Source organism: Comamonas sp. CMM02, from assembly GCF_014851485.1.
Taxonomy (GTDB): Bacteria; Pseudomonadota; Gammaproteobacteria; order Burkholderiales; family Burkholderiaceae_C; genus Comamonas; species Comamonas avium.
Genome location: NZ_JACUZW010000005.1, coordinates 57,672 through 114,205, shown reverse-complemented (window position 1 = coordinate 114,205; position 56,534 = coordinate 57,672). Strand labels below are relative to the sequence as shown.

Here is a 56,534-nt window from a genome sequence, read left to right as displayed (position 1 = left end):
TCCGATGATTGTGGGTGGTGCAATGATGTGGATATGGGCACAACGACGTTCAGCGGTGTAAAGGCGAGGTTCTGGTCAAAATAATAGAAAGAAAGTGAGCCCTGCGTGTTAGATCGGCGTGCTTATTTGCAATGCTTGGCCACACTGGCGGCCATGCCGCCCGTTTGGGCACAAAGCGTCAATGGCGCAAGGCCCTCCTTAAATGCATGGCCAAACAAACCAGTTAATTTGATTGTTCCTTTTCCTGCTGGCGGGCCCAGTGCTATTTTGGCAAAGCAGTTGGCGCAGTCATTTGAGCGCAAGACGCAGCAGCCGCTGCGTTTGATATATCAAAGTGGTGCTGGAGGGGTGCAAGGTGCAAACTTTGCGTCAAAAGCTGCGGCAAACGGACAAAATTTATTGCTTGGTGGCAGCTATTTGGCCGTGGCACGTGCACTGACCAGCAAAGATGAGTTTGATTTTATTGATGACTTGCGGCCACTGGCCATGGTGGCGGCCGTTCAGCAAGTAATTTTGGTTAATCCAGCACGCATGCGCTCGCGCACAGCCATGGAGCTGCTTTCAGATTTAAGTCGTAAGCCCGCACGCTATCGTATGGCGACTGCTGGCATTGGCTCGTCTAGCCATATTTCTTCCGAAATCTTGAAACATCAAGAATCCTTGCATTTTGAGTTCGTCCATTTCCGTGGGGCAGGCCCGGCCCTGCAGGATTTGCTTGTGGGCTCCGTGGATATGATGATTGATGGCCTCGTTTCCTGTTTGCCACATATTCGCAGCGGTCGCCTAAAACCACTGATGATCACGGGAACTCAGCGTGCCAATGTTTTGCCAGATGTGCCATGTGCGCAAGAGCTCGGTGTTCATTCCCTTGAGAGAGTGACATGGTATGGATTATTTGCACCGCAGCAATTATCTGATGCGCAAGCTGCCACTATGGTGGATGTTTTTGAGCGTATGGGCAGCGACGCGGTGATGTCTTCCAATTTCGAGGCGATGGGCATCCGGTGGGGGGGGGTGTATGGTGACGCTTTTACTGCGCTGGTAAAACAAGACACGATGCAATGGGCTCAGCGTCTGAAAAGTATGGGGCTGACGAATCTTTTTTATAAAAACTCTGAAGAGGCTGGCGCATGAGTGGAGAAATCACTATTGAGCCATGGTCACAGATTCAGGGTGAGGATGCGGGGATATTCAGTGTTGAAATAGTCAATCCTGAAAAATTAAATGCTATGACGCGCAAAATGTGGCGTCAATTGAAAGCTATATTCGAGGATATTCAGAAAAACCACATGGCACGCTGCATCGTCGTTCAAAGCCATGGAGGAAATTTTTGCGCGGGAGGTGATATTGCGGAATATCCCGCATTTCGATTTGACCCTGATAGTCTGGCTGCATTTCATGAAGAAGACGTATGGGGGGGCTTGAATGCCATGCTGTCCTGTGATGTGCCGATTGTGGCAAGCATTGCTGGGGTTTGTATGGGGGCAGGCGTTGAAATTGCCAGTTGCTGCGATGTGCGATGGGTTTCAGAAAATGCTAGCTTTGGTGCCCCGATTGCTAAGCTGGGTTTTCCTATGGCACCCAAAGAGCTGCATTTGGTCGCTTCTGCTGTGGGAGCGCATACTGCAAAACGCATGCTACTGGAGGCGGCAGTGTTCTCTGCCCAAGACATGGCCGCGACGGGATGGTGCGCACAGCCTTTACCGGCGCTTCGATTGCACGAACGGGTGGAAGGCGTGGCAAGGCGCATTGCAAGTTTGTCACCACAAGCGGCGCGTTTGAATAAACAGGCTATGCGAAGTCTGTCCCTTAATGAAGCTGTACCTGCTCCTTATGCTTACGCTGCGTCGGCAGAACACTGCGAAGGCGTGACGGCATTTATTCAAAAGCGCTCAGCGAATTTTTGAGCATCGGATGTATTTTTTTGCTTGTGTGAAAAATAAATGTCGTTGTGGTTGAATTTATTTTCACAAGAATGGTATTAATTTCGTGTAATTTTTGTAATAGAGATTCTGCGAATTATATTTTGAATTCTCTATTTTTATTGTTGATGCCCGTGATGGCGTTGCGATAGTTTTTTAACGTATCTTACTCACATATTCTTCAAAAATTTTGAAGCAGGGTTCGGCAGCAATGTGACTGAGTTTTTTTGATTTAGTGCTTGGGCTTTTAGCTTTTATAAATTTGCATGCGTAAATAAAAAAGGTCCAAAGGACCTTTTTGCAAATTGGCTTATTTAGCGTAAGACCAAGACGGGCACTTGAGAGTGTGTCAGTACGTGCTGTGTTTCGCTGCCTAGCAGCAGACGCTTGATGCCTTTGCGCCCATGTGATGCCATCACAATCAGGTCAACGTTTTGTTTATCAGCCGCGGCAATGATTGACTCTGCAATCAGATCAGATTTTGCAACGCTGGTCTTGACGGTAACACCCATTGCTTTTCCGTCCGCTTTGATCTTGTTCAGTACGGACTGTGCTTGGTCTGCCCATTGCGCTTCGATGCGCTTGATTTCTGACAAGTCAATCGTTGCACCGCCCTCCAAATAGCTGCGGGGATAGCGTGGTATGACCTTTAAGGCAACGACAGAGGCTCCGCTCAACTTTGCAAGCTCCATGGCATGGCTGACAGCCTTGTCGGACAGTGAGGAGCCATCGGTAGCAACCAGAATGCGTTCGTACATTTTTTATCTCCAAGTTTTCATTACTGACGTTTTAAAGCATAAATCGTGTGGCTTGGTCGGTCTTGATGTAAGTCAATGTCTCTAAGTGGTTTGTGGGTACCCTTGCGGGCATGCCCCAAGACCTTCCGCAGTCTCCTTTTGCTCAGGAGCAAACAGCATCTGATGCAGACGTTTCTTCAGCCAGCAGTGGCCTGCATCTGCTCGATGATCCTGCGGAGTGGGTGAGTTTCGGCAAGCCCTATGGACAGCAGAAAATCCAGGCGTTCAAGCCGCAAGACATCGAAGTGTGGGATTCACAGGTTGCCATAGAGGGCATGTATTGCGCAACTTGTGCTCTAGTGATTGAAGATGCGCTGCGTGCTGTTCCTGGGGTTGTACAGGTTGACGTAAGCGCAGCGGCCAAGCGCGCGCGCCTGGTATGGCGGCCCTCTCAAGTGCTTCCTTCGCAGTGGATGGCGGCAGTGCAAAAAGTTGGTTATCGGGCAGTACCGGCGCGAGATGCAGTGGCTCGTGAAATGCGGCAGGCACAGTATCGCAAAGCCTTATGGCGCTGGCTGCTGGCAACGTTTTGCATGATGCAGGTCATGATGTATGCGTGGCCGTCGTATAACGCGCAGCCGGGTGATTTGCTCATGGAGTTTGAGCGGCTTTTGCGATGGGCCTCATGGGTTATTTGTATACCCATGCTGATCTTTGCGTGCGGCCCATTTTTTAGTGGTGCATGGCGCGATTTAAGAAATCGTCGCGTGAGTATGGATATGCCTGTAGCTCTGGGCATGATCATCACATTTATTGTCAGCACGATTGGCACATTCTCCCCTGAAGGTATTTTTGGTGAAGAGGTTTTCTACGACTCTTTGACCATGTTTGTAGCTTTTTTGCTAGCAGGGCGTTGGTTGGAAATTCGATTGCGTGACCGTACTGCCGGTGCGCTGGATGCTGTGCTTAATCGGCTGCCGGACAGCATTGAAAAACAGGCTTGTGATGGTCAGTTTCACCGCGTTGCGCTGAGAAACATTGGGGTGGGTGATGTGCTGCGTATCCTGCCGGGAGAAGCATTTCCTGTAGATGGTGTCGTTATAAAAGGCCATACGCAGGCAGATGAGGCTTTGCTGACTGGAGAGTCACGCCCTGTGTCTCGCGCTGAAGGCGATCGGGTTATTGCAGGCAGCTTTAACCTGACAGCGGTTGTAGAAGTGCAGGTCGAGCGAATTGGGGGGCAGACCAAGTTCGCACAGATTGTTGATTTGATGGAAAGCGCGTCCACACAGAAACCGCGTTTGGCGCAACTGGCGGACAAGGTTGCGGGGCCTTTCTTGGTGGTGGTGCTTGTTTTGGCTATCGCATCTGCAGTGTATTGGTGGCCCGTAGACCCTGGGCGGGCTCTCATGATTGCGGCTGCAGTTTTGATCGTCACCTGCCCCTGCGCACTTTCTTTGGCAACACCTGTGGCCATGTTGACGGCTGCCGGAACTCTTGCTCGTCATGGCGTGTTGGTGCGCAATTTGCAGGGGCTGGAAGTATTGGCATCAATTGACACATTGGTCTTTGACAAGACTGGAACTTTGACACGCGATGGGATGCAGGTTTCCCGCATGTCAGTGCTGGATGAGTTAGATGCCTCCTTGTGGCAGGGCTTGGCTGCGGCTGTGGCGAAAAATTCAATGCATCCGGTGTCCAAGGCAGTCGCAGGCTTTGGAATGTCCTGCGTGTCCAAGTGGAAAGTTCTGTCGGTGCAGGAGCTCAGCGGGCATGGATTGAGGGCGCAGGTTCAGGCCGCGACAGGAGATGATGAAGCACCTATATGGGTGCGGTTGGGATCACGTTCCTTTGTCGCTGGAGCCAGTGCATGGCCAACCGGCGTACAAGCCGTGTATTTGGCATTGGAAGCATCGCCAACAAACATTCAAGTCCTTGCTTCTTTTGAATTGGACGAAGGTGTGAGAAGTGAGGCGATCCAGGTACTAGATGGGCTGCGACAGCTTGGCGTAGGTGTGCAACTGCTTTCTGGTGACGGGCCGCATGCCGTGTCGCGGGTAGCCGCAGAGCTGGGTATTGAGGACTACAAGTCAGAGTGCTCTCCGCAATCCAAGCTGGAGCGCATTCGTGCTGTCCAGGCAGCGGGGCAATGCGTTGGCATGGTTGGAGATGGCTTGAATGATGGCCCTGTTTTGGCTGGTGCTAACGTCTCATTCGCTTTTGGCCGATCTGTGCCGTTGGCTCGGGCGCAGTCAGATTTTGTGGTGCTGGGTGATAACTTGGAGCTGGTGCTGCAAACCGTTTTGCTGGCACGCAAGACGCTGCGTGTGGTGCGTCAAAATTTATTTTTCTCTGCGCTGTACAACGCAGTTTGCATCCCTTTAGCCATGGCGGGATTGATGCCTGCCTGGCTGGCAGGGCTTGGAATGGCTTTGAGCTCTGTACTGGTGGTGCTGAACGCAGCCCGGCTGGTGAAACCATTGCCGCTATCGGGTGCTGCGAATGCGGATGAGCAGCCCGTACAGGCGCTTGGTGTGAGCGCCGTGGCTGCCTGATTGAAAGTCCTGTCGTGGAAATTCTCTATCTCTTAATTCCGATGTCCGTGGTTCTTGTCCTGATCATCGCCGCAGGCTTGTGGTGGGCGATTTACCGCGGACAGTTTGAAAGCGTCGAGCAAGAGGCTGAACGCATTCTTCGAGACGATTGATGTTTGTCAACAACGTAAAAACCATAACAGTGAACACTTTCGACTGCATATTAAGAGGTGCCCGATGGATTCTCTAAAAACTAGTGCTGCACACTACAGTGATACCGTAGTTAGGCAGTTTTCTATCATGGCCGTGGTGTGGGGGGTCGTAGGCATGTTGGTCGGCGTTTTTATCGCTGCCCAATTGGCCTGGCCCGAACTCAACTTCGGTATTTCTTGGCTTAGCTTTGGACGCCTGCGTCCATTGCATACAAATGCGGTAATTTTTGCGTTCGGCGGATGCGCCTTGTTCGCAACAAGCTACTACGTGGTGCAGCGTACCTGCCAAACCACGTTGTTTCTGCCAAAGCTGGCTGCCTTCACCTTCTGGGGCTGGCAATTGGTGATCGTGGCTGCAGCAGTGTCTTTGCCTTTGGGCTTTACTTCTGGCAAGGAGTACGCTGAGCTGGAGTGGCCTATCGATATCTTGATCACCTTGGTGTGGGTGTCTTACGCCATCGTGTTCTTTGGAACGATTGGCACACGCAAGGTCAAGCACATTTACGTGGCCAACTGGTTCTTTGGTGCCTTCATCATCGCCGTAGCTTTGCTGCACGTTGTGAACAGTGCAGCCATTCCAGCAGGCTTCATGAAGAGCTACTCTGCCTATGCCGGCGTGCAAGACGCGATGGTGCAGTGGTGGTACGGACACAATGCGGTGGGCTTCTTCCTGACCGCAGGCTTCCTGGGCATGATGTACTACTTCGTACCCAAGCAAGCAGGTCGTCCTGTGTACTCGTATCGCCTGTCGATCGTGCACTTCTGGGCTTTGATCTTCACTTACATGTGGGCCGGTCCGCACCACTTGCACTACACCGCGTTGCCTGATTGGACGCAGTCCGTAGGCATGGTGTTCTCGCTGATTTTGCTGGCACCTTCCTGGGGCGGCATGATCAACGGGGTGATGACGTTGTCTGGCGCCTGGCACAAGCTGCGTGAAGATCCCATTTTGCGTTTCCTGATCGTGTCCCTGTCGTTCTATGGCATGTCCACGTTCGAAGGTCCCATGATGGCAATCAAGACTGTGAATGCGCTGTCGCACTACACAGACTGGACGATCGGCCACGTGCACTCTGGTGCTTTGGGCTGGGTTGGCCTGATCACCATGGGTTCGTTGTATTACCTGATTCCTCGCTTGTTCGGTAAGACCGAAATGCACTCCAAGTCGGCCATTGAGCTGCACTTCTGGATGGCAACCATCGGTATCGTGCTGTACATCGCTGCGATGTGGATCTCCGGTGTGATGCAAGGCCTGATGTGGCGTGCTGTGAATGCTGACGGTACTTTGACGTACACCTTTGTGGAAAGCGTGAAGGCTTCTTATCCCTTCTACGTAATTCGCATGATCGGTGGTCTGCTGTACTTGATCGGTATGCTGATCATGGCTTGGAACGTTATGAAGACAGTGGCTTCGGGTCGTTCTGTGAAGGTGGCAGTGCCTGCCGTTAACCCTGCTCACGCCTAAGTACGAGGAGCCAAAAATGTCTGTAAATAACGATAAGGCCTCCAAAGGTTTTACCCACGAAAAGGTAGAAACCAGCAACTTTTTGATGATCGTTCTGATCTTGCTGGTAGTTGCTGTGGGTGGCCTGGTGGAAATTGTGCCCCTGTTTTTCCAAAAATCGACCACAGAAGCTGTGCAAGGTGTTGAGCCTTACCAGCCACTGGAGTTGATGGGTCGTGATGTCTATATCCGCGAAGGTTGCTATAACTGCCACTCGCAGATGATTCGGCCCTTCCGTGCAGAAACCATGCGCTACGGCCACTACTCTGTTGCTGGTGAGTTCGTGTATGACCACCCCTTCCAGTGGGGCTCAAAGCGCACTGGTCCTGACCTGCACCGTGTGGGCGGCAAGTACAGCGATGAATGGCATCGTATTCACTTGAACAATCCTCGCGATGTGGTTCCAGAGTCGAACATGCCTGAGTACCCATGGCTGGAAAAAAATGCGGTGGATCACACTGTGGTTGCACAGCGCATGACAGCGTTGCGTACGGTTGGCGTGCCTTACACCGATGAGCAAATCGCCGGTGCTGCTGAGCAAGTCAAGGGCAAGACCGAGATGGAAGCAGTGATTGCTTACCTCCAAGGTCTGGGCACCGCGCTTAAGTAAAAAGGATCAGTCTATGGACATCACCACCATGCGCATTGTTGCAACGTTGGTTTCGATGGCGCTTTTCATCGGTATCTGGTGGTGGGCGTATGCCCGCCGCAATCAGGCACGTTTCGATGAAGCAGCGCAACTGCCGTTCCAACAAGACTGATTTCTCCACCAGAACGAGAACATCCCATGAGCGATTTCGTAAATAACTTCTGGTCGGTCTACGTCGCAGGCATCACCATTGTGGGCATCGTCGCCTGCTTGGTGCTGCTCATCATCACTGCCCGTAAAAAGGTGGTCTCTGATGGCGACAACACGACTGGCCACGTGTGGGACGAAGACCTGCGCGAACTGAACAATCCTATGCCACGCTGGTGGATCTGGATGTTTGTGATCACCATCGTGTTTAGCTTGCTGTACCTGCTGGCATACCCCGGTTTGGGTGCTTATGCTGGCAAGATGCAGTGGAGCCAAGTGGGTGCCTATGAAGCCGAGGTGGAGAAAGCCAAAGCTGAATTGGAGCCTATGTATGCACGTTTCACGGCCATGAGCACAGAAGATGTAGCCAAGGATGGCCAGGCCATGGCAATTGGTGAGCGCTTGTTCATGAACAACTGCGCTCAGTGCCATGGCTCTGACGCACGTGGCGGCAAGAGCTTTCCTAACTTGACTGATGCTGACTGGCTGCACGGTGGTGCACCAGAAAATATCAAGCAGACCATTACCCAAGGCCGTATGTCCATGATGCCGCCTCAGGCTGAAGTGGTTGGTACCGCCGAGGATGTGCGTAATTTGGCGCACTACGTCTTGAGCCTGTCTAACAGCCCCCATGATTCTTTGAAGGCATCGCTGGGCAAGTCGAAATTTACGGCTTGCGCGGCTTGCCATGGCATGGATGGCAAGGGCAATACCTTGCTAGGTGCGCCGAATCTGACGGATGACATCTGGCTTCACGGCTGGGGCGAAAAAGCCATTGTTGACATCATCACGAATGGCAAGATGAACGAAATGCCTGCGCAGGACAAGAAGTTGACACCTGCACAGATTGACGTTCTGACCGCATATGTTTGGGGCTTGTCTAACAAGCCTGGAACAGCTAACTGAGCATCGTAATGATGTCTAAGGCGGCACTGTGTGCCGCCTTTTTCTTTGGTGCGATTTAGGGAGTGTGACCCATGAGTTCCGAGCAGAAAAAACCGCAAAAAACCATTCCTATCAAAGCGGAAAGCCAGGAAAAAACCGTATCGTTTTTTGAAGCGCATAAAAAGATTTATCCGCGCTCCATCAGCGGAAAATTCATGAACTGGCGCTGGGCAATGGTGTGGCTGACGCAGTTGTTTTTTTATGGTTTGCCGTGGCTGGAATGGGGGCAGCGGCAGATGGTCTTGTTTGACCTGGGTGCCCGCCGTTTTTATTTGTTCGGCTACGTGCTGTATCCGCAGGACTTCATCTACCTCACGGGCTTGCTCATCATTAGTGCTTTGGCGCTGTTTCTGTTTACGGCGGTAGCGGGTCGGCTGTGGTGTGGTTTTGCATGCCCGCAAACGGTGTATAGCGAAATCTTCATGTGGATTGAGCACAAAGTCGAAGGCGACCGTAGTGCGCGTATCCGGTTGGATCAATCCGGCTGGACCTTGGAGAAGGTCTGGCGCAAGACGCTCAAGCAGTTTTTGTGGATTGCCATCGCTTTATGGACAGGGTTTACTTTTGTTGGCTACTTTGTACCTATCCGTGAGCTGGGTGGCGAGTTGTTGGCTCTGGAAGGTGGCTGGCAGATTTTTTGGGTACTGTTTTATGGTTTTGCCACTTACGGCAATGCCGGCTACATGCGTGAGCAAGTCTGCAAATACATGTGTCCTTACGCACGCTTTCAGAGCGCGATGTTTGACAAGGACACTCTGGTTGTTAGTTATGACGCACTGCGTGGTGAAAATCGGGGTCCTCGCAAAAAAGAAGTAGATTACAAGGCGCAAGGACTGGGCGACTGCATTGACTGCAAGCTGTGTGTCCAGGTCTGCCCCGTCGGCATTGATATTCGTGATGGTCTGCAGTACGAATGTATTGGTTGTGGCTTGTGTATCGATGCTTGTAATAACGTCATGGACAACATGCATTACCCACGGGGCCTGATTCGCCTGACCACACAAAATGCAGTCAGCAAAGGTTGGCCAGGCTCCCAGATCTGGAGACGGATTGCACGCCCCAGGGTGTTGATTTATGCAGCCATCTTGCTGGGACTGTCCGCGGCAATGGTGTTTAGCATGGCGGTGCGAGAGCCATTGAAAGTCGATGTGATCCGAGATCGTGCATCGCTGGCGCGTATTGCGGCGGGCGGGAAGCTGGAGAACGTATACCGTCTGCAAGTCATGAATGCCACGGAAGAAGCGCAAACCTATACGGTGACTGTGGATGGCCTTGAAGGCATTGAGCTGGTAGAGGGGCGCGAGGTGGCTGTGGATTCGGCGCAGACGCGTGGCGTTGCTGTACGGGTGCAAATTCCGTATGGAACTGCAGATTCAGGCTCGCATCGAATTGAGTTCGAGATTTCTGCGCAAAGTGGAAAAGGTCACGTACGAGAAAAGTCTGTTTTCTTGGTGCCCCGCTAAGAAAGTGTTATTTGCGGTGAGCAGGGCGCAAGCTCTGCACACCATGTCTAAAGATGAAAGAAAGTTTGGCATGTCTCAGAACGTAAAAAAACTGGAAACACGATCTGGCCCATGGTGGAAATATGGCCACGTGTGGCTGGTCTTGTCTGGACCGGCGATTGTGGTGGTGGCTGGTATTTTGACGGCGGTGATCGCTGCGCGTGGTGCTGATCCAATTGTCGATGCGGATTACTACCAAAAGGGTGTGAACATCAACGAACAGTTACGCAACCAGGACAAGAGCTATGCGCCAGCCAATGCGGTGCGCAATCACGCAGTAACACCGGATGCGGATTTGCCTGATTTAACGCCTAAATAATTTAAATTTACTGGTAAAGATAGCTGCTTGCGCTTATGTTGCAAGGGATTCAGGTATTAATGACTTTGAAATCCTTTGTTAATAAGCGCAAGCAGCTATCTTTTTTATTTGGTATTTGTCCCACGCTGATATTGAAAATACGGTGTGCACAATAAAAGCGTTAAACCAAACCACAAAGGAAGACATATGTTGGCACAACGCTGGATGTGGATTGCCTGGCCTGCTTTTTTGGCAGCAGGTGTGATGGAAATGCTGGTTTTTTCTGTGTTTGATCCTATGGATATGTCGTGGTGGGGGCAAAGTGTTGAGTTATCACGCAGCGCTGTCTATACGATTGCCTTCTTTATTTTCTGGGCAGTATTTTCAGTGGCGGGCTATTTGACAATGCTGCTGTCCATACCCGCAGCGAAGGTCAACGGAGAACCTTCCATATCCTGAGGGAGGTCCTCGATGTTTTCTATCGATGTCAGGTAGGGCAGCCATAAAAAAAGCCTCCCAAAGCGATAGCGTGGGAGGCTTTTGGGCTGGCTGAACCAGCCTGCAATTTCTTATTTATTGCTTTCGTGCTGGCTGTTCACCAGACGTTGCAATGCAGCCGTGTCCAGAATGCGGACGTGGCGTTGCTTGACTTCGACCATGCCTTCTTCCACAAACTTGGAGAAGGTGCGGCTCACTGTCTCCAGCTTGAGGCCCAGGTAGCTGCCGATTTCCTCGCGTGTCATGCGCAGCACCAGCTCTGACGAGGAAAAACCCCGAGCGTGAAGGCGCTGTACCAAGTTCAAAATAAATGCTGCCAAGCGTTCTTCAGCACGCATGCTGCCAAGCAGGAGCATGACGCCGTGCTCGCGCACAATTTCCCGGCTCATCACTTTGTGCACATGGGTTTGCAGGGCAGTCACTTCGCGCGAAATTTCCTCCAGCCCATCAAACGGCATGACGCAAACTTCCGCATCTTCTAGTGCGACGGCATCGCAAGTGTGGTGATCATTGACGATGCCATCCAGGCCGATGATCTCGCCTGCCATTTGAAAGCCCGTCACCTGATCCCGGCCATCTTCGGTTGCCACGCAAGTTTTGAAAAACCCCGTACGAATGGCATACAGCGACGTGAAGGCTTCTCCGTTGCGAAACAGCGTTGCTCCACGTTTGACTTTGCGGCGCGTTGCCACAATGTCATCAATGCGCTGCAACTGCTGCTCGCTCAGGCCCACGGGCATGCAGAGTTCGCGCAGATTGCAGTTGGAACAGGTTACTTTGATGGATGGTGGAGTCATGTACTCAAAAGCCCATATGTCTATGAGTAAGACGTAGGCTAGATGTTAAAAAAAATAGAAACGGAACTATCAGAGTGAAGAGCGCAGCCATGAATGATTTGAATCAAAGTGTGGCATTGGTTTTACGAATGATATGAATCAAATTGTGGCATTGCTTTTACATCGCCCCCTTGATTCAAGTCAAGGATAAACGTGGCTTATTGTTGCAAAGTAGGGGCAACAAGGAAAAAAGATTCATGACTGTAGTCACCCCCGAACTCTTGCGACGCTATGACGTGCCTGGTCCACGCTACACCTCTTACCCCACTGCTGACAGGTTTGTGGAGGCATTTGGTGATGATGACTATATCTTGGCGTTGAAGCAGCGCAAAGTGACCGCTGCGGCAAAGCAGCCAATGTCGCTCTACGTGCACATTCCTTTTTGTGAGTCCCTGTGCTACTACTGCGCCTGCAACAAGATTATTACCAAACACCATGAGCGTGCTGTCACCTACATGCGCTATTTGGAGCGCGAGGTGGATTTGCACCTGCAGCACTGTGGCCGTGGGCAAGTTGTCAGCCAGTTTCACGTCGGTGGGGGTACGCCCACTTTCCTTACGGATGAAGAGTTGCGCGAGCTGTGGCGCATGCTGGGTCAGCGTTTTGACTTTGATCCCGCTGGCGAATATTCGATTGAGGTAGATCCAAGGACGGTGACGCGTGAGCGCTTGGCGGTGCTCAAAGAGATCGGGTTTAACCGCCTGAGCTTTGGTGTTCAGGATTTTGATCCTGAGGTGCAAAAAGCGGTGCACCGTGAACAGCCTGCAGAGCAGGTGTTTGATCTGGTGGCAGCATCTCGTGAGCTGGGCTTTGAGTCGATCAATGTCGATTTGATTTACGGCTTACCCAAGCAGAATGCAGAGTCATTTGCCCGCACATTAAAGCAGGTTGCGGCGTTGCGCCCAGATCGTATTGCCCTGTATGCCTATGCACATTTGCCCGAGCGTTTCAAGCCGCAGCGCCGTATCTTGCAAGAAGACCTTCCTTCTGCGCCCGACAAAGTAAGCATGCTGTCTTCTTCCATCGAGAGCTTCATCGCTGCAGGCTATGTGTATGTGGGGATGGATCACTTCGCCTTGCCTGAAGATGCGCTGGCGATTGCTAAACGGCAAGGACGCCTGCACCGTAACTTCCAGGGCTATAGCACGCAACCGGATTGTGATTTGATCGCGCTGGGTGTGTCTGCAATTGGTCGTGTTGGGGCCACTTACAGCCAGAATGCGAAGACCTTGGAAGAGTATTACGACTTGCTCGATCAAGATCGTCTGCCCGTTGTTCGAGGTTTGGCGTTAACGCGAGACGACACCATTCGCCGGGCCGTAATCATGACCATCATGTGTCAAGGCGAAGTACTCTATGAATCCATTAACAGCGCTTGGCTGATCGATTTTAAAAAGTACTTTGCGACAGAGATTGAAGCTCTGGCCTCTCAGCAAGAAGAGGGTCTGGTTGAGATCGTGGACGACTGTATCAAGGTAACAGCCAAAGGCTGGTTCTTTGTTCGCGGAGTTGCCCTGGTGTTTGACCGTTATTTGCAAGCAGACCGCACCCGCGCAAGGTTCTCGCGGATCATCTGATCCTTATGGAATTTTCACTGGTCTGGACTGCATTTTTCATGGGGCTTGTTGGAGGACCTCATTGTCTTGCAATGTGCGCTGCCCCTTGCCATGCAGTCATACACGGGCATCACAAAGCCGTGCAAATGCACAGCATGCAGCAGAGCCATCCAGCGGCATTCAACTGGAGTGCCTTTCAATTTCATAGTGGACGCCTCGTAGGCTATGGCCTGCTGGGTGCGATTGCTGCATTGGCCATGGAGCAGATTGCATGGCTGTCTGATCGAACGTCTGCTTTGCATCCAGTGTGGGTGCTGATGCATCTGGCTATTTTGGCGTGGGGCCTGCTGATGCTGTTTCAGGGGCAGCAGCCTGTCTGGCTGGAACGCGCGGGCAGGGCGATGTGGAAAACCGTTCAACCGCTCCTGTCGATGCGCGGGGGTGTCCTTTTTGCGGGCATGGCTTGGACACTGCTGCCCTGTGGCCTGCTTTATTCCGCTATTTTGGTGGCAGCTCTCAGTGGCACCGCGCTGACGGGAGCGGCCAGCATGGTAGCTTTTGCTTGTGGCGGGGCGCTGTGGTTGATTGCTGCGCCTTATGCATGGCGCTGGCTGAGTGGGCGATTGAGCCTCTTGCGCTCTGGCTGGGGCGTGCGTGCAGCGGGGTTTATGCTGGTTGCTGTTTCTTTGTGGGCGCTGTGGATGGACTTGATTTATAAGCCATCAGTGTGGTGCCGCTAGATGGGCTGTCACTCAGCGAGAGTTTGCTGAAAAGCAGTGAAAGGTGTCTGCAAAGCCACCGAGCCCTCAACCTGAACCGGGGGTTCAGGTGGGCGAGAGCAGCCCAGCGTTGGGTTCGTCTAACGCGAGACGATCACGCTTGCTAGGCAATGTATCAAGCCCGTGCTCAATGAGCATTGGTTCAAGGCAATATAAAGCCCGGCGGTTTGCAGACAGGATCGATTTTACAGACTTTTTGATGCAGGCTGCACCAAGTCCATGTGCATGTCGTTGTCTAAGTTGGCACTAACCGTTTCCAGATCAGCACGGGGTGCAGATGCCACATTCTGCGACTCAGGATTCGCTGTTTCATCCAAATTTGCAGACGTTGTGCTGGCGGTTTCACTGTCCAGCACCTGGTTCAAACGTTGCAACAACTGATCTGCTACTGTGAGATCGTGGGCGGCCTGTAATTCCAGGCTGGTCAAGCGCTGCGCATCAATTTCTAAATCATTGCTTGGCATCGTGCCTTGCAGGGTTGCCAGCTGTTGCTGGAGAGCCTGAAGCTGATGGCGCAGTTCCAGATTTTCATAGGCCAAGTTCACGGCCAGCAAAACGCCCACACGCTCGCGCGAGCGCAGTTTGCTGCTGTCGCGCATTTGTTGGAACTGCTGGTCTACGCGTTCCACTGCCTCCATCAACTGTGACTCGTGGCCGTCAGGGCAGGTGAGCAGGTAGTCTTGGTGCAGGATCTGAATTTCTAGCTGGCTCACGGGGTCTCCTGATTGGCAGGCAGACGTTCAATCAAGTCACCCACGCGTGCGCGCGCTGCCTTTAGGCGCGACCGAAGCGAATCTCGCTCTTTATGCAAAGCTTCAATCTCTTGGTTGAGCAAGTGATTGGCGTGTTGCAGCGCTTCATACTTTTTCAATAGCAGCTCTACGCGCTCAGCAATGGGCTCAAGAATAGATGGTGTCGTCATGGATTGCTCTAATTGTAGGACTGCCACTTTGGCGTGAATTGCAAATTTATGGCAGATGGCAAGATATAGCTACCTGAGCTTGTTTCAAGCTGTCAATTGAGCCGCTGTTTTGCGCTGCTAAGTCAGGTGCCAATGTTGTTCACACGCACACATGCTTGGTGCCTGGTCTTGTCTGCCCCGTTAGAATCGACGTCTCAAATGTTGGTGCTCGCAACTTGGTTCACAAGTTTGCAGTTCAACGGGAAGCAGGGTGATGGTGCTGGCCTTCAGTGCCACCTAGCCTGCGCTGCCCCCGCAACGGTGAGTTCTTAGCGTTAGTCATACGCTCACCCATCATTTAAGCCACTGAATGCCTTGAACAAGCATTTGGGAAGGCGATGGCGTTGATGAACCAGCCCGGATACCGGCCAACACAGGTGTGTCTATTTTTGATGGACATGGTATTACCCATTGCTGGCGGGGAGGTCAGTACGGGTGGATTTCTCTGAATTTCTCAAATGAGTTTGTTTGAACAACGACGCTTGTGCGTCGCGTCGTCGTGTGCCTTGCGCCCTGTGAGCTTGGCGGTTGTCTTGGCTGCAGCACCATGGATCTCGTCCATGGCCGCTTCGCTGGATGAGGTGGTCGTCTCTGCCACACGCACAGAACAGCGTTTGTCAGACGTGCTGGCTGACATGACGGTGATTGGCCATGAGGAAATTGAACGCAGCGGCTTCAGCGATCTGGCGTCGATCTTGGCCCGTCAGCCAGGTGTGCAGCTGGTGCGGACCGGTGGTATGGGCTCGAGCACCAGCTTGTTCATGCGCGGCGCTAACAACCAGCACACAGCGGTGTTTGTGGACGGGATTCGCGTGGACTCGCAGTCCACAAGTGGCGGTATGGACTGGCAGACCATTCCCTTGGCAAGCATTGATCGCGTGGAGATATTGCGCGGGCCTGCGGCCGCTGTCTATGGCTCTGATGCCGTGGCAGGTGTGATTCAGATTTTCACTAAAAAGGGTGAAGCCGGTTTCTTGCCGCATATTGCGATTGGTTTCGGCAACCAAGGTACCCGCAAGGCAGATGCCGGGCTGTCGGGGGGGCAAGGCGCGTGGGACTACGCAGTTGGCGTGCAAACCGAGCGTACTGATGGTTTTGATGCAAAGACGACTGCCACCAGCAACCCGGATAAAGATGACTATCGCCTGCATGCAGCCAACGCGAAGCTGGGGTTTCAGCTGAACCGCGACCATCGCTTGGAAGCCACTGCGTTAACCAGCCAGTCCAATAGTGGCTACGACTCCACGCTGGCAGATGATCGCAGCAAGCGCAAGCTGGAAACTTTGGGGCTGTCATGGGCTGCGCAATGGAACCCGCTCTTGTCTAGCCGCATTTCCGTGAGTGAATCGAATGTGAAGTACGAGACTGTGACCAAGAGTCCCAGCTACACCGAGACAACGCTGCGTAATTATTTGTGGCAAAACGTTTTCAAGCATGGCAATGCAACGTTGACGGCCAATTTAGAGCGCCGTGAAGACAACTTGCAAAACAAGGATCTGGACGTGTCTGAGCGGGAACGTTCGCAAAATGCGCTGGCCCTGGGTTGGGGTTACCAGGGCAGTGTTCATTCGCTGCAATTGAATGTTCGCCACGACGATGACAGTGAATTCGGCGGGCAGAACACGGGCAGTGCAGCGTACGGGCTGGCGTTGTCTCCCACATGGCGTGCAACGGCCTCTGCGGGCACCTCTTTCCGTGCGCCCACGCTGTATCAGCGCTTTCACCGCATCTATGGTTCTGCTTCCCTGCAGCCCGAAGAAGGCAAAAATGCCGAAGTCGGACTGCATTGGAAGCAAGGTGGTGACAGCTTCTCTATGGTGGCCTATCGCAATCGTTTGACAAACCTCATCGAATACAACAGCAGCAGCAAAAAATACCAGAACGTTGCGCAGGCTGAACTGCAAGGCATCACCTTCGCCGCTGCCACACACTGGCTGGATGTGGACTGGACGGCATCTGTCGATTTCCAAACACCACGCAACCAAGAGACGGGACGCATTCTGGATCGACGAGCCAAGCGTTACGCCAATGTCAGTGCATATAAACAGTGGCTGGGCTGGATGCTTGGCGCCGAGATGCAGCTGGTGAGCAAGCGCAGTGAATTTGATTCCAAGAACAAGCGGTATGACTGGGCGGGTTATGGCTTGTTCAATCTGTCTGCTTCCAAGCCACTTGCCAGAGATTTCACGCTGACAGCACGTGTCGACAATTTGATGGATCGCGATTACGTGCTTGCCAAAGATTACGCTGCGGCAGGGCGCACTTTTTATGTGGGTCTGAAGTGGATGCCCCAGTAACTTAGCAAGGGCTGAACGCAGCAAGGCATGCTGTCATGCCCTGCTGCGAAACGAACAAGCGCGTATGAATTCTTCTCTTTCCTCTCATCGCTGTGTGGCACTGCTGGTGGCTGCGCCAGCCTCTGGGCAGGGCAAAACCACCGTGACCGCTGCTTTGGCGTGTTGGCATACGCGGCAAGGGCGCCGTGTTCGAGTGTTCAAGTGCGGGCCTGATTTTCTCGATCCTTACTGGCACCAGCTGGCCAGCGGTGCGACGGTGCACAACCTGGACGGCTGGATGGTCGGGATGGATGAAGTGCGTGCGCGTCTGTCGGCAGCAGCAGCAGAAGCTGACGTCATCTTGATTGAAGGCGTGATGGGGCTGTTTGATGGCAGCCCGACAGCGGCAGATCTGGCGGTGCAGCTGGGTATTCCCGTGTTGCTGGTGGTTGATGCATCAGCCATGGCAGGCAGCTTTGGTGCCTTGGTGCTGGGCATGCAGCAGTACCAGCCGGATGTGCCTTGGGCGGGCGTGCTGGCCAATCGTGTGGGCAGCAGCATGCATGCACAGATGCTGCAAAACAGCTTGCGTGATCCAGCGCTGTGGCTGGGTGCAGTACAGCGAATGGGTTCAGGCAAAGATGCTCAGTTGCTGCCCGAGCGACATTTGGGTCTGGTAGCTGCGCATGAGCTGCCTGATGCCATGGCGCGGCTGAATGCGGCCGCCGATGCGCTGGCTGAAACCCCGTTGGGGCAGATGGACTGGACAGATTGGCAGCGCTGGTCGGTGGAGTTTTCAGTGCCGGCCGATGGCACCCTCACTCCACCCGAGCCTTGGCTGCAAGGGCGCACGGTGGCCGTTGCCAGTGATGCAGCGTTTAGCTTTATCTACCCTGCAAATCTGGATTGTTTGCATGCGATGGGGGCCAGCCTGGCCTTCTTCTCCCCCTTGGCGGGTGAGCGGCTACCTGTGTGTGATGCTGTGTGGTTGCCTGGTGGCTACCCAGAGCTGCATGCCGATAAATTGATGGCCAATGTGGCGCTGCAGGCGGATTTGCTCGCCCATGTGCAAGCGGGCAAGCCCGTCTGGGCAGAATGCGGTGGCATGCTGGCGCTGGGCCATGGCATTGCTGATGCGCAAGGCGAGCATTCGCCCATGTGGGGTATTGTGCCGGGCACCGCACAGATGCAGCCACGTCTTGCCGGCTTGGGTATGCAGCAATGTGCGCTGCAAGCGGGCGTGCTGCGGGGGCACACCTTTCATTACTCGCGGTTTGTGTGCCAGGCCCCTGAAGTGGCGCGCACCAGTCGTGCTAACCAACGGGTGCAGCCCGACAAGGGCGAAGCCGTGTACCAGTACGGCAGCGTCTATGCCAGCTATTTTCATGCATGGTTTCCATCGCACCCACGAGCTATTGCAGCCTTGCTGGGGGCGGAAACTGTGCAATGGGATGAGCCCGTGCCGTCTGCATAATTGACAAACGATATGAATACTCTCAATAACAGCGCGATCGAGCCTTGGCAGGAATTGATTCTGGGCGGCCAAAAAAGTGGGAAAACCCGCCGTGCAGAGCAGGCAGCACGCGCATGGATGGATGGTGCGCAGGGAAGGGCGGCGGTGTATGTGGCAACGGGCCAGGCTTGGGATGCTGAAATGCAGCAGCGCATTGAGCGCCACCAGGTTGACCGTGCAGCCCGTGTGCCGGGTATGCGTACGGTAGAGGTGCCACGGCAACTCGCGCAGGCATTGCAAACCCACAGCACACCACAGACTTTGGTGGTTATCGATTGTTTAACGCTGTGGCTGACCAATTGGATGATGCCCATGGACATGGAAAGTAATGAAGACACCCAGCCGCCAGTCCATGACTGGAGCACGCAACGTGCTTTGTTTTTAGATGTTCTGCCGCGTTGCCCCGGTCCGGTGGTTGTGGTGGGCAATGAAATCGGTTTGGGCGTGATTCCCCTGGGTAAAGAAGTGCGTGCCTTTGTCGATGCCCTGGGCACTTTGAACCAAGACGTGGCAAGCGTATGCAAGCGCGCAACTTTGATGGCGGCCGGATTGCCAGTGCCACTGAAATGATCAAATTCGTACGCACTGGCCTGGGCGTGGCTGCCATGGTATGGGCGGCTGTACTGGGCAGCGCCCATGCGGCAGATGTCACCCTGGATGCACAAAAAGATGACCGAGGTCGCCCGGTTGTCATGGCGCAGCCCCCGCAGCGGATTGTGAGTTTGCTGCCTTCGTTGACCGAAACCGTATGTGCCCTGGGGGCCTGTGACAAACTGGTTGGTGTGGACCGGTATTCCAACTGGCCTAAAACACTACAGACCACGCTGCCCGTACTGGGCGGTGGACTAGATCCTAACGTGGAAGCGATTGTGGCGCTCAAGCCCGATGTGGTTCTGCTGTCCAACTCTTCGCGGGTGGTCGAACGGCTGGAGGCGCTGGGCTTGCGCACGGTGGCTCTGGAACCCCGCACGCAGGCGGATGTATACCGCGTGCTGCACAGCATCGGTATGCTGCTGGGATTGCCGCCTGAGCAAGGTGCTGAGCGCGAGTGGCAGCGCTTGCAAGCCGGTGTGGACGCCGCTGCGAAGTCTGTGCCTGCCGGGGTGCAAGGGGCGCGCGTGTACTTTGAAGTCAGTCGTGGCCCTTATGCTGCGGGCCCATCCTCTTTCATCGGCGAGCTGCTGACGCGCATGCACGTGGATAACGTGGTTCCCGCAGAGATGGGGCCTTTTCCCCGTTTGAATCCTGAATTTATTTTGCGTGCCCGGCCCGATGTCATCTTGATGGGTAACTACAGCATGCAGCTGGCTCATGCCTATCCGGGGTGGGCGTCGCTGGATGCTGTGAAGCACCGGCGTGTGTGTGCGTTCAATGCGGAAGAGTCCACCACCGTTGTGCGCCCTGGCCCGCGCATGGATGAGGCGGCCCGCATCATTGCCCGCTGTTTGGCTGAGAAAGCACCGCGTCGTGTCAACTAGAACCTTCAACGTGCCGACAGCAGCGGCCCGCAGTCACTGGCTGGCAATGCTCTTGCTGGCGGTTACCGCTGGTTTGGTTGTGCTGGGTGTGTGTGTGGGCAGCACAGGGTGGGAGAGCGTGTGGCGCATGCGCAGCGACCCCGTTGCGCAGCAAATTGTGTGGGACATCCGTTTTCCTCGCACCTTGGGTGCATGGCTTGCCGGGGCCTTGCTGGGGCTGGCGGGTGCGGTGGCTCAGGGGCTGTTTCGTAACCCGCTGGCTGACCCATATTTGCTGGGCAGTGCCTCAGGCGCTGCACTGGGTGGGGCAGCTGCCATGGTGTTCAGTGGCACAGCGGCCATTGGCATGGAATGGATGCAGCGTCTGGGTATGACTGGCATGGCTTTTGCCGGCGCTGCGATTGCCGTACTGCTGACGCTGACACTGGCGCAAGGTGTGCAAAACAGTTTGCGCATGCTGCTGGCGGGTGTGGTTGTGGGGGTGGTGCTGGGGGCTGTGCGCGACATGCTGGAGTTGCGTTACCCAGACATCCTGCAGCCCATGAAGGCTTTTGGCCTGGGCAGCACCGCTTTTATTGGCTGGGCCGCGTGCCTGCTGATGGTGGGGGCTTGGGCATTGTGTGCTCTGGCGGCATGGTGCCTGTCCAGAGTGCTGGATGGTTTGACCCTGGGTGAATCTACGGCGGCCAGTCTGGGTCTCCCTTTAGCGCCCATGCGCGCTGGCTTGATCGCCGTGATGGCGCTGGCCACTGGCACTGCGGTGGCGCAGACCGGCTTGATCGCTTTTGTAGGTCTGGCAGCACCGCACCTGGTGCGCAGCATGGTCAACGTGGGGCATGCCCGCAGCACGCTGCTGAGCAGTTTGATGGGCGGTGTGGTGCTGCTGACAGCAGATATTTTGGCGCGCTGGGTGATGGCTCCAGAAGAGCTGCCTGTCGGTGTTTTGACGGCCTTGCTGGGCGGCACCTACTTGCTGTGGCTGATGCACCGTGGCCATGCCGCACGGCAAGGAAGGGGCTGAGCAATGACATTGCCTGTAATGCATGGTGCAACGGCTTTGCAAGCCCGGGATCTGTTTGTCCAGATTGGCAAGCAAAACCTGCTGCATGGGGTGAGTGTGCAACTGCCTGCCCAGCAATGGACGGCGATTGTGGGCCCCAATGGCGCGGGCAAATCAACGCTGCTGCGCGCTTTGGCGGGGCTGCACCCGCGCAAAGGCTGGCAGGGGCAGGTGGAGCTGCTGGGTCAGCCGCTGGCTGCGTGGCCAGTAAAAGATCGCGCCCGTACCTTGTCCTGGATGGGACAAAACGAAGCCGTGTCTCAAGAGCTGTGCAGTTACGACGTGGTCATGCTGGGGCGCTTGCCACACCAGCCATGGCTGGCACCCCCCAGTGCGCAAGACCATATGGTGGTCGAAGCCTGTCTGCACACTACACAGGCCTGGGATTGGCACCACCGGCCTTTGGCTGAACTGTCTGGCGGAGAGCGACAGCGTGTCTTGCTGGCGCGGGCCTTGGCAGTGCAGGCGCAGGTTTTGCTGATGGATGAGCCTCTGGCCAATCTGGATCCACCGCATCAAAGTGAGTGGATGGACACGGTCAAAGGTCTGGTCATGCATGGGCACACCGTGGTCAGCGTGCTGCACGAGTTGAGTATCGCCCTGCAATCAGACCACATGGTGGTCATGCAAGCTGGCGCTGTGCTGCATCAGGGTGCAACCCACGATGTCACCACGCATGCCGCTTTGGAGACGGTGTTTGACCGCCGCATCCGCATTCGGCAGATTGAAGGCATGTGGATGGCTTTACCCGGCTGAACGTTTTATTTTTGAAACCCACTTCTTCGTAAGCCCTAACCTTGAAGGAAATTTGCCATGCATATTGAACCCGGTTTAGTAGATGGAACCAAGCTGCTGCTCAGTTACGCCACTGCCACGGCGGCGCTGGCTTACACGGCCAAACTGGCCTGGGGCATGGTCAAGCACAGCGGTGCTGCGGCTTTGCTGTTGCGCTCGGTCATTGCTTCGGTGCTGGTATTTGTCTTTTTTGAGGTATTTCCGCACCACCCCGTGGGAATCTCAGAAGTGCATCTGATTTTGGGGACCACGCTACTGCTGATTTTTGGTGCAGCACCAGCTGCGATTGGACTGGCAACTGGCTTGCTGGTGCAAAGCGTGTTTTTTGCACCGCAAGACTTGCCCCAGTACGGCATGAATGTGACCACCTTGCTGGTGCCGTTGTTTGCCACCGTGGTGCTGGCGCGCAGGGTGATTCCAGAAAATATGGCCTATGTTGATCTGAGCTATGCCCAGACGTTCAAGCTGTCCGTGGCTTACCAGGGCGGTATCGTGCTGTGGGTGGGCTTTTGGGCTATTTATGGCCACGGCGTAGGTGCTGAGAACCTGACCAGCATCGGCAGCTTTGGAGCTGCTTACATGACCGTAGTGCTGCTGGAGCCCCTGATTGATCTGGGTGTGCTGGCCATGGCCAAGTCTTGGCGCCGTCTGCAAGGCAGTGCCGTGCTGGAGCGCCGGGTGTATCAGGCGGCTTGATGGGCTGTGATGCGCCTGCTGCTTTGGCAGCGCGCAGATTCCGACTTTGTTTTTTCTTGTGCCGGGCGGGCTGCTCAAAGGCCCGCTCTTTTTTTGAATTTCAGGCTGATCCGAACCATGCAAATTGAAACCCCACCTTCCACCAAACCCTACGAAAAGCCAGAGGGCGAGCGTCGTGGGCTCATTTTGGTCAACACCGGTGACGGCAAAGGCAAGACCACAGCGGCTTTTGGCCTGGCATTTCGCGCCACAGGCCGTGGCAAAGCCGTGAAGGTGTTCCAGTTCATGAAAGTGCCGACGGCGCGTTTTGGCGAGCACCGTCTGGCTGATCAGGTGGGCATGCCCGTGCAAGGTCTGGGCGATGGTTTCAGCTGGAAGAGCAAAGATCTGGAGCAGTCAGGCCAGATTGCCCGCGATGGCTGGGAGCATGCCAAGGCCGCCATTTTGTCGGGCGAGTATTTTCTGGTGGTGCTCGACGAGGTGACGTACCCGCTGATTTATGGCTGGTTGCCCCTGCAGGAAGTGCTGGACACCTTGAAGGCGCGTCCGAAAGATGTGCATGTCTGCGTGACGGGCCGCCGCTGTCCGCAAGAAATCATTGACATAGCCGATACGGTGACCGAAATGACGTTGATCAAACACGCTTTTAAGGCGGGCGTACCCGCGCAGCGGGGCATTGAAGACTGACAATCAGGGCATGAGCGAAACACACGATCTGGGGCACTACCAAACCATTGCAGCCACGCCTTTTTCACAGCAAGAGCGTGCTGCGGTGTACCGCGCCATCCATGAGCGGCGTGATATGCGCCACTTTGTGCCGGGCGCAGTCAGCGATGAGGTATTGCTGCGCCTGCTGCGAGCAGCGCACCATGCGCCCAGCGTTGGGTTCATGCAGCCATGGCGCTTCATCCGCGTGCGCGATTGCAGCATGCGTGAAGGCATTCATGCCCTGGTGGAGCAAGAGCGCGTGCTCACGGCCCAGGCGCTGGGCGTGCGCCAGGAAGACTTCATGCAGCTGAAGGTGCAAGGCGTGCTGGATGCCGCCGAGGTGCTGATCGTCGCCTTGCCGCCGGGCCGCGAAGCCCATGTGTTTGGCCGCCGCACCATGCCCGAGATGGATGTGGCCTCTGCAGCCTGCGCCATCCAGAACATGTGGTTGGCGGCGCGGGCTGAAGGGCTGGGCATGGGCTGGGTGTCGATTTACGACCCGCAAGCGCTGGCGCAACTGCTGGAAATGCCCCAGGGCAGCTACCCGCTGGCGGTGCTGTGTCTGGGGCCTGTGCAGGCCTACTACGCCGAGCCCATGCTGCAGCAAGAAAAATGGGCGCTGCGTGCGCCCCTGCAGGACATGCTGTTTGAGGAGCGCTGGGGCCAGTCACCAGCTCCGGATCAGACGGCGAACCCGGCATGACGGAGATTCACCTGACGGCGGTTTTGGCTGTCGCTTTAAGCCCGCTGGCCTGGGTGTACCAATGGTGGGACGCAGACAGTGCTGGGCAGGCCTTTTGGGCGCAGCAAATCATGGCAGGCACTTTGGCCGTGCTGGTGGCCTTGCTGCTGGATCGCATGTGGGGCGAACCCCCCGTGTGGCTGCACCCGGTGGTGTTGATGGGGAAATTGCTAGGGGCTTTGGGTAAATGGATAGCGCCTAGCGTATATAAAACAAGTGATTGCAAGTCTTTTGTATTTGGAATGATTTCCTGGTGTGCGTTGGCAGCTCTCTTTTTTGTGGTTTATGCATTATGCCAATGGCTGTTGCCACCCTCGCAATGGTGGTGGCAGGGGCTGGTGCTGGGCGTGCTGCTCAAGCCGCTGCTGTCGTGGCGCATGCTCAAAGAAGAGGTGCTGGCGGTAGAGGCTGCGCTCCAGCAATCCCTGCCTGCTGGGCGCGAGCGGCTGTCGTGGCTGGTCAGTCGCGATACCTCCCAGCTGGATGCAGGCACGGTGCGTGAAAGTGCGATAGAGACGCTGGCGGAGAATTTGAGCGACTCCGTCATTGCGCCGCTGTTCTGGTTTGCATTGCTGGGCCTGCCCGGGGCAGCCGTCTACCGTCTGGCCAACACCGCCGATGCCATGTGGGGCTACCCCGGCTGGCGCGGGCAGGGCGCACAACGCCGTTATTGGCAGTGGGCTGGCAAGTGGGCAGCGCGGGCCGATGATGTGCTCAACTGGCTCCCTGCACGGCTGACCGCATTGCTGATGGCTTCCATGGCACGCGGCCTGCCGTGCAAGGCATTGCGCCAGGATGCACGCGTCACGCCGTCGCCCAACGGTGGCTGGCCCATGGGCGCCATGGCGCTGGCTTTGGGCGTGCGCCTGGGCAAGCCCGGCGTGTATGTGCTGAATGCACAAGGCGATGTGCCCGGTGCTGCACATGTTGCGCAGGCTGTGCGCTTGGCAGCAGGTGTGGTCACCATGGTTGCGCTGCTCAGCACTGCGCTGCTGGTGGCTGCGGGCGTGGTGGCCTATGTCTAAAGGCCGGGTGCACGGCGGCACAGACGCTCTGGGCGTGCCAGCCCATGATTTTTCAACCAACCGCAACGCCTGTGGCCCTTGCCCGCAGGCTGTAGCCGCTTTGCAAGCGGCGCATTGCGCGCAATACCCTGACCCCAGCTATACCGAGTTGCGCCAGCAACTGGCGCGCTTTCATGGGGTGGATATGCAGCGCATTGTGGTGGCTGGTAGTGCCAGTGAATTTATTCACCGCATCACCATGCATGCCGTGCGCCAGGGCGCACAGTACGTGAGCTTGCCGCTGCACCACTACGGCGACTATCCGCAGGCCGCGCAGGTCTGGGGCTTGCCGGTGGTGGACCGTGCCAGCCATGCTGCAGGCCCTGGTCTGCATTGGGCCTGCGCTCCATCCAGTCCTTTGGGGCTGAATGAAAACCTCGACATGCATTGGACAGATACCGCGCCGGCTGCTGCCTGGCGTGTGCTGGACTGCGCCTACGCACCGCTGCGCCTGGTGGCCGGGCCACGATTGCCGTTTTTAGACAGCGTGTGGCAGATGTGGACGCCCAATAAAGCCCTGGGCATGACCGGAGTGCGCGCAGCCTATGCGATTGCCCCGGTGCATGCCGACGCACACGAGCTGGCAGCACTGCAGCAGTTGGCCGCGTCCTGGGTGGTTGGTGCCCACGGTGTGGCCATGCTGCAAGCGTGGATCACACCAGCTGTGCAGCAATGGCTGCAAGCCAGTTTGGAGCAGTTGCGGCACTGGAAAGCACAGCAACTGCAGCTGTGTGCAGACTTGGACTGGGTGGTATTGCCCGGCCATCAGGCCAATTACTTTGTCGCACGCTGGCCAGCCAGGCTGCATGCCCGCATGCCAGAGCATTTGGCCGCCTTGCGCGGACAGGGCATCAAATTGCGCGATGCCACCAGCTTTGGTTTGTCCGGTTGCGTGCGCATGGGGGTCTTGCCGCCTGCATCACAGCAGGCCTTGGCACTGGCATGGACGCAACTTCAAGAGAGGGAAATGGCATGAGCCAACGGATGCAAGCAGGCGTGAATTTGCCGCTGCCGCAAGCAGGGCAGGCCACCGCTTTGTGTGTGATGGTGCTGGGTACCAGCAGCAACGCCGGAAAAAGCTGGGTCACGACCGCGCTGTGCGCTTGGTACCGGGCACAGGGCTACAAGGTAGCGCCGTTCAAAGCGCAGAACATGAGTAACAACGCCCGCGTAGTGGCCACGCCAGATGGGCAATGGGGTGAAATTGGTACGGCTCAGTATTTGCAAGCCTTGGCCGCAGGCCGTGTGCCTGATGTGCGCATGAACCCTTTGCTGCTCAAGCCCGAGGCTGACACCCGCAGCCAGGTGGTACTGATGGGGCAGGCCAATGCACAACTTTCCAGCATGCCGTGGCGCGAACGCAGCCGTCATGTATGGCCAGATATTGCCGCAGCGCTGGACAGCTTGCGTGCTGAAAACGAGGTGGTGGTCATCGAAGGCGCAGGTTCACCGGCAGAGATCAACCTGCACAGCAGCGACGTGGTGAACATGCGTGTGGCCAAGCATTGCCACGCCCATTGTTTGCTGGTGGCAGACATTGACCGTGGGGGCGCTTTTGCACACCTGTATGGTACGTGGGCCTTGCTGCCGGCCGATGAGCAGGCCTTGATCCAAGGCTTTGTGCTCAATAAGTTCCGCGGAGACGCCAGTTTGCTCGCCCCTGCACCGCAGATGCTGCAAGACAGGACAGGGGTGCCCACGGTGGCGACGATCCCCATGCAGTTTGACCACGGGCTGCCTGAAGAGGATGGCGTGTTTGACGCCCGCAGCACAGGGCGTGGCCACATTCACACCACCATTGCCATCGTGGCGTATCCACGCATGAGCAACCACGATGAGTTTCAGCCCTTGCTCAGCGTGCCCGGCGTACGTGTGATCTGGGTGCGCAGCCCGGCAGATATGGCAGAGGCAGACTGGGTGATTTTGCCGGGCTCTAAAGCGACTGCCTCAGATCTGGAATGGATGCGCAGCCAAGGGCTGGATGCGGCAGTGGCTGCCCATGCGCAGGCCGGTAAACGCATTCTGGGAATTTGCGGGGGTCTGCAAATGCTGGGTGAGGCGTTGATTGATTTGCACGGCGTGGACGGCAATGCGGCGGGGCTGGGCTTGCTCCCGCTAGTGACCCTGTTTGAGGCGCAGAAAACCGTGCGCCGCGTCACCGTGCAGCTACCTGCTTTGCGAGGGGCGTGGGCTGCGCTGCACGGGGTGGAGCTGGATGTTTACGAAATTCACCACGGCCAGACCCAGCTGCGCGCTGATATGGAGGCTGGTCACTCGCAACGCGCAGATGAACCTGTGCCAGGGTTGGTCTGGCAAAGCGCCCAAGGTCATATCTGGGGTACGTATTGGCATGGCATGTTTGAGAACGCCGCGTTTGTGCAGGCTCTATGGGGAACGCAAACACCATCTCTGGATGATGTCTTTGAACGGATGGCGCACGGTGTTGAACAGTGGTTTTGAATCAAAATGTGAGCGTGTGCTCTGGGTGTAGGCCTGAGACTGCAACTGTTGGCGTGCTGTGCCGATAGGCGGTGCCCCGCATGGAAAGGATGCTTGATGCATTGACTTTGCCATTCAAGGAGTACACATCAATGAAGCTGCAATGGACCTCTTCTTTGCGCATGGGCACATGTGCTATCGCCTTCATGGGCGTTATCGCCGCGCAAGCACAGACACAGCCAGCACCAGCAATGCCTGGTCAGCCCCCCGCTGCCGCAGAAATGCACAAGCACCAGCCCAAGCGGATGCCTAAGCAAGAAGGGCATCACAAAGCCGAGAAAAAGAAACATGCAACGCCGCAGCAGCATGAAGCAGCAGCCGTTGCGGCTGAGCAGCGTCGCGGCATGGGGCCGGCAAATGCGCCTGGGGCACAGATGAGTGACCTTGAACGCAATGCTTTGCGTCGCTGTGAGATCTTTAAAACCAATGATGACCGCATGGCCTGTGTGGAACGGGTACGCCAGCCACAGATTTCGGGCAGTGTGGAAGGCGGCGGCGTGATTCGCGAATACACACAGACGATTCAGGTGCCTGCTGCACCGCCAGCACAGTACAACGCGCCACCCATGGCACCCCAGTCGCCCCATATGGTGCATCCACAAGTTGAGCCCATGCGTAAATAAAGATGGAGCAGAGATGAAAAGACCCGGCGTTGCCGGGTCTTTTTTATGGAACGTCTGGACGCACAGCCCGTGCCAGTAGCACTGAACGCGGCATACTAGCTACAAGGCGCTGTGGCGCTGTCTTTGTTTGCTGTGAGGTTTGCCAATGCCTACCGTGATCCCCGAGGTCGTTTCCATCCACGATGCCAGCTTTGCTGCCCATGTGCAGTCTTTGCTCGATCACAAGACAAAGCCTGTCGGCTCGCTGGGCATGCTGGAGCAGTTGGCGCACCGCATCGCCTGTATCTTGGGGTCAGAGGCTCCGCAGCTTCAGGAGCCGCAGATCGTGGTGTTTGCTGCAGACCATGGTCTGGCGGCGCGTGGCATCTCGGCTTACCCGGTGGATGTCACTTGGCAAATGGTGGAGAACTTCATGGCCGGAGGCGCTGCGGTGAGCGTGCTGGCGCGCCAGCATGGCATTGCCTTGAATGTGGTCGACTGTGGTGTAGCACGCGATTTTGCGGTGCGCGAGCAAGACCCGCATGACAAGCTGCCCAAGCCCGGTCAACCGCGTTTGTGGCGCCGCAAAGTGGCCTATGGCACACAAGACTGCAGCCAAGGCCCGGCCATGACCGAACAAGAGTGCGCGCTGGCCATTCGCAATGGCGTGGAGCTGGTCAAAAAGTTGCCCGGCAACGCCCTGCTTCTGGGGGAAATGGGCATTGGCAATACATCGACTGCATCGCTGTTGCTGGCCAAATTGTGTGGCACTTCTGTGGCAGAGGTGACGGGCATGGGCACCGGCTTGGATGCCGACGGTATTCAGCGCAAGGTGGCTGTTTTGCAGCAGGTGCTGGCTTTCCATCAAGACATCACCGACCCTTTGCAAATACTGGCTGCCATGGGGGGGCTGGAAGTGGCCACCATGGTGGGGGCAATCCTGCAGGCTGCCGTTGAACGCCGTGTGATTGTGGTGGATGGTTTCATCACCACAGCGGCAGTGCTGGTGGCCAGCCGATTGCAGCCCGCCGTGCTGGAGCGCTGCGTGTACGCCCACCGCTCGGGTGAGAGGGGCCACACTTTAATGCTGCTGGAGCTAAGGGCACAGCCTTTGCTGGATTGGCATTTGCGCCTTGGCGAGGGCTCGGGAGCGGCCACCGCCTGGCCTTTGCTGCCTGCTGCGTGCGCCATCTTGCGTGAGATGGCCAGCTTTGCCTCTGCTGGTGTCGCCACCAAAAGTGACTGACCTGCGCTGAGCGCCATGCACAGCGGCGTGCCCTGTGGCACGCCGTTGTTGTTTCAGTCCAGCCGGATGGTGGGTCGCAGGCGGGAGTTCATCAAATCGACCAGCCACAGCAAGCCGCCGCGCCAGAATCCGTACAGGCGCGCCTGGTGCGAGCGATACAGCCAGATATGGCTGAGCATGGCCAAGCGACCACGGATGACACCACCATTGAACAGGCCAAACTTGCCCAGTGAGCCGTAAGCGTCATAGTTAGACAGCGAGACCAAGGCCCCAAAGTCACGGTAGGCAAAGCCTTTGCCCGTATACGGGTGGGGGCTGGACAGAACCTTGGGCAGCAGCTCAATCAGATACCGCGCTTGCTGGTGGGCCACCTGCGCCGTAGGCGGGAGCGGGTGTGTTTCACCCGGAAGGGTGTAGCTGGCGCAATCGCCTACGGCGTAAATGTGGGGGTCCGCTGTTTGCAGGTCGTCGTTGACGATCAACTGGTTGCCACGGTTGGTGGGCAGGCCCAGTGTGGACAGAAAATCGGGAGCTTTCACGCCGGCAGCCCATACGCTCAGCCCGGCGGGCACCAGCTCCTCACCATCCAGCACCAGACTGTCTGCACGGGCGGCCTGTACGCGGCGGTTGACCAGCACTTTCACGCCCAGCGTTTCCAGGCGTTTTTGGGTGGCCACAGAAATTTCTTCAGGGAAGCTGGGCAGAATGCGTGCGCCTGCTTCGATCAGGACGATCTGGAACTTGGCCGCTTTGCCAAGTGCGCCATAGGCTTCGGCACTTTCAGACAGTTGAACCAGCTCTGCGGCCAATTCCACGCCAGTAGCTCCGGCTCCCACGATGGCCACCTGCAAGGTTTCACCGCCAGTCATGCCGCGCAGCATGCGCAGGCGGATTTCACTGTTGAAGTCATCGGCTTTGCGGCGCGAATCAATCATGAAGCAGTGCTCGAGTACGCCGGGTGTACCAAAGTCGTTGGCACCACTGCCCACTGCAATGATCAATTTGTCGTAGCTGATACGGCGTGCGGGGACGACCTGGCGCCCGTCCATCGACACGATGGGGTCCAGAATAATTTCCTTGCTCTCGCGGTCCAAGGCCGACATGGCCCCTGGCTGATAGGCAAAGTTGGCATCTGCTGCCTGAGCAAGGTAGGTGGTTTGCTGCTGGGCCAGATCGCGCGTGCCAGCTGCAATGGTGTGCAACATGGGCTTCCAGACATGGGCAGAGTCAGCGTCGACCAATGTGACAGAGGCGATGTGCGGATCACCTAGCTTGCCGAGCGCGGAGGCAATTTCCACGCCTGCTACGCCACCGCCTACCACCAGCACCCGTGCTGCTTTCACCTGTTCTTGAGCGCCCATTCCAGATTCCTTGCCTGTTATGTCAAATGTATTGGCTTGTGCATGGCGTGTATCCACGCCAGCAGCCAGCGATTGTGATTCCTTTTTTGATAGCTATCAGTGCTTGTATTTACTGGTTTTGATTGAGATTTATGTCTTACATGAGACTGCTACGCAATGCATAGCTACAACATAAACACCCATGGGCCCATGCATTTGGACTTGGCACTGCAAGCTGCAATGCACGGCTTTTGACCATGCAGTGTTTCAGGGTATTGCGGTCCTGTGTGTGAGGGAATACGCCAGATTCAAGTCGTACCAGCGATGGGAAGCGTGGTCATCGCCACCAATCCTTCGACAGCGCCCGCCTGCTCGCGGTTGCGCAGCTCCAGGCTGCCACCCAGCGCTTGTACGATCTCCAGGCAAATAGCCAGTCCCAGGCCAGAACCGTTGCGGCTATCGCCGGCGGAAAACGGTTGATACAGGCGTTGAATGAGTTCTTCAGACAGCCCCGGGCCTTGGTCGATGATGTGCAGACATGCTTGCCGGTTGTGGTTGGTCAAGCGCAGCGCCACCCATAAAGCGCTGCCGCTGGGCGCATGGCGGATGGCGTTGTGCAAAAGATTGCGCACCAGTTCGCGCAGCATCCATTCGTGGGCATGTACCCAGACCGGGGCATCAGCTTGCAGCTCAAAGTCGAGCATTTTCTCGGCGATCAATGGCGCCAGGTCCAGAGAAACCTCGCGCACGATGGCATCCCATGCCGTGGCTGGTGCTTCTTGCTGGCGCAATTGCTCTACTTTGGCCAGCGATAGCATCTGGTTGGCCAGATTGGTAGCTCTGTCGACTGTGGCCTCGATTTCCTTGAGTGCTTCGTCAGCGGGCAAGTCACCTCTGCGTGCGGACTGTACCTGCACTTTGAGCACCGCCAGCGGTGTGCGCAACTGGTGGGAGGCATCGCGAACAAAGCGTTTTTGGTGCGTGAGCAGCAGTCGCAAGCGCTCCATGACGCGGTTCATGCCGTCAATCAGAGGCTGCAGCTCACGCGGCACGGACTCTATGTACACAGGCCGTAAATCATTCGATTGACGCTGTCCTATGGCATTGCCCACTTCGCGTACAGGCCGTGTCACGCGTTGCACCACCACCAAGACGGTGCCCACGATCAGCAGCAAGAGCACGCCGTGTTGCCAGATGGTTTCTTTGAGCAGTCGCCATGCGGGGTTGCGGCGCAACTGCAAGGTTTCGGCCACTTGAATGACGGCCATTCCCCGCCCTGTGGCGCTGGCCACGGGCTGCAGCAGCACGGCGATGCGCACTGGCTGATCGCGGAAGGTGCTGTCGTAAAAATCAACCAATGCAGCAAAAGGCGGCTGCGCTGGAATCTTGCCACTCCATGTGGGCAAATCATTAAAGCCAGAGATCAGACTGCCATCGAGATTGGAGACGCGGTAGTACATGCGCGTCTGCGTGTCTGCCTCGAAAGCCTCCAAGGCCGAGTAGGGCACCGTCGCTTGAATGTGGGCCTGGTCATCGTAACCGTCCACGGTCAGCTGCTCACTGATGGTTTTGGCCGAGGCCAGCAAGCTGCGGTCATACGCGGTATGCAGCACTTCCAGGGAGGATTGATAGTCCCACCAGATATTGAGCGCAATGCATGCGGTGACCGGTAACAAAATGCCGGTGAGCAGCTGTCTGCGCAGCGACCACGAACGCGTGGCGTGTGGCGTGTTCATGGCGTCTGGCCGGGCTGAGACAGTTTGAGCAGGTAGCCCAGGCCGCGCAGGGTCACCAAATCAATGCCCGTTCCAGTGAGTTTTTTACGCAACCTGTACACCACCACTTCAATGGCCTCGTACTTCACATCTATTTCTCCGGGAAAGACCAGTTCGTACAGCCTTTCTTTGGCCAGTGCCTGGCCGGGGCGCACCAGCAATGCCTGCATCAACGCACGTTCACGTGGTGTGAACTCCAGAGGTGCTCCCAGATGATAGATCGCACCGCTGGAGCGATCGAGGCGCAGGGTGCCAAAAACGGTTTCATGTGCAGAGGGGCTGGACATGTGGCTGGGTGAGCGGCGTACCAAGGCGCGAAGACGAGCCTCCAGCTCATCGAGATCAAAAGGTTTGGCCAGATAGTCGTCAGCTCCCGCATTGAGGCCCAGCACCCGGTCGCCCACTGTGCCGCGTGCGGTCAGTATCAAGACTGGGGTGATTGAGTTCTGGGCACGCATGCTTTCCAGCACTTGCAGGCCGTCCCGTCCGGGCAGGCTCAGATCCAGCACCACAGCATCGGGCTGCAGGCTTTGCCAAAGGGCGCCAGCGTGAAGCCCATCTGCGCACAGACTGACCTGCATGCCTCTGCGTGTCAGGGCGCGCTCTAAACTGGCGCGCATCGCGGCGTCGTCTTCAACCAAAAGAATATGCATGGCCGGCACGTTAGCACTGTGCGCAGTGCGCAGCGCTTGTGCGGTGAACTTTCCTCGGGTTTTCCCCGTCATTGCAGGACAGCCTTTTGACAGGCGTGGCGCGCATCATGCATGCAAGCAGTGCGGGCCTGGGCTGGTGCTGCCCATCCTGACATCTCATTTATAAACAGGAGACAAGAAATGCGACGCGATACCTTTTTGAAGAGCATGGCCGCCATGGCCGCAGCCGGTTTGCTGCCAGCAACCAGCTGGGCACAGCAAGCAGTGGCCATGAAGATGATGTTGCCAGCCAATCCTGGCGGTGGCTGGGACACAACAGGCCGTGCGCTGGGCAAAGCCTTGCAAGATGCGGGCGTGGCTTCATCAGTCACTTATGACAACAAGGGCGGTGCTGCTGGGGCGATTGGCCTGGCGCAGTTTGTCAACGGCAGCAAGAACGATCCCAACGCCTTGATGGTGATGGGCGCGGTCATGCTGGGCGGCATCATCACTGGCAAGCCCCCTGTCACGCTCAAGCAGGTGACACCATTGGCGCGTATCACCAGCGAATACAACGTGTTTGTGCTGCCCACCAATTCGCCTTTCAAGAACATGGCCGAGGTAGTGGCGCAGCTCAAGAAAGACCCTGGCAGCGTGAAGTGGGGCGGTGGTTCACGTGGATCGACCGAGCACATTGCTGCAGCCATGATTGCCAAGGCCGTGGGTGTGGACCCTGCCAAGATCAACTATGTGGCTTTCCGTGGGGGTGGAGAGGCCATCTCCGCCATCTTGGGCGGCAACGTCACCGTGGGCGGCAGTGGCCTGAGCGAGTTTGCCGAATACATTGCCACCGGCAAGATGAAGCCCATTGGCGTGACCTCTGGCCAGCGCTTGCCAAGCATCGACGTGCCTACGCTCAAAGAGCAGGGCATTGACGTGGAAATCGGCAACTGGCGCGGCGTCTATGGTGCCCCAGGCATCAGCAAGGCACAGCGCGATGAGTTGGTGGCCAAGCTGGAAAAAGCCACCAAGAGTGCAGCATGGCAGGAAGCCCTCAAGAAAAATGACTGGACACCCGCATGGCTGGCCGGTGATGCATTTGCAAGCTTTGTTGACAAGGAGTTTGACAGCTTGCACGACACCATGACCCGCTCCGGCATGGTTTGATGTTGGAAGCTTCTCGCTGCGCAGTCCGCAGTGAGAAGCTTTTTTTGATAGCTATCAACGCTTGTTCATCAGGCGTTTCAGCCTATTTTGATTCATAAAGGAGCTCTGCATGACTGAGAGCTTGCAACAGGCACAACCCCCTGAAACTGTGCCAAGCACGATTCCGCCCGCCCGCTGGCAAGCCGCCGTGGGTGTTGGCGTGGTAGGGGTAGCGATTGGCATGGGCGTGGGTGCCAACATGATTCCGGGCAACGCTGGCTATGGCGGAGTGGGGCCCAGCTTCTTGCCGTGGCTGTGCGCAGTCGTTTTGGCAGTATGTGGCCTGTGGCTGATCTGGGAAGCCATGACGGGCGGCTATCGCAAGGCAGGTGAAGCGGGCGGCAGCGACCGCGCGGACATTGGTCCCTTTGTCTGGGTCTCTGCGGGCTTGCTGCTCAATGCAGGCTTGATTGAGCACATCGGTTTTATCGTGAGCTGCACGCTGTGTTTTACCTTGGCGGTGCAAGGGCTGCGTCGTGCGCAGGGACAGGCAAACACCTTGAGTGGAAAAGCTTTGGCCAAGGATGCAGTGATTGGCTTGCTCATCTCCGCCCCCGTGTTCTGGGCCTTCACACAATTTCTGGCCATTAATTTGCCAGGACTGACGCAGACAGGGTGGCTGTAATGGAACTCTTTGACGCATTAATGCAAGGCTTCGCCACTGCGGTGACGCCGATTAATTTGCTCTGGGCGCTGCTTGGCTGCGCTTTGGGAACTGCCGTTGGTGTCTTGCCAGGCATTGGCCCGGCGGTGGCCGTTGCCATGCTGCTGCCCATTACGGCCAAGGTGGAAATCACCGCCTCCATGATTTTCTTTTCTGGCATCTACTACGGTGCCATGTACGGAGGCTCTACCACCTCCATCTTGTTGAATACGCCAGGTGAAACCGCCAGCATGGTGACCGCCATGGAAGGCAACAAGATGGCCAAGAATGGCCGCGCCGGCGCAGCGCTGGCGACCGCGGCCATTGGCTCGTTTGTGGCGGGCACGGTAGCTACGGTGATCGTGACGCTGTTTGCACCGGCAGTGGCTGATTTTGCCGTGCGCCTGGGGCCGCCCGAGTACTTCATGCTGATGGTGCTGGCGTTCACTACAGTGAGCGCCGTCTTGGGGCAAAGCAGCTTGCGCGGTATGACGGCATTGTTTCTGGGGCTGGCGCTGGGTTGCGTGGGGATGGACCAGATCTCTGGCGCTGCCCGCTATACCGGGGGCAAGATGGAGTTGATGGATGGCATCGACATCGTGCTGGTGGCCGTTGGCTTGTTTGCGGTGGCCGAGGTGCTGTACGCTGCGCTGTACGAAGGCAAGGTGGTTGCCTCGCAAAACAAAGTGACACGCGTGCACATGTCGCGCCGAGACTGGAAACGCTCGGTCCCAGCCTGGATACGCGGCACAGTGATTGGTACACCGTTTGGTTGCATTCCCGCAGGTGGCACTGAAATACCGACATTTTTGAGCTATGCCACCGAGAAAAAGCTGGCCAAAGGCGAAGACAAAGCAGAGTTTGGAACCAAGGGCGCGATTGAAGGTGTTGCTGGCCCAGAGGCGGCGAACAACGCGACGGTGACTGCTGCCTTGATTCCGCTGCTGACCTTGGGGATCCCCACCAGCAATACCACGGCGGTGCTGCTGGGCGCATTCCAAAATTACGGCATCAACCCCGGGCCTCAGCTGTTTACCAGTGCAGGCGCTTTGGTGTGGGCGTTGATTGCATCGCTGTACATCGGCAACCTGATGCTGCTGGTGCTCAATTTGCCCATGGTGGGCATCTGGGTGAAGTTGCTGAAGATTCCGCGTCCTCAGCTGTACGCGGGCATCTTGATTTTTGCCACCGTGGGAGCCTACGGTATGCGTCAGAGCACATTTGACCTGTTCTTGCTTTACGGCATCGGTCTGCTGGGTGTACTGATGCGTCGATTTGACTTTCCTACCGCTCCCGTGGTGGTTGGCATGATTCTGGGCCCCTTGGCAGAGGCGCAAATGCGCAATGCGGTGGCAATTGGAGAAGGCAGCTTTGCCATCTTCTTGCAGCGCCCCATGTCGCTGACGCTTGTCATTATTGTGTTGCTGGTGCTGGTTGTACCGCGTGTGCTGCAGCATTGGGCCACAAAGCGGGCGGCCAATAATGTGCCGCTTGCCACGTAGCACGTACTAGAGCAATGCTTTGTCAAAAAACAGCCCTGTCTTGCAGGGCTGTTTTTTTATGCACATCCGCTCTGCTTGGGTTGTCTGCGGGCAATGGGCATGCAGCCCATCGTGATCAGCCAGTCGTAGGCAGTCATCAATTATGTTGATGAAGCCTTGGGCGACATTCGTGGGCATTTATTTGCTGGACTTAGGCGCTTCACTTTTGGGCTGAAAGTCGCAGTATGCGGTGACCAGACATTCCCAGCATCTTGGCTTGCGCGCTTGGCAGACATAGCGGCCCAGCAAAATCAGCCAATGGTGGGAGTCCACGGCGAACTCAGCGGGGACACGTTTGAGCAGCTGTTTTTCAACCTCTAAGGGCGTCTTTCCCGGTGCTAAACCTGTGCGGTTGCTTACGCGAAAAATGTGCGTGTCCACCGCCATGGTGGGCTGGCCAAAAGCAACATTGAGCACGACGTTGGCCGTTTTGCGGCCTACACCAGGCAAAGCTTCCAGCTCTTGGCGCGTATGGGGCACCTTGCTGTCATGGCGTTGCACCAAAATACGGCAGGTTTCCATCAAGTGCTTGGCTTTGCTGCGGTACAGGCCAATGGTCTTGATGTAGCTCTCCAGACCTTCGATGCCCAAATCCAAAATGGCCTGCGGCGTGTTGGCGACGGGGAAAAGTTTTCGCGTCGCTTTGTTAACACCAACATCAGTGGCCTGAGCAGACAGCAACACAGCCGTCAGGAGCTCAAAGTCCGAGGTGTATTCCAGTTCAGTTTTGGGGTGCGGGTTCGCTTCGCGCAAGGTGGCGAAAAATGGCGCAATGTCAGTTTTTTTCATGGTCAGCAAAAGGGTGCAGCTGCATTCTCTACGAAGACACGCGCTTGCAAACTGCGGCGTCAGGCTGCGGTGACAACGGCCAGGGCTTTGCAGGCCGAGCTCAGGCGTAGACAGCGTTTCCCTTTGCCTCAAGCTCGCGCACCGCGGGCACCACATTCGCACGCTTTCATCTCCTGCGCCAGCTCTGCCGTGTGGGCGTTTAGGCTGCTTTCACCTTGATGGCCGTAGCGTTTGCTTGCGATACGGCGCATGCTGCCTGCGGTTTCGTTTCGGGTTTGAACCGCAGGCCCTGGGTGGGCGGGGTGGTGCTGCCTGCTCTCAGAGGTCTAGCTGGTAGGTCAGGCTCAGGCTGTAGCGCACCTTTTGCTCTGGGTTGTAGGGGCTTTTATCTCCCTGTGGCTTGGAGACTGCAAGGTCCAGCGCGTAGTAGCGGTTGTCACCCAACCGGATGCCGAAACTGCTGGAGCGCAGTTTTTGACCCATGAAATCGGATGCATGAAACCATGTCTTGGCGTGCTCGTACATCAGGTAAGGCTCCCAGTGCTTGAGCCATTTGCCATCTTTGATGGGAAAGTGCCGGTTGATTTCCAAGCTGACACCCAGCCCCTGGTCACCAGCAGCCTCTCCTGCGCGATAGCCTCGGCCATAGCGCGCTCCACCAAAAGCAACGCGCTCGGAAATCGGCAGAATGTGCGGCGTGTACTGTCCTCCCACACCCATGGCCAGGCCCATTTGGTTGAGAAAGCGCCACCGGACGGCATAGTCCATGGACAAGCGTGAAAAGTCGAACTTGGCGGGATTGATGCTGTTGACGAGGTTGGCGTTGTTGAGGTTTTTCCAGCCTGCGCCCCATATGTTCAAGCCCTGCGTAAAACTTGCACTCAGGTTCTGCTGCGACTGGGGTGACGTTTTTTGCCAGATCAAATGGGCTTGCAACGCGCGTACTTTTTCACGGCTGTTGAGCTCTATGCCTAAATCAGGAAAGTTGTACGTCTTTTGATAATTCAGGCCAAAAAAGCCCGCACCGATCACTGTGCTGCCGGTGCTGGAAAGCTGCAAGGGGTGCATGACCACTAACTCCGCTTTGCGCTGCGTGGTGACGTCCTGCAAGGTATTGCCCAAGAAGTTGTCATGCCCTTTGAAATCTGAAATGCTCGCCTGCAGCGTTGTGCCCTGGGCGTTGAGCCACTGGTTCATGCTCAATGAGATAAAGCGCTCATCTTTGGGATCATCGATCAGGCTGGATAGCTGCCACTGAGAGCCTCCCCAGAGTGGGTCGTTGAGGGTCAGGTTGGCAACGGCCTTGGGATCGCCCTGGCGCAAGTCAGCCCCCACAGTAAAGACGATGGGGTCTTGCTTGACATTGAGCAAAAGAGGGGTGGCGCCATCCGTGGTGGTTGGCATCGCCGCCTGAGCACCGACCTGAAGGCTGAGCATGCGCGCCATGAGCAGCGTCTGTTTGGTGAACACCTCGCCTTCTAGGGGCCTGCTTTCCAGCAGGGGCTGCGTCAGCTGGGCCAGCAAGGCCCCCGATTTTCCCGTATCGCCTGTCACTTCTACACGTGAAATGTGCCCTTCCACCGCAATTACTTTGACGATGCCCTGGTCAAAACTTTGCTCGGGCAAGTAAAAGAAAGACAGAGGAAAGCCCGCCTTGTGATACAGCGCAGTGGCTTGCGTAGCGGCGGCGGCCAATTGCTCAATGCTCGCTTGCTGGCCCGACAGCGGCTGGAACAATGCGGCAACATCGTCGAAAGCAATGGTTTTGACCCCAGAGATATCAATCCGGTTGACCTGCAATGTGGTGCTGAGAGTTAAGCGGGTTTGCAGCTGCTTGCTTAGCTGGAGGGCAGATGGGGTGTCTATTTCTGCGCTGATGTCGCTGCTGGGGCGTGGCGATGATGGCTGCGGAACGTTGACGAGTGGGCCTCCTGTCGGAGCTTGTCCAAAAACAAAAGTGGCTGTGCAAATGCTGCACAGCCAAACCAAAAGCCGGGGGTCTGTTCTTTTTATGGGCATAAGCTTCCTGCTGGTTACAAGGGGTGAGCCATTGGCTCACCCCCTCATGACTGCGGTTGGTTGGTTAGCGCTTGGGGAGCAGGCCGCCAAGCAGTGACGTCAATGGCGAGAGCAGCCCTCCTGTGGTGCTCGTAATATTTGAGCCGCTCGCAGCACTTACGGCTGTACTGGTATTCCCGCCTATCAGGACGCCACCCGACAAGAGGCCACCGGACAAAAGTCCGCCAGAAAGCAGGCCACCCGTTGCGCCGCCAGAGGTACCCCCACCTGCCAATGCGCCGCTGAGCAGACCACCCGAGAGCAGGCCGCCCGACAGTGCCCCGCCTCCCAAGAGGCCACCGGGTGTGCTGGTGCCTGATGTTGCTACCCCGCCCAGTGCACTGACAGCGTTGCCGACATGTCCAACCAGATGACCAACCGGGGAGATGACCGGCACCTGTGTGCTTTGCACGGTGTTGCCGGTGGTTGTCACAACGCCACCGACCAAGGTGAGCAGGTTGTTAATCGGCTGTCCAAGGCCCGTGGTATCGCCCACCTGCTGCACAACCCCCAGCGTTGTACCTAGCACAGGCGTGACGACGCCATTGACCGTGGTGGTCAAACCAGAGACTGGGGCACTGGTCACGATGTCACCCGTCTTGTATCCCACGGAGCTGACAACCTGGCCCACTTTGTCAACCAGGCCGCCTGTAACTTGCAGCACAGGTTTGACAGGGCCAAGGTTGGTGCCCAGTGCCTGCACGAGGTCGCCCGCGCTGGAGACTGCCTCGCCCGTGTTCACGATCAGCCCCTCGCTACTGGCCAAAGTGGTACCGATTGGGTCTGATGTTGAGCCAATTTTTCCAAGGCCTGTCTCCAGTCCCAGTGCCAAAGAATCGACTCCCTCACCCACGTTGGTCAAAATTCCCTGCGTCGGGGCAGCAGCACTGGCCAATGGCGTTTTGCTGATGACACCGCCCAGCGTGCCGCCTAAATCCTCGGCAATGGCCGGAATCGCGCGAGAGCCTTCGGCGGTTTCCTGGATCACTTCCTGAATGGGGGTGAATGGCGTTTTTGTCGTCGTGATCGGGGTGCCGCCGCCACCGCCGCCGCCGCCACCGCCGCCAGAAGAACCTCCGGCACTCGATTTCACAGAACCGCTGGAGCCGCAGGCACTGAGCGCCAAGACAGCGGTGGAAACCGCTACTATCTGAGCGGTGCGCGAGAAAAAATCTCTTGCAAAAGGTGTTGCGCTGGAAAGCATGATGGGCTCCATGTTGTAAAACAAAGTAAGCACATGCTCTCAATGCTGTAAATAGTGTGCCAATTAATATTCTTATGGCAATAAATAGATGTGGATAGATTTATTTAAACAAATTGATAATGCTTGTCTTTTATATTTTGTTTATTGATAGATTTATTAAAATTAATAAAAAACGATTATCCCTCCTCACGGATTTTTGGGAAAGATTAACTAATAAAGCAAAATCAACGTGTCGGGCAATGTTGATTTCGCAAGCAGGATTTGATAAGGCATTGAATTTTTAAATGAAAGGAAATTCTTAATGCAATTTGCTAAACGTCTGGATAACGTAGAAACATCCGCCATACGTGAATTGTTTAAACTGCTGGGTAAGCCGGGAATTATTAGTTTTGCAGGCGGATTTCCCGACAGTGCCATGTTTGACGTTGCGGGTATTCAGGAGGCTGCGAATAAAGCGCTGACAGAAAACCCGGGCATGGCTTTGCAATATGGTGCAACAGAAGGTTTTGGCCCTTTGCGTGAGCAACTGGCGGCTTTCATGGCAACCAAAGGCGCCAAAGATGTATATGCCGACAACCTGATGGTCACCACGGGCAGCCAGCAGGCGCTGGACCTGCTGGGCAAGTGCATGATCAGCCCGGGCGATAAAGTGATTGTGGAAGGGCCAACCTTTCTGGCCACCATTCAGTGCTTTCGCCTGTATGGCGCTGAAGTCATCAGTGCGCCGGTCGATGCCAACGGCGTCATCGTGGAAGAGCTGGAAAAGCTGATTGCCGAGCACAAGCCCACGCTGGTGTACCTGATCCCCACTTTTGGCAACCCCAGCGGTGCCACGCTGAGCCTGGAGCGGCGCAAGCGCGTGCTGGAGCTGGCCGTGCAATACAAGACGCTGGTGGTGGAAGACGACCCCTATGGTGATCTGTACTTTGATGCGCCACCGCCGGCCAGCCTGCTGGCTTTGTCGAGTGAGGTACTGGGCAGTCGTGAATGGCTGGCGCACTGTGGCTCGCTGTCCAAAGTGCTCAGCCCCGGCTTGCGCATTGGCTGGCTGATTGCACCTGCCCAGTTACTGAGCAAGGCGGTCATGTGCAAGCAGTTCAGCGATGCGCATACCAGCACCTTCGCCCAGGCCACGGCTGCGCAATATCTGCTGGCGGGCCACATGCCAGCGACGCTGGCCAAGATGCGCAAGGTCTATGCCTCGCGTGCGCAAGCCATGATGGATGCGCTGCGCGCTGCGCTGGGCGATGCGGTGGAATTTACCGTGCCCCAAGGGGGGCTGTTCCTGTGGGTGCGCCTGACAGGCAAGGGCGGTCAACTGGCCGATGCCAGTGTGCTGGCCAAGAAGGCGATTGAAGCTGGTGTGGCGTTTGTGCCCGGCGCGCCGTTCTTTAGTCAGAACCCCGATATGTCCACTCTGCGCCTGTCATTTGCAACGGCGGACGAAGACAAGATCCGTGACGGCGTGGCGCGTCTGGCCAAGGCACTGGCAGCATGAACGATCCCATGTCGATAGAAACGCTGGAAGCGCGCGTGATGGATCTGGAGGTTAAAGCCAGTTACACCGACGACTTGCTGGAGCAACTGAACATGACGATTTACCGTCAACAGCAGCAAATTGATGCGCTGATCAATGAAGTGCGACAGCTGCGCCAGCAAGTACCCGAGGGCGGGCACGGCGGGCCAGGCAATTTGCGCGATGAACTGCCCCCGCATTACTGAAGCTGCCGTTATCTAAAAAAATAGCGCCTTTCGCTGGTGTTTTAAGGGTTTCAGATGGTTTTATATCTGAAGTGCTTATAAAACCAGCGATGGGTGCTCTTTTTTTATAAAAATCAACTTGGTGCAGCGAGATGTTGCCTGACGCTACAGCACTGCGGTGCAGTCAAAACGCATTGAGCGGCGTCTTTGCTGCAAACGTCAAGGCGAACGCAAAGGCAAATGCAGGCCCGGGCCGTGGTTGTTCTGCAGGCTCTGGGGCTGCGCTCACTCTTCCAGCATTTGCACCAGCTGCGTTTCAATCTGCAGCTGCTTGGCGTTGTTGTTCAGGCTGGCGCCTTGCACCAGGAAGCTGTCTTCCACCCGCTCGCCCAGGGTGGTGACTTTGGCCAGCTGCACGCTCAAGCCGTGTGCACCCAGAATGCGTGCGACGGAGTACAGCAGACCAGCACGGTCGCTGGCGGAGATGTTGAGCAGCCAGCTTTGTGCCTTTTCATCGGGCGTGAGCGTCACGCGCGGCACCATTGGAAAACTGCGCACGCGGCGCGACAGACGGCGTTTGATGGGTTCGGGCAGCGGCGCTTTGCTTTGGATGGCCTGGGGCAGGCCGCTTTCAATCAGCGCGGTCAGCTCGCGGTAATGCATGTGCAATTGCTCAGAGGCGATCTGGAACGTATCCAGCGCATAGCCGTTGCGCGCGGTGTGAATGCGGGCGTCCACCACGGTCAGCCCGGCGTTGTCAAAGTAGCCGCAGATGCGCGCAAACAAATCGGCCTGATCGGGGGCATAGACCAGTACCTGCACCCCTTCGCCGGCCAGAGACTGGCGTGCGCGCACGATGGGCACGGGGCTGCCCACGTGGCGCGACAGCTGGCGCGCATGCCAGGCAATGTCAGACGGTTCGTGGCGCATGAAGTAGCTGACGTTGAGCGTGTCCCACAGCGCTTTTTGTGACTCGTAGGGCTGGGCAGACAGGGCCAGCTGCACCAGTGCATCGCGCTTGCGTGCCTCTACCAGTGATTGCGCGTCAGGTGCGCGGCCACCCAGAACGTGCATGGTGTTGTGAAACAGGTCTTCCAGCAGTTTGCCCTTCCAGGCATTCCAGACCTTGGGGCTGGTGCCGCGAATGTCGGCCACTGTCAGCAGGTACAGGGCGGTCAGCTGGCGCTCATTGCCCACACGCTGGGCAAAGGCGGCAATGACGTTGGGGTCAGACGTATCTTGCTTTTGTGCAACAGTGCTCATCTGCAGGTGTTCGCGCACCAGAAATTCCACCAGCTCGGCGTCTTCGCTGGCCATGTCGTGCTGGCGCGCAAAGCGCTTGACTTCAATGGCGCCAATTTCTGAATGGTCGCCGCCACGGCCTTTGCCAATGTCATGAAACAGCGCCGCCAGATACAGCAGCCAGGGCTTGTCCCAGCCGCTGGCCAGCTGCGAGCACAGCGGGTATTCGTGGGCATGTTCGGCCATGAAAAAGCGGCGCATATTGCGCAGCACCATCAGCGTGTGCTGATCGACCGTGTAAACGTGGAACAGGTCGTGCTGCATCTGCCCGACGATGCGGCGAAACGACCACAGGTAGCGCCCCAGCACCGAGGTGGCATTCATGAGGCGAAAGGCGTGGGTCTGGCCGTGTGGCTCCTGCAGGATCTGCATGAAGGTGTCGCGGTTGACCGGGTCCTGGCGGAAGGTGTTGTCCATCAAGTCGCGAGCGCTGTACAGCGCTCGCAGCGTGCGTGCCGACAGATCGCGCAGGCCGGGGGATTTTTGGTACGTCAAAAAAGTGGCCAAAATGGCCTGCGGGTCTTTCTGGTACAGGTCGTCGCTGGCAACTTCGATCAGGCCGTCTTTGTCAAAAAACCGGTCGTCGATGCGCTTGAGGGCAGCGTTGTCGGGATACAGGTGCTCTTGAATGTTCAGCAGCAAAATTTGCTGCAGCTGCATGACGGCCTTGGCGGCCCAGTAGTAGCGGCGCATCAGCACCTCGCTGGCGCGCACGGGCATGGTCTCGCCCGCCGGGGTGTGACTTTGAATGCCAAAAGACTCGGCAACGGCCGTTTGCAGGTCAAAGATCAGCCGGTCTTCATGGCGCCCTGACAGCGCATGCAGCTTGGCGCGGATCAGGCTCAAGGTGGCCTCATTGCGCTCTAGCTGTGTGGCTTCAAACTCGGTGGCAATGCCAGAGGCGGCCAGTTCGCGCCAGCTGTTGCCCAGGCCTGCTGCCTGTGCCACCCACAAAATGGTGTGCAAATCGCGCAGACCACCGGGGGACTCTTTGCAGTTGGGTTCCAGCGAATACGGTGTGCCGTCGTGCTTGATGTGGCGCTGCTGCAGCTCCAGCGTTTTGGCCGTGAAAAATGCCTTGGGGTTAAGGCTGGCGCGAAACTGCTGGCGAAAGTCTGCAAAAAGGGCTGCATCGCCATCAATCAGGCGCGCTTCCAGCAGCGAGGTCTGTACGGTCACGTCTTGCCGGGCCTCGGCCACGCATTCGCTGATGGTGCGCACACTGGAGCCAATCTCCAGCCCCGCATCCCAGCACGCGCCAATAAAACGCTCCAGTGCCTCCCGGATGTGTGCATGTGCTTCAGTGGACTGGCCGGGCAGCAGCAGCAAGACATCCACATCCGAGGCCGGAAAAAGCTGCTCGCGCCCATAGCCGCCGACAGCCACCAGTGCCACCTCGGGGGGCAGGGCACTGGCCTGACGGATGGCCGCTAAATGCGTGTCCGTCATCTGCGACAGCTTTTGCAGCACCGCCCGGATGCCCCGGGTGCTGGCAGCGGGAGTGCGCAGGCCATCGGTGATGGCAGCTTTGTCTTGGCGGTAGGCAGTACGCAGGGTACCGAGTTCGTTTTTCATGGCGCAATCAACCTGTCGGACATAACTGGGCAAAGAGCAAGCAAGAAATATGCGCAGTGCAGCGCTGCACACCATCAGCAGGTATCAGTGTGCACCATATGGGCCAAGAAAAAGGCAGTCTGCCTTGCGGTCAGACTGCCTGTGCAGCGATGGCACCAGGACTCAGGTGCGAATGCCCTGAACAAAATCGGGCGGCGTGGGAGAGCCTTCTGACCAGGTCAGCACGTCGTAGCCGGTTTTGGTGACTGCCAGCATCAGCTCCCACTGGGCCGACAGGCTGCGATCCTTGGTGATGATGGTCCAGCCGTCCTGGCCCAGCTCCTTGACATCGCGCTTGCCCAGGTTGAGCATGGGCTCAATGGTAAAGACCATGCCTTCTTCCAGTACCGGGCCGGTGCCTGGCTTGCCGTAGTGCAGTACCTGTGGCTCTTCATGGAACTTTTGGCCAATACCGTGGCCGCAGTATTCGCGCACTACCGACAGGTTGTGCTTTTCGGCATAAGTCTGAATGGCGTGGCCAATGTCACCCAGCGTAGCGCCGGGCTTGACTTGCTGAATGCCCAGCCACATGGATTCAAACGTGAGTTTGGACAGGCGCTTGGCGGCAATCGACACTTCACCAATCAGGTACATGCGGCTGTTGTCGCCATACCAGCCGTCTTCAGTGATGACGGTCACATCCACATTCAGGATGTCGCCCTTTTTCAGAGGCTTGTCGTTGGGAATGCCGTGGCAGACCACGTGGTTCACCGAGGTGCACAGGTGGCCCGGGTAGGGGGGGTATCCGGGCGGCTGATAGCCAATCGTGGCCGACTTGGTGCCTTGCTTTGCCATGCATTCGGCACCCAGACGGTCGATTTCAGCGGTGGTGATGCCGGGCTTGATATGGGGGGTGATGTAGTCCAGCACTTCCGAAGCCAAGCGACCTGCAACGCGCATGCGCTCGATTTCTTCGGGGGTTTTGATGGTAATGCTCATGGTGCCGATTATTCCACTGGCTGGAGTTGAGCGGTGACGCAGGGGGCACTTGTTGACATTGCTAGCAGGGTGTTGGGGATTGCGTGCAAGACATGGCTCTATTCCCCCTGCTCATATAGTTTTCCGTATATAGGCTATTCAGCCCGGTAAAATAAGCCCTCTCTCTCTCGATTCAGCGTCCACAACCCTTGCGGTTGCCCCAAGGGGGCTTGGGCGCTTTTCACCAGCCTTCACATAAACAGGCCGCCACGTGACCTTGCATCTGACTCAGTTTGAGGGTGGAAACGCCCTGAGCTCGTTCCGCGCCCAGCAACTCCTGACCGATCTGGTCGCTATCCATCCCAAGATCACGGGCATTGCCGCCCGATTTGTTCATATTGTCGCCACCGAGGCTGCCCCCACTGCAGAGCAATCGCAGCGTCTGGCGGCTCTGCTGACATACGGAGACCCCTATGAAGGTGGCAACGACGGCTTGGCGCTGCTCGTTACACCCCGTCTGGGCACGATCTCACCCTGGGCTTCCAAAGCTACGGACATTGCCCGCAACTGCGGCCTGTCGATCCAGCGCGTGGAGCGCATCACCGAGTTCCGTGTGGCGCTCAAATCTGGCTTGCTGGGTGGCACGCCGGAGCTGAGCACGGAGCAAATCGGTCAGATTGCAGCGCTGTTGCATGACCGCATGACCGAGTCGGTGGTGGCCAGCCGTGACGAAGCGCTGCAGCTGTTTACCACGCTGGACGCCAAACCCATGGAGTTTGTGGATGTGCTGGCAGGCGGCGCAGCCGCGCTGGAGACCGCCAACAAGCAATGGGGCCTGGCACTGGCGGAAGACGAAATCGAATACCTCGTCAAAGCCTTCAACGGACTGGGCCGCAACCCCAGCGACGTTGAGCTGATGATGTTTGCGCAGGCCAACTCTGAGCACTGCCGCCACAAAATTTTCAACGCCAACTTCACCATTGATGGCGTGGCGCAAGACAAATCGCTGTTCGGCATGATCCGCAACACCGAAGCCGTCTCGCCCCAGCACACGGTGGTGGCGTATTCGGACAACGCCTCGGTCATGGAAGGCCATGAAGTCGAGCGTTTTGTCGCCCGATTTGACGCGAGCGCAGGCACCGTCAGCGCTCCCAGCTACCAAAAACAAACCGCCACCAGCCATGTGCTGATGAAGGTCGAGACGCACAACCACCCCACAGCCATCTCGCCGTTCCCCGGCGCATCGACGGGCGCGGGCGGTGAAATTCGTGACGAAGGTGCCACCGGCCGTGGCTCCAAGCCCAAGGCGGGTCTGACGGGCTTTACCGTCTCCAAGCTGTGGGGCAGTGAAGTGGGCAAGCCTGAGCACATTGCCAGCCCGCTGCAGATCATGATTGAAGGCCCCCTGGGTGGCGCGGCGTTCAACAACGAGTTTGGTCGTCCCAACCTGACGGGTTACTTTCGCGAGTACGAGCAGCAAGTAGGTGACATCACCCGTGGCTACCACAAGCCCATCATGCTGGCCGGTGGCCTGGGCGTGATTGATGCTGAGCAGACCAAAAAAATTCTGTTCCCAGCGGGCACGCTGCTGATTCAGCTGGGTGGCCCCGGCATGCGCATTGGCATGGGCGGCGGTGCAGCCAGCTCCATGGCTTCGGGCACCAATGCAGCGGAGCTGGATTTTGACTCCGTGCAGCGTGGCAACCCCGAGATTGAGCGCCGTGCGCAAGAGGTCATCAACCACTGCTGGCAGCAAGGCGCGGCCAACCCCATTTTGGCGATCCACGATGTGGGCGCAGGTGGTCTGTCCAACGCCTTTCCTGAGCTGACCAACGACGCAGGCCGTGGCGCGCGCTTTGATCTGCGCAAGGTGAATCTGGAAGAGTCCGGCCTGGCCCCCAAGGAAATCTGGTCCAACGAGTCGCAAGAACGCTACGTGATGGCGATTGCACCCGAATCGCTGGCGCAGTTCACCGCGTTCTGCGAGCGCGAACGCTGCCCGTTTGCCGTGATCGGCACCGCCACCGAAGAGCGTCAGCTGGTGCTGGAAGACACGGCGGTGGAGTCGGGCGACCAGAAGTACCCGGTCAACATGCCCATGGACGTGCTGCTGGGCAAGCCGCCCAAGATGGTCAAGGACGTCACCACCGTGGTGCGCGAGCTGCCCGCCATGGATTTGAACGGCTTGCCGCTGGAAAAAGCCGTGATCGAAGTGCTGGCCCACCCCACCGTGGCCTCCAAGCGCTTCCTGATCACCATTGGCGACCGTGCCGTGGGTGGCTTGACGCACCGCGACCAGATGGTTGGCCCCTGGCAAGTGCCGGTCGCTGACGTGGCCGTCACTTTGGCTGACTTCAAGGGCTTCAAGGGTGAAGCCATGGCCATGGGCGAGCGCACGCCGCTGGCGGCCATCAACGCGCCTGCATCGGGCCGCATGGCGGTGGCTGAAGCCATCACCAACATGCTGGCTGCGCCGATTGAGCTGTCCAAGGTGAAGATGTCTGCCAACTGGATGGCCGCTTGCGGCGAGCCCGGTGAAGACGCTGCGCTGTACGCCACCGTGAAGGCAGTGGGCATGGAGCTGTGCCCGGCGCTGAATATTTCGATCCCTGTGGGCAAGGACTCGCTGTCCATGCGCACGCAGTGGACAGAAAACGGTCAGGTCAAGAAAGTCACATCACCTGTGAGCTTGCTGATCACCGGCTTTGCGTCGATTGACGATGTGCGCACCACGCTCACACCGCAGCTGGATGCCGATGTGCAAGACAGCTCGCTGGTGCTGATCGATCTGGGCCGCGGCAAGATGCGCATGGGCGGCTCCATCATTGGCCAGGTGCTGAACCAGTCGGGCAACGAAACGCCTGATCTGGACGATGCCAAGGACTTGATTGCGCTGGTCGATGCCGTGAACGCGCTGCGTGCCCAGGGCAAGATTTTGGCCTACCACGACAAGGGCGACGGCGGCCTGCTGGCCACCGTGGCCGAGATGGCCTTTGCCGGCCATGTGGGCGTGGCGCTGAATGTGGACATGCTGATCACCGAAGGCGACGGCATCTCTGACAGCCGCATGGACTCGGGCGAAGGCAAGAACTGGGGCGCGCAAGTGTCCGGCCGCCGCGAAGAGCAGACCCTGCGCGCACTGTTCAACGAAGAGCTGGGTGTGGTGCTGCAAATTCGCACAGAAGACCGCAGCGAAGTGCTGCAGGTGCTGCGTGAGCACGGCCTGATTCAGTGCAGCCACATTGTGGGCAAGACGCGCCCGGCTGCATCGGCGATGGACGTGGGCAAGGGCGAGCTGCAAGTGTGGCGTGATGCCAAGAAGGTGTTTGGCGCCACATTGAGCGATCTGCACCAGGTGTGGGATGCCGTGAGCTGGAAAATTACCCAGCAGCGCGACAACCCTGTGTGTGCCGACAGCGAGCACGCCGCCGCTGGTGTGCCCAATGACCCCGGCATGCACGTGCACCTGACGTTTGACCCGCAAGAAAGCGTGGCTGCACCTTTCGTTAACGTGGCTGCCAAGCCCCGTGTGGCGGTGCTGCGCGAGCAGGGCGTGAATTCGCACGTGGAAATGGCCTACGCCTTCACCGAAGCAGGCTTTGAAGCCGTGGACGTGCACATGACCGACCTGCAGTCGGGCCGTGCCCAGCTGGCAGACTTTGCCGGCGTGGTGGCCTGCGGTGGCTTCAGCTATGGCGACACACTGGGTGCCGGTATTGGGTGGGCGCGCTCCATCACGTTCAACGATCGCCTGTCCGAGCAGTTCCAGGCCTTCTTTGGCCGCACCGACACCTTCGGTCTGGGCGTGTGCAACGGCTGCCAGATGTTTGCCGAGCTGGCCGATATCATCCCCGGCGCGCAAGACTGGCCACGCTTTACGCAAAACCAGAGCAACCGCTTTGAAGCGCGTCTGAGCATGGTGCAAGTGCTGGAGTCGCCCAGCCTGTTCCTGCAGGGCATGGCCGGCTCGCGCCTGCCGATTGCGGTGGCACACGGTGAGGGGTACGCCAACTTCAAGTTCCGTGGCAACCCCGATCAGGTCATTGGCGCAATGCGTTATGTAGACAACTTTGGTCAACCGACCGAGCAGTACCCGTTCAACCCCAACGGCTCCGCCGGTGGCCTGACCGCTGTGACCACGCAAGACGGCCGCTTCACTGCCATGATGCCGCACCCTGAGCGTGTGTTCCGCAACGTGCAGATGAGCTGGACATCGGGCGACAAGTCGCAGTTCAGCCCCTGGATGCAAGTGTGGCGCAACGCCCGCAAGTGGCTGGGTTAAACGATAGGCGCTGAGGGCGCAGTCCAAAAAGGCTCTGCAATCGCAGAGCCTTTTTTATGGATGCTGGATAAAAATAAGAGCTTGTAGCGCTTGTCCAATGGTGGTTTCAGATATAAAACTATCTGAAAGTGTTATAGGGTAAGCGATGTAAGCTATTATTTTGTTTTTGTGTATGGCCGCACTGCTTGGGCGCTTGCAACTGCGCAGGAGGGTTTGTTCACCCCTGTCTGCGGCCTGTTTTTGCTGCGAGCTGGGCTTTGTGCGTCTTCCGGTTTACAGGGGAGCTCGTTTTGATACTTCGTAGGCAGTGCGCAGCTTTCGTCTGGCCGTGCCCACTGTCTTGCTGATCAGGCCATGGCTCGATGGCTGCAATTGGCCATCAGCAGTCCTTGTCCTTGCGGCCACAATTGCACGTAACTTAATCTTCATTGGCGAGAGACAACGCATGATCCCACCCAAGTGGAGACCTCCGGCGCACATCAAAGTCAAAGCACTTGGACTGCACTGGCGAGAAGACAAGCTCCTTGCTGCAGAGGTCTTTGATGACCAGGGCCGCCTTCAAGGTGTTCGCCCGCTTGGAGGCAGTATCGAGTTCGGTGAGCAATGGCAATCCGCACTCATGCGCGAATTCAAAGAGGAGCTGAGCGTTGACGTTGAAATAAAAGGCTCTCCCCTGATCATGGAGAATATTTACACCCATGAAGGAGAGGTCGGCCATGAAGTCCTTTTCATTTGCGAAGTAGTGTTCAGTACCGCCATGTTCAGGCAGCACAGCAGCATCGAGTTCCATGAAGACAGCGGAACACCATGTACTGCAAGATGGTTTGATCTGGCCGAACTCGATTTGCCAGGCGGGCCTGCACTTTTCCCAGCAGGCCTTAAGACAGCGCTTCAAGGCTGGCTGCGTAGCTCATCTAATGCCTGAATGGAGTCGAACATAAACAGCCTGCGCCCAGGCTTGGCACGCGTTCTCAGCGACTGGCAGTGATGTAAAAGCAAAGGACAACGATGCGCTATTTGGTGATTGGCACAAGTGGGGCGGGCAAGTCTACCTTTGCTAAGAAAATGGCAGTTCAGACTCAGTGCCCCTACATTGAATTGGATTCTTACTACTGGGGGCTAGGCTGGCAGGCAGTTGCACCCGAGCAGTTCAAGCGTTCCGTGGTTGAAGCGACGCAAGGAACACGCTGGATAGCCGATGGCAACTACAGCGCTGTCCGAGAGGTGCTCTGGTCACGAGCCACGCATGTTGTGTGGCTCAACTACAGCCAATTTACGGTATTTTCTCGCCTGCTCTGGCGCACTCTCAGCCATGGCATCACTGGAAAGCGCCTGTCGCACGGAAACCATGAGTCGCTGCGCATGGCGCTCTTTTCCAAAGACTCGATACTTCTGTGGTCACTGTCTAGCTATGCAAAAAACCAGTCAAAGTTTGCGGCTCTGCGCAAGCATGAAGATTTTTTGCATCTCCAGTGGGTAGAGATAACCAAGCCTTTAGAGGCCAGGGCGTTCCTCAAGTCGATCGCTTCTTCACCAGAGCGCTGACAAGGCTTGATATCCACTGTCTTGCGGCAGCCAAGTCTTTCAATGACCACTTTAGAGTGGCTCGGCTGTCGGCTCAGGGGGGCGATCTGCAGCTGTTGCCATCCGGCCCCAGGAGCAGTCGCTAGAACTGTCCCTCACTGTCAGGTGAAGGACAGTAAAAATAGCCTTAACTGGCGCAGTGGCTCAATCTCATCGCCGCGTTGAGGACCGCAAGCACCGAAGCTTTCACAATATTGGCATCTTTTCCAGCACCGAATCTGGAACCCGCTACACCTGCGCAGCTCGCTTCAACAATCGCCACAGCGCATGCCTGCGCCCCTGTGCCCAAGCTTCGCTCCTCATAACTGTCGATGCGTATGGGCAGATTCAGCGCTGCAACGGTGGCAGCGATTGGGCCATTGCCAGTACCAATGCTCGTCTGGGGCTGGCCTTGTTCATTCAACCACTGCAGTTCAATCCCTTGCCCGCTAGCATCTTCAAATAGCCGGTGGCTGATGTATTGCATCGACCCAGCGTTCGTGCAGGGTGCCAAATAGGTGCTCTGAAATACATCCCAGATCTGGTGACTGGACAGTTCCGTTTCACTGGCATCAGCCATCGCCTGAACAATGGAGCTGAATTCAATCTGCATACGCCTTGGCATCACAATGCCATGGTCGCGTTGCATAAGGTAGGCAATCCCTCCCTTACCGGACTGGCTGTTGACCCGGACAATGCTGTCGTAAGTACGACCCAGATCTTTGGGATCTACAGGCAGGTAAGGCACCCGCCACAGCGCACCAGGCTTTTGCGCCGCAAAACCTTTGGCAATTGCATCTTGGTGAGAGCCTGAGAACGCTGTGAACACCAGGTCACCGGCATAGGGATGGCGTGGATGGATTGGCAACGCAGTGCATTCTTCCGCAATGCGTGCCAGGCCGGAAATGTCGGAAAAATCCAACCCTGGCGCAATGCCCTGGGTGTAGAGGTTCAAAGCCAGCGTCACCACATCCAGATTGCCACTTCGCTCGCCGTTTCCAAACAAGCAGCCTTCTACGCGCTGCGCACCAGCCAGTACAGCCTGCTCCGCGCAGGCCACGCCTGTGCCTCGATCATTGTGCGGATGGACCGACAGCACGACGTGTTCGCGCCGAGCCAGGTGCCTGCTCATCCACTCAATTTGGTCTGCAAACACATTGGGAGTAGACACCTCGACGGTGGTTGGCAGGTTGATGATCACTGGCCGCTGCGGCCCCGCATTCCATGCAGCAATGGCTGCGTTGCACACTTGCAGTGATACCTCCAGTTCTGCCATGCAAAAGGTCTCGGGCGAATACTGCAGCACCCATTCGGTTTGCGGGTGCTCTTGTGTCAGCCGTTTAAGCAGCTGAACGTGGTGCTCCACCATCGCGATGATCTGTGGCACCTCCATGCCAAAGACAATTTCTCGAAACGCTGGCGCAATTGCGTTGTACAGATGAACGATTACACGGCGCGCTCCAGCTACGCTTTGCACGGTGGTGGCGATTAGATCTTCACGCAATTGCGTAATAACCATCGGTGTCACGTCATCAGGAATCAAGTGCGCATCGATCAAGTGACGCACGATGTCAAAGTCTGTTTGCGAGGCCGACGGAAAACCTACTTCAATTTCCTTGAAACCTATGCGCACAAGCTCTTGAAACAGCCGCAGCTTGCGCTCGCGGTTCATGGGTTCAAACAATGCCTGGTTGCCATCACGCAAGTCGGTGGATAACCAAGTCGGAGCTTTTGTCAGCGTGCGCGATGGCCATTGGCGATCAGGCAAGTTAACGACAGGAAAAGCGCGGTATTTTTCACAGGGATTAGCCAGCATGGGAGCCTCGATATAGGGGGACTAAGTTGCTGAGTTCCCTGCTCCAAGGAGCTGGCTAATGTCGGGATCTGGGGAACCCAGCTTGGGACGATTCGCAAACGCATGCGGACAGACCCCGATCCAATGACAGGGCTGGTAGGCATAGCGAAAACGTGTGCGAAAAGTTCACTGGAAAAGACTTGTGTAAAGCAATGCCCGCACTTTAGACTTTCTTGAAAGAGGTATCTATCAAAAAATACCCATTCGTTTTATCAATTTGGACATTTAACTTATGGGCTTTGCTTCACCAGATCGCCAGGGACACGCGCTTGAGCCATGCCAAGCACAGACAGCTTCAGACCTGCCTGTCTCGGGTGTCGTGGAGTGCTACCCCGCAGCCCATGTCGTGCCCCCGCATAGCCATCCGCATGGGCACTTAATTTATGCATCTACCGGAGTCTTGCTCGTCAAGGCGGCTACCGGGCAATGGCTGGTCCCACCCACCACCGCGGTGTGGCTGCGCCCCTGCGTTGAACACGAGCTCATGGCAATGACTGCAGTCACCGCACATGGCATCTTCATTGCCGAGCACATCGCAAAAGAGCTGCCGCAGATGGATTGCGTCGTGAACGTATCGCCTCTGATGCGCGAAATCATCTCGGCCCTGGTCTACGGGCCTCTTGAGCCACCTTTGCAGCTGCGTGATGCGCTTTTAGGTCAACTGCTTGTGCAAGAGTTGAAAACGGTAGGGCACCTGCCGTTTTATTTGCCGTGGCCCGATGACCAGCAGATGAGTGAAGTTTGCGAATACCTGATGCGACACCCCTCACATGCAAACAATGCCGACAGCATTGCTCAGCGCTATGCAATGACTTCCAAGACCCTGCATCGCCGCTTTTTGAAAAGTACGGGCATGAATTTCGGGCAATGGCGTCAAAAGATGCGCTTAATCAAGTCCATCGAGATGCTGCTGCAGGGAAGGGCAATCATCACTGTCGCAGCCCAAAGCGGCTACGACAGTCATAGCGCCTACTGCGTGGCGTTTAAAAAGACCTTCGGCTGTCCTCCTTCTGAGTTCATCGCAGCGGCGCGAAACATCAAAAACAATGCACAAGAAATGTCCCCCTAGGGCGGCTTTTCATCACTGCATTTGGCAAAAAGCAGCCCTCAATGGCATCTCTGGAGAGGCGGTTTCCAGGCGGGTTGCAGCCGTTTAACTTCGAAGCGGCCAGTGACTGCGCACGCGCCAGGCAGTCACTGAACCCTGATGTTAGCCAGCAGGCGCTTCACCTCGGCGCATACGTTCGCAGATGTCTGCCAAGACCGTCGGCAAGTCCGCAATACTCCTCACAACGTAATGCGCGCCCGATTTTTGAAGCTTGGCCTCAGCCACAGCCACTTTGGCATTGATTTCAGCGGGTGGAGCCTTCGAGTATTCCTCGGCGCTGTAGCCAACTTCGTTTCCGGACAAGCTTAAGCCGACAGTCCACATGCCAGCATTAAGTCCTTCTTCAATACCGGGGACAGTGTCATCCACCTTCACGCAGGCACGCACATTACTGATGCCCAAGGCCAGCACATTGGCCAGCGCCATATAGGGGCCGGGACGGCCACCTGAGGGCAGTTCATCACCAGCGACAACATGGTCCGCACAGATGCCGGCCTTGGCGGCCTGGGGCAGCAGCTGATTGAGAACTTCCCGGGGATAGCCAGAGCATGAGCCCACTTTCAGGCCATTGGCACGCAGCCATTGCAGCACTTGCACGGCCCCGTCAATTGGCGCAGAAAACTCTCCCACCTTGGCAATTTGCATGGGCATAAAGCGCGCGTAGATCTCGTCGACATCAGCATTGCTTGGATTACGCCCAAACTTGCTGCTCCACTGCGCTGCAATACTAGGGTCTTGCAGCAGTTGATGGATATGGTCCCACTTGGACAAACCCATTGGCCCTCGCGCTTGTGTCAGCGTAATGGTGATGCCAAATGTCGAAAATGCTTCTACAAAAATCTGCGTAGGTGCCAGTGAACCAAAATCGACCAGTGTCCCGGCCCAGTCGAAAATGACAGCTTGTAAAGGAGAGAGATCAACCGCTTGTGTGTCGAGCGTTTGAATTTCTGCGGCAGTGATGGCGTTCATGGATGGTTCTCTTGAAAAATCGAATTGTGGTGAATGCAATAGCTATCAGGCACTTGCCAATCTGCAGATAAAGTTGCGACCTCGCGGGCCGTTTGCGGCTTTGTCGAGCATTTTTTTCCATGCACCCGGCTCGATCCCGTAATGCGTGGGATCTGTTGCAACACCGAGCTTTTGCAAGAAGTCGCACAGGCATTTTTTGGCAATTGCCGGCTCGATGGTGTTGAAGATGGACAGCAGCGCTGCATCAACCTGCGCATCACTGCCTAAGGCCATCT

At 56.8% G+C, this 56,534-nt stretch carries 52 protein-coding genes, 1 pseudogene and 1 riboswitch (2 of these 54 cut by a window edge); of the genes and pseudogenes, 38 read left to right on the top strand and 15 right to left on the bottom strand.

Annotated elements, in window-relative coordinates; translation table 11 throughout:
- The 3 genes from lgt to IB213_RS15815 form a co-directional block, all read left to right on the top strand.
- Nucleotides 1-61: the 3' portion of a prolipoprotein diacylglyceryl transferase gene (gene lgt / locus IB213_RS15825; protein ID WP_192407765.1), read on the top strand. 752 nt of this gene lie to the left of the window's left edge; 61 of the gene's 813 nt are visible here — the last part of the coding sequence; its start codon lies off the left edge, out of view; its stop codon occupies nt 59-61.
- Between the two features lie 92 nt (nt 62-153).
- On the top strand, nt 154-1,134 hold the full coding sequence (locus tag IB213_RS15820; protein WP_192407763.1) for a tripartite tricarboxylate transporter substrate binding protein: 981 nt from the start codon (nt 154-156) through the stop codon (nt 1,132-1,134).
- Entirely contained in the window at nt 1,131-1,907 is a 777-nt protein-coding gene (locus IB213_RS15815) for an enoyl-CoA hydratase/isomerase family protein (protein WP_192407761.1), read from the top strand. Before IB213_RS15820 ends, IB213_RS15815 begins: the two co-directional genes overlap by 4 nt.
- A 329-nt stretch (nt 1,908-2,236) precedes the next feature.
- On the opposite strand, the gene IB213_RS15810 is transcribed toward IB213_RS15815, so the two are convergent.
- Entirely contained in the window at nt 2,237-2,680 is a 444-nt protein-coding gene (locus tag IB213_RS15810) for a universal stress protein (protein WP_191721371.1), read from the bottom strand.
- Between the two features lie 110 nt (nt 2,681-2,790).
- On the opposite strand from IB213_RS15810, the gene IB213_RS15805 reads away from it, so the two are divergent.
- The 9 genes from IB213_RS15805 (at nt 2,791) to IB213_RS15765 (ending at nt 10,909) form a co-directional block, all read left to right on the top strand.
- Nucleotides 2,791-5,214, top strand: coding sequence for a cation-translocating P-type ATPase (locus tag IB213_RS15805; protein ID WP_192407759.1), 2,424 nt, complete (start codon nt 2,791-2,793; stop codon nt 5,212-5,214).
- Nucleotides 5,215-5,228: 14 nt separating this feature from the next.
- The gene (ccoS, locus tag IB213_RS15800) at nt 5,229-5,366 is read left to right on the top strand and encodes a cbb3-type cytochrome oxidase assembly protein CcoS (protein ID WP_191721372.1); all 138 of its coding nucleotides are present in this window, start codon (nt 5,229-5,231) and stop codon (nt 5,364-5,366) included.
- Nucleotides 5,367-5,430: 64 nt separating this feature from the next.
- The gene (ccoN, locus tag IB213_RS15795; RefSeq protein WP_191721373.1) at nt 5,431-6,870 is read left to right on the top strand and encodes a cytochrome-c oxidase, cbb3-type subunit I; all 1,440 of its coding nucleotides are present in this window, start codon (nt 5,431-5,433) and stop codon (nt 6,868-6,870) included.
- Nucleotides 6,871-6,886: 16 nt separating this feature from the next.
- Complete coding sequence (gene ccoO / locus IB213_RS15790) at nt 6,887-7,519, top strand: cytochrome-c oxidase, cbb3-type subunit II (protein WP_191721374.1); 633 nt, start codon at nt 6,887-6,889, stop codon at nt 7,517-7,519.
- A 13-nt stretch (nt 7,520-7,532) separates the two neighbouring features.
- Nucleotides 7,533-7,670: a cbb3-type cytochrome c oxidase subunit 3 gene (locus tag IB213_RS15785; RefSeq protein WP_191721375.1), complete on the top strand. Its 138-nt coding sequence runs from the start codon at nt 7,533-7,535 to the stop codon at nt 7,668-7,670.
- A gap of 26 nt (nt 7,671-7,696) precedes the next feature.
- A complete protein-coding gene (gene ccoP, locus IB213_RS15780) occupies nt 7,697-8,611 on the top strand; it encodes a cytochrome-c oxidase, cbb3-type subunit III (RefSeq protein ID WP_191721376.1) in 915 nt (304 codons plus the stop codon).
- Between the two features lie 71 nt (nt 8,612-8,682).
- Entirely contained in the window at nt 8,683-10,113 is a 1,431-nt protein-coding gene (ccoG, locus tag IB213_RS15775) for a cytochrome c oxidase accessory protein CcoG (protein WP_192407757.1), read from the top strand.
- Between the two features lie 70 nt (nt 10,114-10,183).
- The gene (locus IB213_RS15770) at nt 10,184-10,471 is read left to right on the top strand and encodes a FixH family protein (RefSeq protein WP_225561159.1); all 288 of its coding nucleotides are present in this window, start codon (nt 10,184-10,186) and stop codon (nt 10,469-10,471) included.
- A 186-nt stretch (nt 10,472-10,657) separates the two neighbouring features.
- A complete protein-coding gene (locus IB213_RS15765) occupies nt 10,658-10,909 on the top strand; it encodes a hypothetical protein (RefSeq protein WP_191721379.1) in 252 nt (83 codons plus the stop codon).
- 110 nt (nt 10,910-11,019) lie between these two features.
- Here IB213_RS15765 and fnr read toward each other — a convergent pair whose 3' ends face one another.
- Complete coding sequence (gene fnr / locus IB213_RS15760) at nt 11,020-11,745, bottom strand: fumarate/nitrate reduction transcriptional regulator Fnr (protein WP_191721380.1); 726 nt, start codon at nt 11,743-11,745, stop codon at nt 11,020-11,022.
- 236 nt (nt 11,746-11,981) lie between these two features.
- Between fnr and hemN the strand changes: the two genes are divergently transcribed.
- Both hemN and IB213_RS15750 read left to right on the top strand, forming a co-directional pair.
- Nucleotides 11,982-13,361, top strand: coding sequence for an oxygen-independent coproporphyrinogen III oxidase (hemN, locus tag IB213_RS15755; RefSeq protein ID WP_191721381.1), 1,380 nt, complete (start codon nt 11,982-11,984; stop codon nt 13,359-13,361).
- 5 nt (nt 13,362-13,366) lie between these two features.
- A complete protein-coding gene (locus IB213_RS15750; protein WP_191721382.1) occupies nt 13,367-14,080 on the top strand; it encodes a sulfite exporter TauE/SafE family protein in 714 nt (237 codons plus the stop codon).
- A 224-nt stretch (nt 14,081-14,304) separates the two neighbouring features.
- Here IB213_RS15750 and IB213_RS15745 read toward each other — a convergent pair whose 3' ends face one another.
- Both IB213_RS15745 and IB213_RS15740 read right to left on the bottom strand, forming a co-directional pair.
- Entirely contained in the window at nt 14,305-14,832 is a 528-nt protein-coding gene (locus IB213_RS15745; protein ID WP_192407755.1) for a cell division protein ZapA, read from the bottom strand.
- Nucleotides 14,829-15,041, bottom strand: coding sequence for a DUF904 domain-containing protein (locus tag IB213_RS15740; RefSeq protein ID WP_191721384.1), 213 nt, complete (start codon nt 15,039-15,041; stop codon nt 14,829-14,831). Before IB213_RS15740 ends, IB213_RS15745 begins: the two co-directional genes overlap by 4 nt.
- A gap of 185 nt (nt 15,042-15,226) precedes the next feature.
- Nucleotides 15,227-15,468: riboswitch (cobalamin riboswitch) on the top strand.
- Nucleotides 15,469-15,640: 172 nt separating this feature from the next.
- Here IB213_RS15740 and IB213_RS15735 point away from each other — a divergent pair.
- From IB213_RS15735 to cobT, 14 genes are all read left to right on the top strand, one after another.
- Nucleotides 15,641-17,377, top strand: a complete 1,737-nt coding sequence (locus IB213_RS15735; protein ID WP_225561158.1) for a TonB-dependent receptor domain-containing protein — start codon at nt 15,641-15,643, stop codon at nt 17,375-17,377.
- Between the two features lie 64 nt (nt 17,378-17,441).
- The gene (locus tag IB213_RS15730; protein WP_192407753.1) at nt 17,442-18,830 is read left to right on the top strand and encodes a cobyrinate a,c-diamide synthase; all 1,389 of its coding nucleotides are present in this window, start codon (nt 17,442-17,444) and stop codon (nt 18,828-18,830) included.
- A 12-nt stretch (nt 18,831-18,842) separates the two neighbouring features.
- Nucleotides 18,843-19,439: a bifunctional adenosylcobinamide kinase/adenosylcobinamide-phosphate guanylyltransferase gene (locus IB213_RS15725; RefSeq protein ID WP_191721387.1), complete on the top strand. Its 597-nt coding sequence runs from the start codon at nt 18,843-18,845 to the stop codon at nt 19,437-19,439.
- Entirely contained in the window at nt 19,436-20,347 is a 912-nt protein-coding gene (locus IB213_RS15720; RefSeq protein WP_225561157.1) for an ABC transporter substrate-binding protein, read from the top strand. The genes IB213_RS15725 and IB213_RS15720 overlap by 4 nt, the downstream gene beginning before the upstream one ends.
- Nucleotides 20,348-20,393: 46 nt before the next feature.
- Complete coding sequence (locus IB213_RS15715; RefSeq protein WP_225561168.1) at nt 20,394-21,368, top strand: iron ABC transporter permease; 975 nt, start codon at nt 20,394-20,396, stop codon at nt 21,366-21,368.
- 3 nt (nt 21,369-21,371) lie between these two features.
- Entirely contained in the window at nt 21,372-22,163 is a 792-nt protein-coding gene (locus tag IB213_RS15710) for an ABC transporter ATP-binding protein (RefSeq protein WP_370551224.1), read from the top strand.
- A 57-nt stretch (nt 22,164-22,220) separates the two neighbouring features.
- Nucleotides 22,221-22,898 carry an energy-coupling factor ABC transporter permease gene (locus IB213_RS15705; RefSeq protein ID WP_191721389.1) on the top strand — a complete coding sequence of 226 codons (678 nt, stop codon included), beginning with the start codon at nt 22,221-22,223 and terminating at the stop codon, nt 22,896-22,898.
- Nucleotides 22,899-23,015: 117 nt separating this feature from the next.
- Entirely contained in the window at nt 23,016-23,585 is a 570-nt protein-coding gene (cobO, locus tag IB213_RS15700) for a cob(I)yrinic acid a,c-diamide adenosyltransferase (protein WP_191721390.1), read from the top strand.
- Nucleotides 23,586-23,595: 10 nt separating this feature from the next.
- Nucleotides 23,596-24,309 (top strand): 5,6-dimethylbenzimidazole synthase, encoded by a 714-nt coding sequence (gene bluB, locus IB213_RS15695; RefSeq protein ID WP_192407749.1) that lies wholly within the window; start codon nt 23,596-23,598, stop codon nt 24,307-24,309.
- Nucleotides 24,306-25,373: an adenosylcobinamide-phosphate synthase CbiB gene (gene cbiB / locus IB213_RS15690; RefSeq protein ID WP_192407741.1), complete on the top strand. Its 1,068-nt coding sequence runs from the start codon at nt 24,306-24,308 to the stop codon at nt 25,371-25,373. The genes bluB and cbiB overlap by 4 nt, the downstream gene beginning before the upstream one ends.
- A complete protein-coding gene (locus tag IB213_RS15685; RefSeq protein WP_192407739.1) occupies nt 25,366-26,388 on the top strand; it encodes an aminotransferase class I/II-fold pyridoxal phosphate-dependent enzyme in 1,023 nt (340 codons plus the stop codon). Before cbiB ends, IB213_RS15685 begins: the two co-directional genes overlap by 8 nt.
- Complete coding sequence (locus IB213_RS15680) at nt 26,385-27,872, top strand: cobyric acid synthase (RefSeq protein ID WP_225561156.1); 1,488 nt, start codon at nt 26,385-26,387, stop codon at nt 27,870-27,872. The genes IB213_RS15685 and IB213_RS15680 overlap by 4 nt, the downstream gene beginning before the upstream one ends.
- Nucleotides 27,873-28,003: 131 nt before the next feature.
- Nucleotides 28,004-28,534, top strand: coding sequence for a hypothetical protein (locus IB213_RS15675; protein WP_192407737.1), 531 nt, complete (start codon nt 28,004-28,006; stop codon nt 28,532-28,534).
- A gap of 145 nt (nt 28,535-28,679) precedes the next feature.
- Nucleotides 28,680-29,759, top strand: a complete 1,080-nt coding sequence (gene cobT / locus IB213_RS15670) for a nicotinate-nucleotide--dimethylbenzimidazole phosphoribosyltransferase (RefSeq protein ID WP_192407735.1) — start codon at nt 28,680-28,682, stop codon at nt 29,757-29,759.
- Nucleotides 29,760-29,812: 53 nt separating this feature from the next.
- Here cobT and IB213_RS15665 read toward each other — a convergent pair whose 3' ends face one another.
- From IB213_RS15665 to IB213_RS15655, 3 genes are all read right to left on the bottom strand, one after another.
- On the bottom strand, nt 29,813-31,120 hold the full coding sequence (locus tag IB213_RS15665) for an NAD(P)/FAD-dependent oxidoreductase (protein WP_191721396.1): 1,308 nt from the start codon (nt 31,118-31,120) through the stop codon (nt 29,813-29,815).
- Nucleotides 31,121-31,407: 287 nt separating this feature from the next.
- On the bottom strand, nt 31,408-32,835 hold the full coding sequence (locus IB213_RS15660; protein ID WP_191721397.1) for a sensor histidine kinase: 1,428 nt from the start codon (nt 32,833-32,835) through the stop codon (nt 31,408-31,410).
- The gene (locus IB213_RS15655) at nt 32,832-33,527 is read right to left on the bottom strand and encodes a response regulator transcription factor (protein WP_191721398.1); all 696 of its coding nucleotides are present in this window, start codon (nt 33,525-33,527) and stop codon (nt 32,832-32,834) included. The genes IB213_RS15660 and IB213_RS15655 overlap by 4 nt, the downstream gene beginning before the upstream one ends.
- A 180-nt stretch (nt 33,528-33,707) precedes the next feature.
- On the opposite strand from IB213_RS15655, the gene IB213_RS15650 reads away from it, so the two are divergent.
- The 3 genes from IB213_RS15650 (at nt 33,708) to IB213_RS15640 (ending at nt 36,857) form a co-directional block, all read left to right on the top strand.
- A complete protein-coding gene (locus tag IB213_RS15650; RefSeq protein WP_192407733.1) occupies nt 33,708-34,673 on the top strand; it encodes a tripartite tricarboxylate transporter substrate binding protein in 966 nt (321 codons plus the stop codon).
- A 109-nt stretch (nt 34,674-34,782) separates the two neighbouring features.
- Entirely contained in the window at nt 34,783-35,337 is a 555-nt protein-coding gene (locus IB213_RS15645; RefSeq protein ID WP_192407732.1) for a tripartite tricarboxylate transporter TctB family protein, read from the top strand.
- The gene (locus tag IB213_RS15640) at nt 35,337-36,857 is read left to right on the top strand and encodes a tripartite tricarboxylate transporter permease (RefSeq protein WP_191721401.1); all 1,521 of its coding nucleotides are present in this window, start codon (nt 35,337-35,339) and stop codon (nt 36,855-36,857) included. Before IB213_RS15645 ends, IB213_RS15640 begins: the two co-directional genes overlap by 1 nt.
- 177 nt (nt 36,858-37,034) lie before the next feature.
- On the opposite strand, the gene nth is transcribed toward IB213_RS15640, so the two are convergent.
- From nth to IB213_RS15625, 3 genes are all read right to left on the bottom strand, one after another.
- On the bottom strand, nt 37,035-37,685 hold the full coding sequence (nth, locus tag IB213_RS15635; protein ID WP_192407731.1) for an endonuclease III: 651 nt from the start codon (nt 37,683-37,685) through the stop codon (nt 37,035-37,037).
- 318 nt (nt 37,686-38,003) lie between these two features.
- The gene (locus IB213_RS15630; RefSeq protein ID WP_192407730.1) at nt 38,004-39,704 is read right to left on the bottom strand and encodes a ShlB/FhaC/HecB family hemolysin secretion/activation protein; all 1,701 of its coding nucleotides are present in this window, start codon (nt 39,702-39,704) and stop codon (nt 38,004-38,006) included.
- 64 nt (nt 39,705-39,768) lie between these two features.
- On the bottom strand, nt 39,769-40,947 hold the full coding sequence (locus tag IB213_RS15625) for a collagen-like triple helix repeat-containing protein (protein WP_192407729.1): 1,179 nt from the start codon (nt 40,945-40,947) through the stop codon (nt 39,769-39,771).
- 301 nt (nt 40,948-41,248) lie between these two features.
- Between IB213_RS15625 and IB213_RS15620 the strand changes: the two genes are divergently transcribed.
- Complete coding sequence (locus tag IB213_RS15620) at nt 41,249-42,445, top strand: PLP-dependent aminotransferase family protein (RefSeq protein ID WP_191721405.1); 1,197 nt, start codon at nt 41,249-41,251, stop codon at nt 42,443-42,445.
- Nucleotides 42,442-42,669 (top strand): SlyX family protein, encoded by a 228-nt coding sequence (locus IB213_RS15615; RefSeq protein ID WP_191721406.1) that lies wholly within the window; start codon nt 42,442-42,444, stop codon nt 42,667-42,669. Before IB213_RS15620 ends, IB213_RS15615 begins: the two co-directional genes overlap by 4 nt.
- A gap of 264 nt (nt 42,670-42,933) precedes the next feature.
- Here IB213_RS15615 and IB213_RS15610 read toward each other — a convergent pair whose 3' ends face one another.
- Complete coding sequence (locus IB213_RS15610) at nt 42,934-45,525, bottom strand: [protein-PII] uridylyltransferase (protein ID WP_192407728.1); 2,592 nt, start codon at nt 45,523-45,525, stop codon at nt 42,934-42,936.
- 162 nt (nt 45,526-45,687) lie between these two features.
- Nucleotides 45,688-46,503, bottom strand: a complete 816-nt coding sequence (map, locus tag IB213_RS15605) for a type I methionyl aminopeptidase (protein WP_191721408.1) — start codon at nt 46,501-46,503, stop codon at nt 45,688-45,690.
- 250 nt (nt 46,504-46,753) lie between these two features.
- Here map and purL point away from each other — a divergent pair, with 250 nt between their 5' ends.
- The 3 genes from purL to IB213_RS15590 all read left to right on the top strand — a co-directional run bounded on the left by purL (nt 46,754) and on the right by IB213_RS15590 (nt 52,309).
- Nucleotides 46,754-50,764 carry a phosphoribosylformylglycinamidine synthase gene (gene purL, locus IB213_RS15600; RefSeq protein WP_191721409.1) on the top strand — a complete coding sequence of 1,337 codons (4,011 nt, stop codon included), beginning with the start codon at nt 46,754-46,756 and terminating at the stop codon, nt 50,762-50,764.
- 445 nt (nt 50,765-51,209) lie between these two features.
- The gene (locus IB213_RS15595; protein WP_192407727.1) at nt 51,210-51,689 is read left to right on the top strand and encodes an NUDIX hydrolase; all 480 of its coding nucleotides are present in this window, start codon (nt 51,210-51,212) and stop codon (nt 51,687-51,689) included.
- Nucleotides 51,690-51,772: 83 nt separating this feature from the next.
- On the top strand, nt 51,773-52,309 hold the full coding sequence (locus IB213_RS15590; protein ID WP_192407725.1) for a toxin: 537 nt from the start codon (nt 51,773-51,775) through the stop codon (nt 52,307-52,309).
- Between the two features lie 166 nt (nt 52,310-52,475).
- Here the strand turns inward: IB213_RS15590 and IB213_RS15585 are convergent, their stop codons facing one another.
- Nucleotides 52,476-54,143, bottom strand: a complete 1,668-nt coding sequence (locus IB213_RS15585; RefSeq protein WP_192407723.1) for a 2-isopropylmalate synthase — start codon at nt 54,141-54,143, stop codon at nt 52,476-52,478.
- 271 nt (nt 54,144-54,414) lie between these two features.
- Between IB213_RS15585 and IB213_RS18165 the strand changes: the two are divergent.
- Together IB213_RS18165 and IB213_RS15580 are read left to right on the top strand one after the other, a co-directional pair.
- Nucleotides 54,415-54,654, top strand: a pseudogene (locus tag IB213_RS18165) (AraC family ligand binding domain-containing protein); the annotation flags it as partial.
- Between the two features lie 18 nt (nt 54,655-54,672).
- Nucleotides 54,673-55,251: an AraC family transcriptional regulator gene (locus IB213_RS15580; protein ID WP_225561167.1), complete on the top strand. Its 579-nt coding sequence runs from the start codon at nt 54,673-54,675 to the stop codon at nt 55,249-55,251.
- A gap of 141 nt (nt 55,252-55,392) precedes the next feature.
- Here IB213_RS15580 and phnX read toward each other — a convergent pair whose 3' ends face one another.
- Nucleotides 55,393-56,259, bottom strand: a complete 867-nt coding sequence (gene phnX, locus IB213_RS15575) for a phosphonoacetaldehyde hydrolase (protein WP_192407719.1) — start codon at nt 56,257-56,259, stop codon at nt 55,393-55,395.
- A gap of 45 nt (nt 56,260-56,304) precedes the next feature.
- Nucleotides 56,305-56,534, bottom strand: the final stretch of a protein-coding gene (gene psrA / locus IB213_RS15570) for an iron-containing alcohol dehydrogenase PsrA (RefSeq protein WP_192407717.1). It continues 877 nt past the right edge of the window; only the last 230 of its 1,107 coding nucleotides appear in the window; its start codon lies off the right edge, out of view; it ends in the stop codon at nt 56,305-56,307.

What these genes read in the sequence shown, in the direction of transcription:
- IB213_RS15610 (WP_192407728.1), bottom strand. Translation starts at nt 45,525, where the DNA reads ATGAAAAACGAACTCGGTACCCTGCGTACTGCCTACCGCCAAGACAAA.
- IB213_RS15665 (WP_191721396.1), bottom strand. Translation starts at nt 31,120, where the DNA reads ATGGGCGCTCAAGAACAGGTGAAAGCAGCACGGGTGCTGGTGGTAGGC.
- IB213_RS15645 (WP_192407732.1), top strand. Translation starts at nt 34,783, where the DNA reads ATGACTGAGAGCTTGCAACAGGCACAACCCCCTGAAACTGTGCCAAGC.
- IB213_RS15625 (WP_192407729.1), bottom strand. Translation starts at nt 40,947, where the DNA reads ATGCTTTCCAGCGCAACACCTTTTGCAAGAGATTTTTTCTCGCGCACC.
- IB213_RS15630 (WP_192407730.1), bottom strand. Translation starts at nt 39,704, where the DNA reads ATGCCCATAAAAAGAACAGACCCCCGGCTTTTGGTTTGGCTGTGCAGC.
- hemN (WP_191721381.1), top strand. Translation starts at nt 11,982, where the DNA reads ATGACTGTAGTCACCCCCGAACTCTTGCGACGCTATGACGTGCCTGGT.
- IB213_RS15750 (WP_191721382.1), top strand. Translation starts at nt 13,367, where the DNA reads ATGGAATTTTCACTGGTCTGGACTGCATTTTTCATGGGGCTTGTTGGA.
- ccoO (WP_191721374.1), top strand. Translation starts at nt 6,887, where the DNA reads ATGTCTGTAAATAACGATAAGGCCTCCAAAGGTTTTACCCACGAAAAG.
- cobO (WP_191721390.1), top strand. Translation starts at nt 23,016, where the DNA reads ATGCAAATTGAAACCCCACCTTCCACCAAACCCTACGAAAAGCCAGAG.
- IB213_RS15810 (WP_191721371.1), bottom strand. Translation starts at nt 2,680, where the DNA reads ATGTACGAACGCATTCTGGTTGCTACCGATGGCTCCTCACTGTCCGAC.
- IB213_RS15620 (WP_191721405.1), top strand. Translation starts at nt 41,249, where the DNA reads ATGCAATTTGCTAAACGTCTGGATAACGTAGAAACATCCGCCATACGT.
- phnX (WP_192407719.1), bottom strand. Translation starts at nt 56,259, where the DNA reads ATGAACGCCATCACTGCCGCAGAAATTCAAACGCTCGACACACAAGCG.
- map (WP_191721408.1), bottom strand. Translation starts at nt 46,503, where the DNA reads ATGAGCATTACCATCAAAACCCCCGAAGAAATCGAGCGCATGCGCGTT.
- IB213_RS15730 (WP_192407753.1), top strand. Translation starts at nt 17,442, where the DNA reads ATGAATTCTTCTCTTTCCTCTCATCGCTGTGTGGCACTGCTGGTGGCT.
- IB213_RS15595 (WP_192407727.1), top strand. Translation starts at nt 51,210, where the DNA reads ATGATCCCACCCAAGTGGAGACCTCCGGCGCACATCAAAGTCAAAGCA.
- IB213_RS15655 (WP_191721398.1), bottom strand. Translation starts at nt 33,527, where the DNA reads ATGCATATTCTTTTGGTTGAAGACGACGCCGCGATGCGCGCCAGTTTA.
- IB213_RS15740 (WP_191721384.1), bottom strand. Translation starts at nt 15,041, where the DNA reads ATGACGACACCATCTATTCTTGAGCCCATTGCTGAGCGCGTAGAGCTG.
- ccoG (WP_192407757.1), top strand. Translation starts at nt 8,683, where the DNA reads ATGAGTTCCGAGCAGAAAAAACCGCAAAAAACCATTCCTATCAAAGCG.
- IB213_RS15715 (WP_225561168.1), top strand. Translation starts at nt 20,394, where the DNA reads ATGCTCTTGCTGGCGGTTACCGCTGGTTTGGTTGTGCTGGGTGTGTGT.
- IB213_RS15770 (WP_225561159.1), top strand. Translation starts at nt 10,184, where the DNA reads ATGTCTCAGAACGTAAAAAAACTGGAAACACGATCTGGCCCATGGTGG.
- ccoP (WP_191721376.1), top strand. Translation starts at nt 7,697, where the DNA reads ATGAGCGATTTCGTAAATAACTTCTGGTCGGTCTACGTCGCAGGCATC.
- nth (WP_192407731.1), bottom strand. Translation starts at nt 37,685, where the DNA reads ATGAAAAAAACTGACATTGCGCCATTTTTCGCCACCTTGCGCGAAGCG.
- bluB (WP_192407749.1), top strand. Translation starts at nt 23,596, where the DNA reads ATGAGCGAAACACACGATCTGGGGCACTACCAAACCATTGCAGCCACG.
- IB213_RS15615 (WP_191721406.1), top strand. Translation starts at nt 42,442, where the DNA reads ATGAACGATCCCATGTCGATAGAAACGCTGGAAGCGCGCGTGATGGAT.
- IB213_RS15660 (WP_191721397.1), bottom strand. Translation starts at nt 32,835, where the DNA reads ATGAACACGCCACACGCCACGCGTTCGTGGTCGCTGCGCAGACAGCTG.
- IB213_RS15585 (WP_192407723.1), bottom strand. Translation starts at nt 54,143, where the DNA reads ATGCTGGCTAATCCCTGTGAAAAATACCGCGCTTTTCCTGTCGTTAAC.
- cbiB (WP_192407741.1), top strand. Translation starts at nt 24,306, where the DNA reads ATGACGGAGATTCACCTGACGGCGGTTTTGGCTGTCGCTTTAAGCCCG.
- IB213_RS15705 (WP_191721389.1), top strand. Translation starts at nt 22,221, where the DNA reads ATGCATATTGAACCCGGTTTAGTAGATGGAACCAAGCTGCTGCTCAGT.
- IB213_RS15640 (WP_191721401.1), top strand. Translation starts at nt 35,337, where the DNA reads ATGGAACTCTTTGACGCATTAATGCAAGGCTTCGCCACTGCGGTGACG.
- cobT (WP_192407735.1), top strand. Translation starts at nt 28,680, where the DNA reads ATGCCTACCGTGATCCCCGAGGTCGTTTCCATCCACGATGCCAGCTTT.
- IB213_RS15735 (WP_225561158.1), top strand. Translation starts at nt 15,641, where the DNA reads ATGGCCGCTTCGCTGGATGAGGTGGTCGTCTCTGCCACACGCACAGAA.
- IB213_RS15680 (WP_225561156.1), top strand. Translation starts at nt 26,385, where the DNA reads ATGAGCCAACGGATGCAAGCAGGCGTGAATTTGCCGCTGCCGCAAGCA.
- IB213_RS15725 (WP_191721387.1), top strand. Translation starts at nt 18,843, where the DNA reads ATGAATACTCTCAATAACAGCGCGATCGAGCCTTGGCAGGAATTGATT.
- IB213_RS15580 (WP_225561167.1), top strand. Translation starts at nt 54,673, where the DNA reads ATGACTGCAGTCACCGCACATGGCATCTTCATTGCCGAGCACATCGCA.
- IB213_RS15675 (WP_192407737.1), top strand. Translation starts at nt 28,004, where the DNA reads ATGAAGCTGCAATGGACCTCTTCTTTGCGCATGGGCACATGTGCTATC.
- ccoN (WP_191721373.1), top strand. Translation starts at nt 5,431, where the DNA reads ATGGATTCTCTAAAAACTAGTGCTGCACACTACAGTGATACCGTAGTT.
- IB213_RS15720 (WP_225561157.1), top strand. Translation starts at nt 19,436, where the DNA reads ATGATCAAATTCGTACGCACTGGCCTGGGCGTGGCTGCCATGGTATGG.
- IB213_RS15805 (WP_192407759.1), top strand. Translation starts at nt 2,791, where the DNA reads ATGCCCCAAGACCTTCCGCAGTCTCCTTTTGCTCAGGAGCAAACAGCA.
- IB213_RS15710 (WP_370551224.1), top strand. Translation starts at nt 21,372, where the DNA reads ATGACATTGCCTGTAATGCATGGTGCAACGGCTTTGCAAGCCCGGGAT.
- IB213_RS15785 (WP_191721375.1), top strand. Translation starts at nt 7,533, where the DNA reads ATGGACATCACCACCATGCGCATTGTTGCAACGTTGGTTTCGATGGCG.
- fnr (WP_191721380.1), bottom strand. Translation starts at nt 11,745, where the DNA reads ATGACTCCACCATCCATCAAAGTAACCTGTTCCAACTGCAATCTGCGC.
- IB213_RS15765 (WP_191721379.1), top strand. Translation starts at nt 10,658, where the DNA reads ATGTTGGCACAACGCTGGATGTGGATTGCCTGGCCTGCTTTTTTGGCA.
- IB213_RS15815 (WP_192407761.1), top strand. Translation starts at nt 1,131, where the DNA reads ATGAGTGGAGAAATCACTATTGAGCCATGGTCACAGATTCAGGGTGAG.
- IB213_RS15650 (WP_192407733.1), top strand. Translation starts at nt 33,708, where the DNA reads ATGCGACGCGATACCTTTTTGAAGAGCATGGCCGCCATGGCCGCAGCC.
- IB213_RS15590 (WP_192407725.1), top strand. Translation starts at nt 51,773, where the DNA reads ATGCGCTATTTGGTGATTGGCACAAGTGGGGCGGGCAAGTCTACCTTT.
- IB213_RS15685 (WP_192407739.1), top strand. Translation starts at nt 25,366, where the DNA reads ATGTCTAAAGGCCGGGTGCACGGCGGCACAGACGCTCTGGGCGTGCCA.
- IB213_RS15820 (WP_192407763.1), top strand. Translation starts at nt 154, where the DNA reads ATGCCGCCCGTTTGGGCACAAAGCGTCAATGGCGCAAGGCCCTCCTTA.